Source organism: Pseudomonas sp. GZD-209, assembly GCF_049310485.1.
GTDB lineage: Bacteria > Pseudomonadota > Gammaproteobacteria > Pseudomonadales > Pseudomonadaceae > Aquipseudomonas > Aquipseudomonas sichuanensis.
This window is the reverse complement of sequence record NZ_JBMOWQ010000067.1, coordinates 1-47,800: the sequence shown is the minus strand read 5'-3', so window position 1 is coordinate 47,800 and position 47,800 is coordinate 1. Positions and strand designations below refer to the sequence as shown.

38 protein-coding genes are annotated in these 47,800 nt (G+C 65.2%); 17 read left to right on the top strand and 21 right to left on the bottom strand.

Annotated elements, in window-relative coordinates; translation table 11 throughout:
• Positions 1–590 precede the first annotated feature (590 nt).
• Together rhtA and ACO6VM_RS10240 are read left to right on the top strand one after the other, a co-directional pair.
• Positions 591–1,478 (top strand): threonine/homoserine exporter RhtA, encoded by an 888-nt coding sequence (rhtA, locus tag ACO6VM_RS10245; RefSeq protein ID WP_422403228.1) that lies wholly within the window; start codon positions 591–593, stop codon positions 1,476–1,478.
• Positions 1,479–1,665: 187 nt separating this feature from the next.
• The gene (locus ACO6VM_RS10240; protein WP_110994591.1) at positions 1,666–1,947 is read left to right on the top strand and encodes a hypothetical protein; all 282 of its coding nucleotides are present in this window, start codon (positions 1,666–1,668) and stop codon (positions 1,945–1,947) included.
• Between the two features lie 41 nt (positions 1,948–1,988).
• Here ACO6VM_RS10240 and ACO6VM_RS10235 read toward each other — a convergent pair whose 3' ends face one another.
• Positions 1,989–3,791: an aminopeptidase P family protein gene (locus tag ACO6VM_RS10235; protein ID WP_401056134.1), complete on the bottom strand. Its 1,803-nt coding sequence runs from the start codon at positions 3,789–3,791 to the stop codon at positions 1,989–1,991.
• 195 nt (positions 3,792–3,986) lie between these two features.
• On the opposite strand from ACO6VM_RS10235, the gene ACO6VM_RS10230 reads away from it, so the two are divergent.
• Complete coding sequence (locus ACO6VM_RS10230; RefSeq protein WP_422403227.1) at positions 3,987–5,099, top strand: DUF3182 family protein; 1,113 nt, start codon at positions 3,987–3,989, stop codon at positions 5,097–5,099.
• Complete coding sequence (locus tag ACO6VM_RS10225) at positions 5,083–5,853, top strand: alpha/beta hydrolase family protein (RefSeq protein WP_401056138.1); 771 nt, start codon at positions 5,083–5,085, stop codon at positions 5,851–5,853. Before ACO6VM_RS10230 ends, ACO6VM_RS10225 begins: the two co-directional genes overlap by 17 nt.
• Here ACO6VM_RS10225 and ACO6VM_RS10220 read toward each other — a convergent pair.
• Positions 5,832–6,212, bottom strand: a complete 381-nt coding sequence (locus ACO6VM_RS10220; protein ID WP_401056140.1) for an antibiotic biosynthesis monooxygenase — start codon at positions 6,210–6,212, stop codon at positions 5,832–5,834. The genes ACO6VM_RS10225 and ACO6VM_RS10220 overlap by 22 nt on opposite strands.
• Before the next feature lie 144 nt (positions 6,213–6,356).
• Positions 6,357–7,334 (bottom strand): GlxA family transcriptional regulator, encoded by a 978-nt coding sequence (locus ACO6VM_RS10215; RefSeq protein WP_401056142.1) that lies wholly within the window; start codon positions 7,332–7,334, stop codon positions 6,357–6,359.
• Positions 7,335–7,416: 82 nt separating this feature from the next.
• Between ACO6VM_RS10215 and ACO6VM_RS10210 the strand changes: the two genes are divergently transcribed.
• A complete protein-coding gene (locus ACO6VM_RS10210; protein WP_401056144.1) occupies positions 7,417–7,965 on the top strand; it encodes a cysteine hydrolase family protein in 549 nt (182 codons plus the stop codon).
• 4 nt (positions 7,966–7,969) lie between these two features.
• Here ACO6VM_RS10210 and ACO6VM_RS10205 read toward each other — a convergent pair whose 3' ends face one another.
• Positions 7,970–8,533: a helix-turn-helix domain-containing protein gene (locus ACO6VM_RS10205; protein ID WP_401056146.1), complete on the bottom strand. Its 564-nt coding sequence runs from the start codon at positions 8,531–8,533 to the stop codon at positions 7,970–7,972.
• A gap of 84 nt (positions 8,534–8,617) precedes the next feature.
• On the opposite strand from ACO6VM_RS10205, the gene ACO6VM_RS10200 reads away from it, so the two are divergent.
• The 7 genes from ACO6VM_RS10200 to ACO6VM_RS10170 all read left to right on the top strand — a co-directional run bounded on the left by ACO6VM_RS10200 (position 8,618) and on the right by ACO6VM_RS10170 (position 15,769).
• Positions 8,618–9,562, top strand: coding sequence for a DMT family transporter (locus ACO6VM_RS10200; protein WP_390969794.1), 945 nt, complete (start codon positions 8,618–8,620; stop codon positions 9,560–9,562).
• Between the two features lie 149 nt (positions 9,563–9,711).
• Positions 9,712–12,627, top strand: coding sequence for a monovalent cation/H+ antiporter subunit A (locus ACO6VM_RS10195; protein ID WP_347148502.1), 2,916 nt, complete (start codon positions 9,712–9,714; stop codon positions 12,625–12,627).
• The gene (locus ACO6VM_RS10190; RefSeq protein WP_003250128.1) at positions 12,627–12,971 is read left to right on the top strand and encodes a Na+/H+ antiporter subunit C; all 345 of its coding nucleotides are present in this window, start codon (positions 12,627–12,629) and stop codon (positions 12,969–12,971) included. Before ACO6VM_RS10195 ends, ACO6VM_RS10190 begins: the two co-directional genes overlap by 1 nt.
• Positions 12,968–14,647, top strand: coding sequence for a monovalent cation/H+ antiporter subunit D (locus ACO6VM_RS10185; protein WP_422403226.1), 1,680 nt, complete (start codon positions 12,968–12,970; stop codon positions 14,645–14,647). Before ACO6VM_RS10190 ends, ACO6VM_RS10185 begins: the two co-directional genes overlap by 4 nt.
• On the top strand, positions 14,644–15,132 hold the full coding sequence (locus tag ACO6VM_RS10180; protein WP_422403225.1) for a Na+/H+ antiporter subunit E: 489 nt from the start codon (positions 14,644–14,646) through the stop codon (positions 15,130–15,132). Before ACO6VM_RS10185 ends, ACO6VM_RS10180 begins: the two co-directional genes overlap by 4 nt.
• Positions 15,129–15,407: a K+/H+ antiporter subunit F gene (locus ACO6VM_RS10175; protein WP_401056154.1), complete on the top strand. Its 279-nt coding sequence runs from the start codon at positions 15,129–15,131 to the stop codon at positions 15,405–15,407. The genes ACO6VM_RS10180 and ACO6VM_RS10175 overlap by 4 nt, the downstream gene beginning before the upstream one ends.
• Positions 15,404–15,769 carry a Na+/H+ antiporter subunit G gene (locus ACO6VM_RS10170; protein WP_422403224.1) on the top strand — a complete coding sequence of 122 codons (366 nt, stop codon included), beginning with the start codon at positions 15,404–15,406 and terminating at the stop codon, positions 15,767–15,769. The genes ACO6VM_RS10175 and ACO6VM_RS10170 overlap by 4 nt, the downstream gene beginning before the upstream one ends.
• 13 nt (positions 15,770–15,782) lie before the next feature.
• On the opposite strand, the gene ACO6VM_RS10165 is transcribed toward ACO6VM_RS10170, so the two are convergent.
• Both ACO6VM_RS10165 and ACO6VM_RS10160 read right to left on the bottom strand, forming a co-directional pair.
• Entirely contained in the window at positions 15,783–15,992 is a 210-nt protein-coding gene (locus tag ACO6VM_RS10165) for a hypothetical protein (RefSeq protein WP_401056156.1), read from the bottom strand.
• Positions 15,989–16,459 (bottom strand): hypothetical protein, encoded by a 471-nt coding sequence (locus tag ACO6VM_RS10160; RefSeq protein WP_422403223.1) that lies wholly within the window; start codon positions 16,457–16,459, stop codon positions 15,989–15,991. The genes ACO6VM_RS10165 and ACO6VM_RS10160 overlap by 4 nt, the downstream gene beginning before the upstream one ends.
• Before the next feature lie 314 nt (positions 16,460–16,773).
• Here ACO6VM_RS10160 and ACO6VM_RS10155 point away from each other — a divergent pair, with 314 nt between their 5' ends.
• Complete coding sequence (locus ACO6VM_RS10155; protein ID WP_390969785.1) at positions 16,774–16,971, top strand: hypothetical protein; 198 nt, start codon at positions 16,774–16,776, stop codon at positions 16,969–16,971.
• A 5-nt stretch (positions 16,972–16,976) separates the two neighbouring features.
• Here ACO6VM_RS10155 and ACO6VM_RS10150 read toward each other — a convergent pair whose 3' ends face one another.
• The 3 genes from ACO6VM_RS10150 to ACO6VM_RS10140 all read right to left on the bottom strand — a co-directional run bounded on the left by ACO6VM_RS10150 (position 16,977) and on the right by ACO6VM_RS10140 (position 19,417).
• Entirely contained in the window at positions 16,977–17,171 is a 195-nt protein-coding gene (locus tag ACO6VM_RS10150; RefSeq protein WP_125464827.1) for a hypothetical protein, read from the bottom strand.
• A gap of 115 nt (positions 17,172–17,286) precedes the next feature.
• Positions 17,287–18,510, bottom strand: coding sequence for a methyl-accepting chemotaxis protein (locus ACO6VM_RS10145; protein ID WP_422403229.1), 1,224 nt, complete (start codon positions 18,508–18,510; stop codon positions 17,287–17,289).
• 502 nt (positions 18,511–19,012) lie between these two features.
• Entirely contained in the window at positions 19,013–19,417 is a 405-nt protein-coding gene (locus ACO6VM_RS10140) for a TraR/DksA family transcriptional regulator (protein ID WP_110994572.1), read from the bottom strand.
• A gap of 355 nt (positions 19,418–19,772) precedes the next feature.
• Here ACO6VM_RS10140 and ACO6VM_RS10135 point away from each other — a divergent pair, with 355 nt between their 5' ends.
• Positions 19,773–24,314 (top strand): hypothetical protein, encoded by a 4,542-nt coding sequence (locus ACO6VM_RS10135; protein WP_422403222.1) that lies wholly within the window; start codon positions 19,773–19,775, stop codon positions 24,312–24,314.
• A 36-nt stretch (positions 24,315–24,350) separates the two neighbouring features.
• On the opposite strand, the gene ACO6VM_RS10130 is transcribed toward ACO6VM_RS10135, so the two are convergent.
• The 9 genes from ACO6VM_RS10130 to ACO6VM_RS10090 all read right to left on the bottom strand — a co-directional run bounded on the left by ACO6VM_RS10130 (position 24,351) and on the right by ACO6VM_RS10090 (position 41,421).
• The gene (locus ACO6VM_RS10130; RefSeq protein ID WP_110994569.1) at positions 24,351–25,124 is read right to left on the bottom strand and encodes an enoyl-CoA hydratase; all 774 of its coding nucleotides are present in this window, start codon (positions 25,122–25,124) and stop codon (positions 24,351–24,353) included.
• A gap of 13 nt (positions 25,125–25,137) precedes the next feature.
• Positions 25,138–26,265, bottom strand: a complete 1,128-nt coding sequence (locus ACO6VM_RS10125) for an acyl-CoA dehydrogenase (RefSeq protein ID WP_401056164.1) — start codon at positions 26,263–26,265, stop codon at positions 25,138–25,140.
• 8 nt (positions 26,266–26,273) lie between these two features.
• Complete coding sequence (locus ACO6VM_RS10120) at positions 26,274–27,467, bottom strand: acetyl-CoA C-acyltransferase (RefSeq protein ID WP_401056166.1); 1,194 nt, start codon at positions 27,465–27,467, stop codon at positions 26,274–26,276.
• 12 nt (positions 27,468–27,479) lie between these two features.
• On the bottom strand, positions 27,480–28,247 hold the full coding sequence (locus ACO6VM_RS10115) for an SDR family NAD(P)-dependent oxidoreductase (RefSeq protein ID WP_390969775.1): 768 nt from the start codon (positions 28,245–28,247) through the stop codon (positions 27,480–27,482).
• Positions 28,248–28,259: 12 nt separating this feature from the next.
• Entirely contained in the window at positions 28,260–29,906 is a 1,647-nt protein-coding gene (locus ACO6VM_RS10110) for an AMP-binding protein (protein WP_401056168.1), read from the bottom strand.
• Positions 29,907–30,059: 153 nt separating this feature from the next.
• The gene (locus ACO6VM_RS10105; protein WP_422403221.1) at positions 30,060–34,610 is read right to left on the bottom strand and encodes an NEL-type E3 ubiquitin ligase domain-containing protein; all 4,551 of its coding nucleotides are present in this window, start codon (positions 34,608–34,610) and stop codon (positions 30,060–30,062) included.
• 281 nt (positions 34,611–34,891) lie between these two features.
• A complete protein-coding gene (locus ACO6VM_RS10100; RefSeq protein ID WP_401056172.1) occupies positions 34,892–39,415 on the bottom strand; it encodes an NEL-type E3 ubiquitin ligase domain-containing protein in 4,524 nt (1,507 codons plus the stop codon).
• Positions 39,416–39,505: 90 nt separating this feature from the next.
• A complete protein-coding gene (locus tag ACO6VM_RS10095) occupies positions 39,506–40,516 on the bottom strand; it encodes an AraC family transcriptional regulator (protein ID WP_125464839.1) in 1,011 nt (336 codons plus the stop codon).
• A gap of 41 nt (positions 40,517–40,557) precedes the next feature.
• The gene (locus tag ACO6VM_RS10090) at positions 40,558–41,421 is read right to left on the bottom strand and encodes a LysR substrate-binding domain-containing protein (RefSeq protein WP_401056174.1); all 864 of its coding nucleotides are present in this window, start codon (positions 41,419–41,421) and stop codon (positions 40,558–40,560) included.
• Between the two features lie 114 nt (positions 41,422–41,535).
• On the opposite strand from ACO6VM_RS10090, the gene ACO6VM_RS10085 reads away from it, so the two are divergent.
• Together ACO6VM_RS10085 and phnX are read left to right on the top strand one after the other, a co-directional pair.
• The gene (locus tag ACO6VM_RS10085; RefSeq protein ID WP_422403220.1) at positions 41,536–42,642 is read left to right on the top strand and encodes a 2-aminoethylphosphonate--pyruvate transaminase; all 1,107 of its coding nucleotides are present in this window, start codon (positions 41,536–41,538) and stop codon (positions 42,640–42,642) included.
• A 34-nt stretch (positions 42,643–42,676) separates the two neighbouring features.
• Positions 42,677–43,504: a phosphonoacetaldehyde hydrolase gene (phnX, locus tag ACO6VM_RS10080; RefSeq protein WP_422403219.1), complete on the top strand. Its 828-nt coding sequence runs from the start codon at positions 42,677–42,679 to the stop codon at positions 43,502–43,504.
• 89 nt (positions 43,505–43,593) lie between these two features.
• Here phnX and chrR read toward each other — a convergent pair whose 3' ends face one another.
• Positions 43,594–44,154: a class I chromate reductase ChrR gene (chrR, locus tag ACO6VM_RS10075; RefSeq protein ID WP_110994559.1), complete on the bottom strand. Its 561-nt coding sequence runs from the start codon at positions 44,152–44,154 to the stop codon at positions 43,594–43,596.
• A gap of 157 nt (positions 44,155–44,311) precedes the next feature.
• Here chrR and ACO6VM_RS10070 point away from each other — a divergent pair, with 157 nt between their 5' ends.
• Positions 44,312–44,530, top strand: a complete 219-nt coding sequence (locus ACO6VM_RS10070) for a hypothetical protein (protein WP_110994558.1) — start codon at positions 44,312–44,314, stop codon at positions 44,528–44,530.
• Here ACO6VM_RS10070 and ACO6VM_RS10065 read toward each other — a convergent pair.
• The gene (locus ACO6VM_RS10065; RefSeq protein WP_422403218.1) at positions 44,514–46,763 is read right to left on the bottom strand and encodes an Orn/Lys/Arg decarboxylase N-terminal domain-containing protein; all 2,250 of its coding nucleotides are present in this window, start codon (positions 46,761–46,763) and stop codon (positions 44,514–44,516) included. The genes ACO6VM_RS10070 and ACO6VM_RS10065 overlap by 17 nt on opposite strands.
• A gap of 138 nt (positions 46,764–46,901) precedes the next feature.
• Positions 46,902–47,657: a DNA polymerase III subunit epsilon gene (gene dnaQ, locus ACO6VM_RS10060; RefSeq protein ID WP_401056183.1), complete on the bottom strand. Its 756-nt coding sequence runs from the start codon at positions 47,655–47,657 to the stop codon at positions 46,902–46,904.
• Positions 47,658–47,800 lie beyond the last annotated feature (143 nt).

Sequence of the window (47,800 nt, the reverse complement as noted above, 5' to 3'; positions counted from 1 at the left end):
GCAATCTCAAATGACTATGTGATTTCTCGCATGGCCACTTGTGATGCTGATAATCTTTTTGACTATCAGTCCGTACTCACAAGCACCCACACGAATTGCTTGATTCAATTTGTTAAAGAGCGTTTGGCTAAGAGCTTTTCGTCTCAACCGAGGCGCGCATTCTACGCCTTCCTCATTGGCTGTCAAGCGTTTATTTTGAAGTTCTTTCCGAGAAACTCGTTTAGCTTCAACCGCTTAACTCGCTGCGATCTCTCGTAGCGGGAGGCGAATCATACAGCGTTACAACCTGCTGTCAACCACCTTTTTCACCGCTGCCGATCCTGAGACCGAAACGCTTCCGGAACTTTCGATTCGCTTAACTCGTTGAATTTCAAGGAGTTTTGCGTTCCGTTGTCGCTGGAAGTGGGGCGCATTATAAGGGGATCTGAAACCCCGTCAACCTTTAATTTCAAGAAACTGCAATACAAAGGAAACACCAAAGCCGCAACGCCCGCTGTTCGCACCAGCCATAACCTTCCCTTGCACACCTCACCGCAAATTGCGCACTATATTGCTCAATCCGCCGTGCAACCATGGACCCTCCCCCTATAATGAACACCCCCCAACGCAGCCTGGCCGCCACCCTGTTCCCCATCGGCCTGCTGCTGATCGCCATGGCGTCCATCCAGTCCGGCGCCTCGCTGGCCAAAAGCATGTTCCCTGTCGTAGGCGCACAAGGCACCACCACCCTGCGCCTGATCTTCGCCAGCATCATCATGCTGTTGCTGCTGCGCCCTTGGCGGGCACGGCTGGACGCCAGCACCCTGCGCAGCGTGGTCATCTACGGCATGGCCCTGGGCGGAATGAATTTCCTCTTCTATATGTCGCTGCGCAGCGTGCCCTTGGGGATCGCCGTGGCACTCGAATTCACCGGCCCACTGGCCGTGGCACTATGGGCCTCGCGCCGGGCGCTGGACTTCGTCTGGATCGGCCTGGCGATAGTTGGCCTGCTGCTGCTGATCCCCGTCGGCCAGTCCGGCGCCAGCATCGACCCGTTGGGTGCCGGCTATGCACTGGGGGCAGGCGTATGTTGGGCGCTCTACATTCTATATGGCCAGCGCGCGGGCGCCGAGAACGGCATCCAGACTGCCGCGCTGGGGGTGGTGATCGCCGCGCTGTTCGTCGCCCCCATCGGTATCGTCCATGCCGGCAGTGCATTGCTCACACCAGCATTGCTACCTGTGGCACTGGGCGTCGCGATCCTGTCGACAGCGCTCCCCTATAGCCTGGAGATGGTCGCCCTGACCCGCATGCCCGCACGCACATTCGGCACCCTGATGAGCATTGAACCGGCATTCGGTGCCCTGTCAGGCTTGCTGTTCCTGGGCGAAAAGCTCACCACCTGGCAATGGCTGGCCATCCTCGCCATCATCACCGCATCGGTCGGCGCAACACTGTCGATGAGACGCGAAACAGCGCCCGCCGTGGCAGCCGACTGATTTGAGAAATATTTGCATTTAAAACATGCCTGGCCTTGTACCGCTCCCGCCGGCTGATTAAGCTGTCACAAAATCATAATCAAGACGCTATCTACTTGGCTGCAAAAGGACGCAGGGAAATCTCAGGGAAGACTCGAAGCGCTGACGACGGGCCCAGGCATGTAACCGGGCCCGCATAAGGACAGGAATGAAACGTATTTTTCTCATCCTGGCCATCTTGGCCATTGCTGGATGTGCCGCGACTGCCAAGACAGAGGTGAAGCGGGGGAAGAAGGGCATGCACATCAACTGCTCGGGCCTCTCTTCGTCGTGGGACAAGTGCTACAGCAAAGCCGCAAGCTCCTGTAGCAGCAAAGGCTACAAAGTCATCGCCCGCTCTGGCGACAGCGATGAAGAGCCCGGCGACTATATCTTTGGCATCAACCCCGCCGGCTATACCAGCCGCAGCATGATCGTGATCTGCAAGTAGATATGAAAAGGGCAGCCTCCGGGCTGCCCTTTGCGTTGCTGTCAGATCGGTGCCGTGCGCCGCTCCAGCCACTCCAGCGCATCACCCTGGAGCAGCGGCGATAGCCGTTCCCGCACAGTCTCGTGATAGCGGTCAAGCCAGGCGATATCCTCGCTGCTCAGCCCCTCGCGCAACAGGCAGCGAGTATCGATCGGGCACAAGGTCAAGGTTTCGAACTCGAGGAAATCGCCGAACGCACTGCTGCCAGCCTCGCGATTGACCACCAGGTTCTCGATCCGCACCCCCCACTGCCCCGGTCGATAAGTGCCAGGCTCGATCGAGCTGATCATCCCCGGCTGCATCGCCGTCTGTGGCGTGGCCGCCGCTTGGTAGGCGATCACCTGCGGCCCTTCGTGCACATTCATGAAGTAGCCCACACCATGGCCGGTGCCATGCCCGTAATCGACCTGGTCGGCCCAGATCGGCGCCCGCGCGATGGCGTCGAGCAAAGGCGAAAGAATGCCGCGCGGGAACTTCGCCCGTGACAGCGCGATCATGCCCTTGAGCACCCGCGTGCAATCGGCCTTCTGCTCGTGGTTGGGCTCACCGATGGGCACCATGCGCGTGATGTCGGTGGTGCCACCCAGGTACTGGCCACCGGAATCGATCAACAGCAGGCCATTCCCTTCAACAATCGCATGCGACTGATGAGTGGCATGGTAATGGGGCATTGCCCCATTGGCGTTGTAGGCCGCAATGGTCGAGAAGCTCAAGGATACGAAGCCAGGCCGCCGGGCGCGCGCCTCGCTCAGTTTCTCGTCGATGGTCAGTTCGGTGATCTGCTGCTGCCCCTGATGGGCTTCGAACCAGGCAAAGAACTCGCACAGCGCCGCGCCGTCCTGCTCCATGGCCTTGCGGATGTGAACCAGGTCGCCCTCCCCCTTGCGCGACTTGCTCAAGGTCGTGGGGTTGATGGCTTCAACCAGCCGAACCTCGCTCGCAAGATGGTCCAGCAAGCCACAGGTGACCCGCGCCGGGTCCACCATCAAGCTGCTTTCAGCGGGGATTGCCGCCAGCGCGCTGCGCACCTCGGTGTAATCGCACACTTCGATGTGGTCGGCCTTCAGCACCTGGCTCAGATGGTCATCGACCTTGTCCTTGCCTACGAACAGGTAGGCTTTGTCCTGACCGATCAACGCAAATGAGACAAACACCGGGTTGTAGGAGACATCGCTGCCACGCAGGTTGAACAGCCAGGCAATGTCATCGAGCGTGGCAATAAAATGCCAGTCGGCGCCCTTGTCCTTCAGCGTGCCACGCAACTCGGCAAGCTTTTGCGCACGATTGACCGTGGCGTGCGGCGCCAGGTGCTGATACACCGGATTACCCGGCAAAGGCGGCCGGTCAGTCCAGACCTGCTCAAACAGATCAAGATCGGTACGCAGGCTCACACCGCGGGCCTGCAAGCGCTCGTTCAGTTGACGCGCCGAAGCCAAAGCCATCACCGCGCCGTCCACGGCAACCGTGCCCTGAACATGCTCGCCCAACCACTCAAGCGCCCCCGGCTGCCCGGGCCGCAGCTTCATCAGTTCGATACCGCTACCCGCCAGCTCTTTATCCGCCTGCTCCCAATAACGGCTGTCAGCCCACACCCCGGCGAAGTCCGCCGTCACCACCAGCGTGCCCACCGAACCGTGGAAACCGGACAACCATTGCCGCCCCTGCCAATGGCCCGGCAGGTATTCGGACAAATGCGGGTCGGCGGAAGGTACCAACAGGGCATCGACCCCCTCGCGGGCCATGACCTGACGCACTCGGGCCAGACGCGCCGGTACGGATTCCTGAAGGGGGGACTGACTGTTCATGCGCACTCCTGCGGACACATCTCGACTGATCCAGGCCGTCGATAATGGAACAGGCGGCCACCGCCCGCAATCTTCACGACCGGAACAGGGCCAGGATTGCCCCATGCGCCGTGCAAACCGCCGATCAATCCCGCTGAACTTTGCCCCCCAGATGCCTTCACAGCCCATACATACTTCAGTGCACGCGAGGCCCCCATGCCCTACTCCCGCGAGCCGAAAACCGCTGTCGCACTGCTCGACACCCGCGAGCACACGTCGGACCACGAACACGCCGTCCAACTCAAGCTGGCCGACTGCCTTGCACAGCTAATGAACCTGCCGCGAGCCCAACTCGACCAGCCGCCAACCGCCGATACCCACTACTATTACCTGGCCACCGACACCCTGATCGACCCGGCACGCTACGCACCACTGGGCATCCACAGCGAACGCGACCTGTTCGGCGGTTTGGTCAGCCACCCCTACATGGCCACCAAGGCCATCTCCCATCCCCTGCCCGCCGGGGCAAGCTTCCCGCCGGGCTGGACCAATGCGTTCGCTCAGGATGCCGGCAACGCCCTGCTGCGGGGCTACACAGTCTTCAGCAAGGACGACGCGCGCCGTGCCGCCGCCCTGCTACTTGCCGAAGGCCGAATTCGCATCAAGCCAGTGCTGGCCTGCGCCGGTCGTGGCCAACAGGTCATCAACCGGCTCGAAGCATTGGAAACACTGCTGCAGCCGATGGACGACCAAAAGCTCGCCGTATGGGGCCTGGTGCTGGAAGAAGACCTGAGCGACGTCGAAACCTTCAGCGTCGGCCAGGTTCGTGTCGCTGGGCTCACCCTGAGCTACCACGGCACCCAGCAGCTCACCCACGACCACGCCGGCACCGAGGTGTATGGCGGCTCCGACCTGCACGTGGTGCGCGGCGACTACCAACAACTGCTGCAGTTGCCGCTGGAAGACCATCTGCGGCTGGCCATCAACCAGGCCATGACCTACGAGCAGGCTGCCGAACGCCACTTCCCTGGCTTCATCGCCTCGCGACGCAACTACGACATCGCCCGCGGCAGCGACCCGCACGGCCACCTGCGCAGCGGCGTGCTGGAGCAGTCGTGGCGCCCAGGCGGGGCCAGCAGCGCCGAAATCCTCGCATTGCTGGCCTTTGCCGACGACCCGGCCCTGCAGCAAGTGCGCGCATCAACCCACGAAGTGTTCGGCGAAGCCCTACTTCCGGCCGACGCCACCCTCTTCTATCAGGGGCATGACAGTGAACTGGGACAACTCAGCAAATATGCACGGATCCGCGACCATGACCATCGAAAGTGAAAGCATCGAACTGGCCGTCGAAGGTGAATGCATCGCCGGCACCCTGGTCAGCCCCGGCAGCAAGATGCCGGGCATCCTCTTCGTCCACGGCTGGGGCGGCAGTCAGCAGCGCGACCTGGCGCGGGCCCGACAGATCACCGGGCTGGGTTGCGTGTGCATGACCTTCGACCTGCGCGGCCACGAGAAGACGCAAAGCCAGCGCCTGACCGTCACCCGCGAACAGAACCTCGCCGACCTGCTGGCCGCCTACGACCGCCTCGCCAACCACCCCGCCGTCGACCCCGCGGCCATGGCCGTCATCGGCAGCAGTTATGGCGGTTACCTGGCCACCCTGCTCACCCGCCGCCGCGCGGTTAAATGGTTGGCGCTGAGGGTCCCGGCACTGTACTGGGACGATGAATGGAACAGCCCCAAGCAGGCACTCGACCGTCAACGCCTCAACGCCTATCGCCTGCGCGCCTTGAGCCCGGCCGACAACAGCGCCCTCGCCGCCTGCTCGGAATTCGCCGGCGACGTGCTGCTGGTGGAGTCCGAACAGGACGACTATGTACCGCACAGCACCCTGATGAGCTACCGCTCGGCGTTCGTCAGCGCACACTCGCTGACCCACCGCACCGTCGATGGCGCCGATCACGCGCTATCGAGCGAAGAGAGCCAGAAAGCCTACAGCGCGATGCTGAGCGCCTGGATCAGCGAGATGGTCATCGGCGCACGCCTGGACCGCTACCCACACTACGCGCCCTGGTACGCCTGAGCCTCGCCGACCTGGCAGTGCAGGCCGCCATCCGCGCTCCGCACAAGGCTGCGCAAGGTCTGGTAGGCCGCGAAGTTGACGCCGCGGGCCTGGTGCTGGCGCAACAGCTCGAGGAACGGCTCCTCGACGAAGCAACTGGCGGCCGCCGCCCATGCGTCGCGCGACTGCCATTGCAGGTATTGGAGCACCCGACAGCCGTCATCACTGGCCTGGATGCTGACGCCCTGCAAACCTTCACAGCGCTGCGCCAATTGCTCGCTGCGCACGACCAGGGCCTGGGCCAGCGGCTGCTGATGCCCGGGCGGGACGTCGTACTCGATCATCTGGGTGAACCACAGGGAATGGGCATTGAGCACCATGGACTGTCTCCTTGCTTGGGCCACTAGCAGCCTATTGGCGCGCAGGTTAAAACCTCCAGTTAACTCAAGGTCAAGGACTTTCTCCTTTAAGGCGCCCTCCCCGGAACGGCGTGCCACCGCGCAACCAGCAGGGTCGGCTGATCCTCACTCACTGCCAACCGCAAACCGCCGCCGGTAATCACTGGGGGTCATACCGGTGAGGCGCTGGAACACCTTGCGAAAGGCGCCGGGGTCCTGATAGCCGACGCCCCAGGCGATCTGGTCGACACTGCGCCGGGTGAACTCCAGCAGCCGGCAGGCCCGGCCAACCCGCACTTGCTGGGCATACTCGGTGGGACGCAGGCCGGTGGCGGCACGAAAGCGCCGCAGGAAAGTGCGCGGTTCGAGCCCTGCACAGCGGGCCATGTCGGCCAGGCCGGCGACGCGAGCCTGCTCACCCTGCAACCAATGCTGCACCCGCAGCACCGCCTCGTCGCCATGTTCCAGCCGCGGGGTGAACAGCGCCCCCGGCACAGGCGCCGGTGCCGGCTCCACCGCCAGGTAGCGTGCGGTCTCACGGGCCAGGGTGTGGCCAAGGAAGCGCTCGATCAGGTGCAGCCCCAGGTCGGTCCAGGCCATCAGGCCGGCGGACGTGACGATATCGCCGTCGTCCAGCAGTGGCTGGCTGGTCGCCACGCGCACTTTGGGGAAGCGCTCGCTCAGGGCCTGGGCGTAGTTCCAGTGGGTGCAGGCCGAACGTCCGTCGAGCAGGCCGCTGCCCGCTATCAGGAATACCCCGATGCACACCGAGGCCAGCACAGTCCCTTGGCCATGCAAGTCGCAGAGTGCGGGGCGATGAGCGGCCAGCAGCTCGCCGGAGGGCGTTGCAGCCAGGCTGGGGGGAATCAACATCGCCCGCGGCGCATGCCCGGCCTGCGGCAGGCTGTCGTGAATGACCTGCAGTTGCCCAGCGGCATCGAGCTGCCAGTGGCTGACACGCAGCAGCGGCAACTGGTGCTCACCCAGTTCGGCCGCCACCCGGTTGGCCACCGTGAACAGGTCGGTCAAACCATGCACCGCCGCACTCTGTGCACCCGGGTACAGCAGCACGCCAATTTCCAGGCTGTCAGTTTTTGCCGTCATTGTGTCGCTCGCGCCAATCCTCGATCCGATCGTTCAAGCCTATAACTATCAGCAGTTCATCACTACTGCCGCAGGAGGCACCATGAACAAGCAGGCACTGATCATCATCGACATCCAGAATGACTACTTCCCTGGCGGCAAATGGACCCTCGACGGCGCCGAGGCTGCCGCCGACAACGCCGCCCGGCTGCTCGACGCTGCGCGTAAACGGGGCGACCTGGTGGTCCATGTGCGTCACGAGTTCGAGAGCAGCGACGCCCCCTTCTTCACCCCAGGCTCGGCCGGCGCACGGATTCACCACAAGGTCGAACCTGCCAACAACGAGGCCGTGGTGCTCAAGCACAAGGTCAACAGCTTCCGCGACACCAACCTGAAGGCGCTGCTCGACCAACACGATGTCAAGGCGCTGACCATCGCAGGCAGCATGAGCCACATGTGTGTCGATGCCGCCACCCGGGCGGCCGCAGACTACGGCTATGACGTCACCGTGGCCCATGACGCCTGCGCCACCCTGCCACTGGCCTTCGACGGCAAGCAGGTGCCAGCCGCCGAAGTGCACGCCTCGGCGATGGCCGCACTGGCCTTCGCCTACGCCAAGGTGGTCAGCACCGACGAACTGCTCAAGGGTTGACCGCTCAGATCACCACATTGCGCACGAAGCGCACGGCCATCTGGCCATCATTGCGATAGGCATAGCGGCAATTGCTGGGGAACACATGGAACTGGCCGGTCATCAGGTGGTGCTCGACGCCTTCGATGACCAGCGTCAGTTGCCCTTCGGCGACGTAGATCTGTTCGCTCCAACCCGCCGCGTCGGCCTCGCTGGCGTAGCACTCGCCGGGCGCCAGGGTCCACTCCCACAGCTCTGCCTCGCGCCGGGCCGGGCTGCTACCCAGCAGCACCGCCCGGCTACCGGGGTGTTCACCGGCCCAGGCCAACTCGTCGATGCGGCTCGGGTCGCGTTGGTCGGGCGCCTGGATCAGCGTGCTGAAAGCCACACCCAACGCCTCGGCAATCAGGTCGAGGGTGGTCAGGCTGACATTTTTCTCGCCCGCCTCGATGGCCACCAGCATTCGCCGGCTGACCCCGGAACGCTCGGCCAGGGCCGCCTGGCTGAGGCTGGCGTCGCCACGCAGGCGGCGAACATTCTGGCTGACATGCTGCAACACCGAGGCACGGTGTTCGGTTTCTTTGTGCACTATATTGCTCACTAGCAGGGGTTGCGCAGTATACTGCCCACTTTGCGGCGGATTGTGCGCCGCCCCTGCCGAGCACGCAAGCCCATGAGCCAAGCCACCCACAGCAAGCCCGCCGTCACCTTCCGCCTGAGCAAGGCCGAGCTGGTGCTGGTATTCATCACCATGCTCTGGGGTGGCACCTTCCTGATCGTGCACACGGTCATGAGCGTCAGCGGGCCGATGTTCTTCGTCGGCCTACGCTTCGCCGCCGCCGCGTTGTTCGTCGGCCTGGTGTCGGCGCGTTCGCTGCCCGGGCTGACCTTCACCGAACTCAAGGCCGGCATGCTCATCGGCGTGTCGATCATGCTCGGCTACGGTTTGCAGACCATGGGCCTGCAGACCATCAGCAGCAGCCAGTCGGCGTTCATCACCGCGCTGTACGTGCCCTTCGTGCCACTGCTGCAATGGCTGGTACTGGGGCGCCGCCCTGGGCTGATGCCAAGCCTGGGCATCTGCCTGGCCTTCGCCGGCCTGATGCTGCTGGCCGGCCCCGAAGGCGGCAGCTTGCACTTCAGCGAAGGTGAGCTGGTGACGCTGGTCAGCGCCGTGGCGATTGCCGGCGAGATCATCCTGATCAGCCGTTATGCCGGCAAGGTCGATGTGCGCCGGGTCACCGTGGTGCAACTGGCCACTGCCTCGGCGCTGGCGTTCCTGATGATAGTGCCGACCCAGGAGCCGCTCCCCGACTTCTCCTGGTTGCTGCTGGTCAGCGCCGTAGGCCTGGGTGCCATGAGCGCGGTGATCCAGGTGGCGATGAACTGGGCGCAGCAGTCGGTTTCGCCCACCCGCGCCACCTTGATCTATGCCGGCGAGCCGGTGTGGGCCGGCGTTGTCGGGCGCATTGCCGGCGAGCGCCTGCCGGGGGTAGCCCTGATCGGCGGGCTGCTGATCGTGCTGGCGGTGGTGGTGAGCGAGCTGAAGATCCGTCGCAGCGACGAGGCCGCCGCATTGCAGGACGAAGACGAGCGTCAACGTGAAGCCGGGCTGTGAGGCGGCCAACACCCGCTATGCTTTGTAAAAAACTGTTATAAAAAAACAGCTTGTCACAGCACATTTGTAGGATCCTGCAACCGCTTGCGTGTTGGTGATACACCCCCCGGCACGTATGATCCTTGGCAAACTTCTCAGAACAGAACGCTATGTCATTGATTGTGCTATTGCTTCTGCCCTTCGTCGGCAGTTGCCTGGCGGCTGTCCTGCCGCACAACGCACGCAACGCAGAGTCCATTCTCGCCGGGCTCGTGGCCCTGGTCGGCACCGTCCAGGTGGCGTTGCTGTACCCCCAGATCGCCGACGGCGGCGTCATTCGCGAAGAGCTGTTGTGGCTGCCCAGCCTGGGCATGAACCTGGTGCTGCGCATGGACGGCTTCGCCTGGCTGTTCAGCCTGCTGGTGCTGGGCATCGGCACCCTGGTGTCGCTCTATGCGCGCTACTACATGTCGCCCCAGGACCCGGTGCCGCGCTTCTTCGCCTTCTTCCTGGCGTTCATGGGCGCCATGCTCGGCCTGGTGATTTCCGGCAACCTGATCCAGCTGGTGTTCTTCTGGGAGCTCACCAGCCTGTTCTCCTTCCTGCTGATCGGCTACTGGCACCACCGCGCCGACGCCCGCCGCGGCGCCTACATGGCGTTGATGGTCACCGGCGCCGGCGGCTTGTGCCTGCTGGTCGGGGCCCTGCTGCTCGGCCATGTGGTCGGCAGCTACGACCTGGACAAGGTCCTGGCTGCCGGCGACACCATCCGCCAGCATGCGCTGTACCCGGTGCTGCTGCCCCTGATCCTGATCGGCGCCCTGAGCAAGAGCGCGCAATTCCCCTTCCAGTTCTGGCTGCCCCACGCCATGGCGGCGCCCACCCCGGTCTCGGCTTATCTGCACTCGGCGACCATGGTCAAGGCCGGGGTGTTCCTGCTGGCCCGGCTATGGCCGGTGCTGTCGGGCAGCGAGGAATGGTTCTGGATCGTCGGCGGCGCCGGCGCCGCCACCCTGTTGCTCGGCGCCTTCGCCGCGATGTTCCAGAACGACCTCAAGGGCCTGCTGGCCTACTCGACCATCAGCCACCTGGGCCTGATCACCCTGCTGCTGGGCCTGAACAGCCCGCTGGCCGCCGTGGCCGCGGTGTTCCACATTCTCAACCACGCCACCTTCAAAGCCTCGCTGTTCATGGCCGCCGGGATCATCGACCACGAAAGCGGCACCCGTGACATCCGCCGCTTGAGCGGCCTGTTCCGCCTGGTGCCGTTCACCGCCACCCTGGCCATGGTCGCCAGCGCCTCGATGGCCGGCGTGCCGTTGATGAACGGCTTCCTGTCCAAGGAAATGTTCTTCGCCGAGACCGTGTTCATCAGTTCCACCGCCTGGGTCGAGGCCGCCCTGCCGGTGATCGCCACCCTGGCCGGCACCTTCAGCGTGGCCTATGCGCTGCGCTTCACCGTCGACGTGTTCTTCGGGCCTAAGGCAGAGGACTTGCCGCACACGCCCCACGAGCCACCGCGCTGGATGCGCGCACCGGTCGAGCTGCTGGTGCTCACCTGCCTGGTGGTCGGCATCTTCCCGGCGCAATCGGTCGGCCCGCTGCTGGCCGCCGCCGCCCTGCCCGTGGTCGGCGGCACCCTGCCGGAATACAGCCTGGCCGTCTGGCACGGCTGGAACGCACCGCTGATGATGAGCCTGATCGCCATGTGCGGCGGCATCCTCCTCTACCTGCTGCTGCGCAAGCAGCTGCAACGCGGCCGCTTCGCCAACCCACCGCTGATCGGCCGTTTCAACGGCAAGCGCCTGTTCGAGCAGGGCCTGGTGCACCTGATGTTGCTGGCCCGGCACATCGAACGGTTGCTGACCACCCGCCGCCTGCAGACACAACTGTTCATGCTGGTGCTGGCGGCCTTCATCGCCGGCCTCATGCCCTTGCTGTACAACGGCCTGAGCTGGGGCGACCGGCCGAAAATCCCCGGTTCAGGGGTGTTCGTCGCGCTGTGGCTGATCGCCATCGCCTGCGCCATCGGCGCCGCCTACCAAGCCAAGTACCACCGCCTCGCGGCGCTTATCATGGTCAGCGTCTGCGGCCTGATGACCTGCATCACCTTCGTCTGGTTCTCCGCCCCTGACCTTGCACTCACCCAACTGGCGGTCGAGGTGGTGACCACCGTCCTGCTGCTGCTCGGCCTGCGCTGGCTGCCCCGGCGTATCGAAGGCGTATCGCCACTGCCCGGCAGCCAGGACCGCGCACGCTTGCGCCGCCTGCGCGACCTGGTGCTGGCGGTGCTGGTCGGTGGCGGCATGGCGCTGCTGTCGTACGCCATGCTCACCCGCCCCACGCCCAACGACATCTCCTCGTTCTACCTCAGCCGGGCCCTGCCGCAAGGCGGTGGCACCAATGTGGTCAACGTGATGCTGGTGGACTTCCGCGGCTTCGACACCCTCGGCGAGGTCACCGTGCTGGTGGCCGTGGCGCTCACCGTGTTCGCCCTGCTGCGCCGCTTCCGCCCGCCCAAGGAGAGCATGCAGCTGCCTGCCCAGCAGCGCCAGCTGGCGCCGGACGTGGTCACCGACCTGGTCAACCCGCGCCACGCCACCGACACCGCGCTGGGCTTCATGATGGTGCCGGCCGCCCTGGTGCGCCTGCTGCTGCCGATCGCCCTGCTGGTGTCGATGTACCTGTTCATGCGTGGCCACAACCAGCCGGGTGGCGGTTTCGTCGCCGGCCTGGTCATGTCCGTGGCGTTCATCCTGCAGTACATGGTCGCCGGCACCCAGTGGGTCGAGGCGCAGATGAGCCTGCGTCCGCTGCGCTGGATGGGCACCGGCCTGCTGTGCGCCACCCTCACCGGGGCTGGCGCCATCGGCCTGGGCTACCCGTTCCTGACCACCCACACCGCCCACCTGCACCTGCCGCTGCTGGGTGACGTGCACGTGGCCAGCGCGTTGTTCTTCGACATCGGCGTATTCACCGTGGTGGTCGGCTCGACACTGCTGATCCTCACCGCGCTGGCGCACCAGTCGGTGCGTGCCTATCGCCCGGGCAATCCCGGCAAAACCAGCCAAGCAGGAGCCGCCTGATGGAAGAAGTCATTGCAGTCGCCATCGGCGTGCTGGCCGCCTCGGGGGTGTGGTTGATCCTGCGCCCGCGTACCTACCAGGTGATCATGGGCCTCTGCCTGCTGTCCTACGGGGTCAACCTGTTCATCTTCAGCATGGGCAGCCTGTTCATCGGCAAAGAGCCGATCATCAAGGACGGCGTCACCCAGGACCTGCTGCACTACACCGACCCGCTGCCCCAGGCGCTGGTGCTCACCGCCATCGTCATCAGCTTCGCCATGACCGCACTGTTCCTGGTGGTACTGCTGGCCTCGCGTGGCCTGACCGGCACCGACCATGTGGACGGTCGGGAGCGTGACGAATGAGTGGGATGAGCCAACTGATCATCGCGCCGATCCTGCTGCCGCTGGTGACCGCGGCGCTGATGCTGCTGATCGGCGAGAAACACCGCTGGCTGAAAGCGCGACTGAACCTGCTGTCGACCTTCACTGGCCTTGCCATCGCCGTCAGCCTGCTGATGTGGGTGCGCACCCAGGGCCAGGCCGAGTCCATCGGCGTGTACCTGCCGGGCAACTGGCCAGCGCCGTTCGGCATCGCCCTGGTGGTGGACCACCTGTCGGCGCTGCTGCTGGTATTGACCGGTATCGTCGGCAGCTGCGCGCTGTTGTTCGCCCGGGCCCGCTGGGACAGCGCCGGGGCCAGCTTCCACGCCCTGTTCCAGATCCAGCTGATGGGCCTGTACGGCGCCTTCCTCACCGCCGATCTGTTCAACCTGTTCGTGTTCTTCGAGGTGCTGCTGGCAGCCTCCTACGGCCTGCTGCTGCATGGCTCGGGGCGTGCGCGGGTGCGGGCCGGGCTGCATTACATCGCCATCAACCTGTTCGCCTCGTCGCTGTTCCTGGTCGGCGCCGCCATGCTTTATGGCGTCACCGGCACCCTGAACATGGCCGACCTGGCGCTCAAGGTGCCGCTGGTGCCGGAGGCTGATCGCGGCCTGCTGCATGCGGGCGCTGCCATTCTCGCCATTGCCTTCCTGGCCAAGGCCGGGATCTGGCCGTTGAACTTCTGGCTGGTACCGGCCTACTCCTCGGCCAGCGCCCCCGTGGCGGCGCTGTTCGCGATCATGACCAAGGTCGGGCTGTATGCCGTGCTGCGCCTGTGGAGCCTGCTGTTCTCCGGGCAGGCCGGCGCCTCGGCGAACTTCGGCGGCGAGTGGCTGGTGTATGGCGGCCTGACGACGCTGGCAGTCGCCGCAGCGTCCATCCTTGCCGCCCAGCGCCTGGAGCGGCTGGCGGCGCTGAGCATCCTGGTGTCGGCCGGCACACTGATGGCCGCCATCGGCTTCGGCCAACCGGTACTGACCGGCGCCGCGCTGTTCTACCTGGTCAGCTCCACCCTGGCACTGTGCACGCTGTTCCTGCTGGCCGAACTGGTCGAGCGTTCGCGTTCGGCCAACGAGGCGCCGCTGGACGATGAGGAAGATGCGATGCCATCGCCCCTGGAGTCGCTGCACCCGCCCAAGGGCATCAACCTGGACGACGAGCAGAAGGCGGTGATCGGCCAGATCATCCCCTGGACCATGGCCTTCCTTGGCCTGTGCTTCATCGCCTGCGCCCTGCTGATCATCGGCATGCCGCCACTGTCGGGGTTCATCGGCAAACTCAACCTGATCAGCGCGCTGTTCAACCCGCAAGGGCTGGGAGTCGCACCGGGGCAACCGTTGGGCACCGCAGGCTGGACGCTGGTCACCCTGCTGATTCTGTCCGGCATGGCCTCGCTGATCGCCTTTGGCCGGGTCGGCATCCAGCGTTTCTGGAAGCCCGAGGAGCGCCAGTCACCCTTGCTGCGCCGCTATGAATGCCTGCCCATCGTCATACTGCTGGGCCTGAGCATTTTCCTCAGCCTCAAGGCCGAACCGCTGCTGCGCTACACCCAGGACACCGCAGCCAGCCTGCAGGCACCCGACGCCTACATCCAGGCCGTCATGGCCACCCGGCCAGTGCCTGGCCCGACCACCCTGAATGCGCAGGTGCAGCCATGAACCGCCTGTTCCCCGCGCCGCTGCTGTCGCTTTCGCTGTTCGTCCTGTGGCTGCTGCTGAACCTGTCGATCAGCCCGGGCAACCTGCTGCTGGGCGCCGCGCTGGGCATCCTCGCGCCAATCCTGATGGCGCCCCTGCGCCCGCAGCATGCCCACATCCGCCGGCCGCTGGTGGTCGCCCGGCTGATCGGCCGGGTGGGCATCGATGTGATCGTCTCCAACCTGCAGGTGGCCCGTGGCGTGCTGCGTGCCGGCAGCACCCCGCCACGCTCGGCCTTCGTCCACATCCCGCTGGCGCTGCGCGATGCCCATGGCCTGGCGGCGCTGTCGATGATCACCACGGTGGTGCCGGGCACGGTCTGGTCGGAACTGGCCCTGGACCGCAGCGTGCTGCTGCTGCACGTGTTCGACCTGGACGACGAAGCGGCGTTCATCGAGCACTTCAAGCACACCTACGAACGCCCGCTGATGGAGATTTTCGAATGAGCGGCCTGCTTGCCTACGCCGTCCTCGCCAGCCTGTTCATCTTTGCCTTGGCCATGGGCCTGGCACTGATCCGGCTGTTCCGCGGCCCTTCCGCCCAGGATCGGGTGCTGGCGCTGGACTACCTGTACATCCTGGCCATGCTGATGATGTTGGTGCTGGGCATCCGCTACGCCAGCGACACCTACTTCGAAGGCGCCCTGCTGATCGCCCTGTTCGGTTTCGTCGGCTCGTTCGCCCTGGCCAAATTCCTGCTGCGAGGCGAGGTGATCGAATGAGCGAATCCCTGGTATTGCCGTTCTGGCTGGAGCTGACGGTTTCGGCGCTGCTGCTTGTCGGCAGCCTGTTCGCCCTGATCGGCGCGATCGGCCTGGTGCGGCTGAAAGATTACTTCCAGCGCATGCACCCGCCCGCGCTGGCCTCGACCATCGGTGCCTGGTGCGTGGCACTGGCGTCGATCCTGTACTTCTCGCAGCTCAAGCAAAGCCCGGTGCTGCATGCCTGGCTGATCCCGATCCTGCTGTCGATCACCGTGCCGGTCACCACCCTGCTGCTGGCCCGGGCGGCGCTGTTTCGCAAGCGCACCTCGGGCGAGGATGTTCCGGAAGAGGTCAGCAGCGGGCGCGACCGGGGCAACTGAAAATGTGGCGGGCTCAGCCGCCCGCCAGGCGCTGCAGTTCACGCCGCACCATCGCCGCATAGGGCGGTGGGCTGAGCTGGTAGAGCTCGCTGGCTACCCAGGCCAGCCAGGCGCCCTGCAGCGCTTCACGGCGCGCCAGCAATTGCTCGGCCTGGGCAATGGCCTGGGCCTGGTGACGGCGGTGGAAGTCGGCACGCGAACCCGGCGCCGCCAGCTCACTCATTCGCTGGCCTTGAAGGTGGTCAGCTCGCCCTTGCGCCATTTGGCGACCTTGCCGGTCACTGCCTTGAGCAGCTTGCCCAGGCCTTCCTGTACTTGTTGTTCTGCGGCGAACACCAACATCACACCCTGCCCCTCGCGAAACACGATGCCCTCGCCCTCGGGCACGCGGACAAAGGCATAGTCGCCTTGCCCGTAGACATTCAACTTGATCTCGCGAAAACGCAGTTCCAGCTTTCCGCCTTCACGGCTGGGCAGCACCGCCGCGCGGAAGTGGTCGCCCACTTTCAGCTCCAGGCGCTGTTTGTCGTCGACCACCAAGGCACCCTCGGGGTCAATCTCGGCCATGTACAGGCCTTCAGGGTTTTGCTCGGTAACGTAGATGAACCGCCCGTTGAACAGCTTGACCAGCTGCGCGCGCAAATCGCCCAGGGCAAACAACGCATGGGTATCCAGAGTACTGACTGCCAATGAAGAGCTCCTCACATCAATTACTACAGGCCATCACCCGGCCGCGGTGTCGCGCCAGGTGCCAGCCTTTTCAAGTCAACGTCCACAGGACTTCGCAACCACGCCACCGAACATCCACGCGAGACGGACCGAGCGATAACCAGGAAATACTTCACTCGACTATCGTTCGGGCGCGCGGGGTAAGCTTTGGCGTGATTCCATAAAGGGAACCGTAATGTCCGGCATCAAAACTGCCAGAACAGATGCGACAGCCAGCGACAGGCCCCTCAAAGAAACAGGCCTGGCCTTCGGTCGCGCATTACAGGAGAACGAATATGCCCGAAAACACTGAAATCCGTCGAGAGGCGCAACACATTTCCTTCAAGTTCGCCCCTCCAAACCAAGCGCGCTTCATCGTCGTGCCTGCTGGTGTCGCATTCTTTCATATCACCGAAAGCACCACAGGCAGGGTCAGGGGCTTTCGCCAACGCCACCAGGACGCCTGCGAGCTGGCCCGCCAGCTGGAAGGTTGACGCCCTCAGGCCACCTCGCCCCGCGCCAATTGCGCCAACCAGGCGGCCTGGCACTCCAGCGCTTCGCCACGGCTGGCAAAGGCGGTGCCACGCCGTTCGCCATTGACCAGCACCACCCAGCACGCCCGCTTGCCCAACGCCTGCAAAGAAGCTGGAACACCTGTGCCGATCATCACTGCCACATCGACTTGGCTATTCATCATTCCCTCCGGAATTTAATTAGCAACCTAACGATGTGGCCATGATACGTGCTGCTCGCTTCAGGAAAAAGCCCATCCAGGTAGAGCTGTGTTGCGCCTGAGGCAACAAATCGGCTCAATCAAGCCCGGGTTCGGGGCGGTAGCCCAGGCGCAGGCCACCCCAGTGGCGCCCCTTGACGTAGATCGGCACCGACAGGTCATGCATCAGCTCACCGGTATCGCGGGTGTAGGTCTGCAGCAATACCCGCTGCTGATGGCTGCCGCAGCGGATGCCGGTGCGGTCGTCGAAGGTACGCTTGCTGCGGTTATGCGCCGTATCCTGTACCGGGTCGCCGGTCAGTGGCCGATTGAAGGCGTTGTTGTGGGTCGGCACATAGCCCTGCTGGGTACAGGCTATGGCATAGACCAACCCCTCATGCTGCAGCAGCGGCTCCTGGATCTGCGGCAACACCGTGTCGGTGTAGTGGTCGAAACGCGTGGTGAAACGTGGCGGCTGCATGCCGGCAATCGGCCGGTACTGGCGGTCGAACAAATCTTCCAGCGCCACCCGCCCCTGCTCGATATCGGCCTCGAAACGTTCGGCAATATGCCGTGCCCCACCTTGCGCCAACTCGAACACCCGTTGGTGATAGGCGTCCAGCCCGACCTCGGCCAGGCGCTCGCTGAGGTGCTCGACCTGCCCTTCCATCTGCACCGCGGCCTGGGCCAGGCGCCGTGTTTGCTGGTCGCTCACCGCCAGGTCGCTGCGCACCTGCGCCACCGCCTGGAACAGGGTGTCAAGCTGGGTACGATTGGTCTGGGTGCCAGCAGCAATTGCGCCGACCTGCCCTTCAACGCTGGCGGCCAGGCAGGCGATCTGCGCCAGTTGCCCACCGGTCTGCTCCACCTGCGACACGCCACTGCCCAGGTCATCGGCCAACGCGCGGATCTGCGTGACCACCTGGGCGGTGCGTTCCTGGATATCGGCCACCATCTGCCCCACTTCCTGGGTGGCGGTGGCGGTACGCCCGGCCAGGCCGCGCACTTCATCGGCGACCACGGCGAAACCGCGACCGTGCTCACCCGCCCGCGCCGCCTCGATGGCGGCGTTGAGCGCCAACAGGTTGGTCTGGCTGGCGATGGCCTGAATCACCAGGGTCACCCGGGCAATGTCCTCGCTGCGCAGGTGCAGCGCCTCGATCAGCTCACGGCTGGCGGTGGCGCGCTGGCTAAGGTCGTGCATGCACTGGATCGACTCGGCCAACACCGCACTGCCGGCGACACTGCTGCCATGGGCCGAGCGTGCGGCCTCCAGGGCCTGATGGCTGAGCTGGGCACTGGCCTGTTCAGTGGCGATCATGATCTCGGCGCTGCCAACGATCTCCTCGGCGGCGCCCAGCTGCGACTGCACCCGCGCAGCCAGCTGCTGCACCGAGTAAGCCACCGCCGCCGCTGACAGCGCATTGTGGCTGGTGCCCCGGGCCAGTTGCGCAATCAGGTCATTGTCCTGCGCAGCAGCCTCCACCGGCGTCGTTACCGGTGCGCGGCGCAGATGAGGTAGCCACAGCACCAGCAGGGCCGACGGCAGGGCCAGGTACAGCGCCAGCCCGGCGTAAGCCTGGGCCGTCAGCAACGCGCACAGCACGCCGCCCTGTAGCAAGGCGATGGCAACAGCCAGCCGAGTTCCTTCTCGCATCATCTTCGTGGTCCGTCCGCGTGTCGTTATTGTGACGCCATTAAACGCCACCATAACGCCACTATCCATAGTCCCTTGGATGTATGACGATCACGCTTGATGCAAGGCAAGAAAACACAAAGGCCCCAGGGATCGCTCCATGGGGCCTTGCGCAGTGCGCCGAGTGTCAGATCTGCCGCTGGTGGCGATCGAGCTGCTCGTGACGCTCCTGGGCTTCGATGCAGTACTTGGTGGTCGGGCTGATCAGCAGGCGCTTGAGGCCGATTGGCTCGCCGCTGTCGTCGCACCAGCCGAAGCTGTCGTCACCGATACGGTCCAGGGCCATCTCCAGCTGCGGCAGCAGGCGCTGATCGCGGTCGATGGCGTTGACCAGCCAAGTGCGCTCTTCCTCGACCGAGGCCACGTCAGCCGGATCCGACGGGGTATCCAGGCCTTCGATGGCAGTGCGGTTGAGTTCGATGCGCTCATGCGTCTCGACTTTCATCGCTTGCAGCAGCTTGGTAAAGAACACCAGTTGGTCGGCATTCATGTAGTCATCGGCCGACATGGCCAGCAACTGTTCCTTGGTCATCGATTTCTCTATGAAAAAATGTGCATTTGGGCGATTCGAGTGCCGCCGATGATGGTTCATCGGCAGCGGAATTCTTCAAGCGCCAACCGGCACTCTTTTACAGGGGGCGGAAGTCTAAGGTGCCAAGCGGCAAGGGGCAACAGAAATGACGGCAGATTTGACCGAAATACCGAGGAATCCGCCCATTGGTGCCGCTTTAGCCCTCACCGGCGCGCCTGCCAAGCGCCAGTGGGCAATATGCCGCAACACATCTCCCCACGGCCAGGCCCTGCTGCAGGCGCAGGTGGCAGTTAGCTAACGCCGACGATTGCCCGCAGTCCCGTTTGATGACGCCTTTCATCAACGGAGCCTGACCATGGACCTGCATCAACGCCTCATCGCCCTCAGTAAGCTGGACTGCGCGGTCGCCCGGCGCTTCCAGGATCGTCCCGTGCTGAGCGAGGTGGCGGCCCGACTGCTGGCCGAGCAGTGGCGACAACGCCGCCTTGGCGACACGCACGACCCGCTGAGCCTCTACCTGATCAGCCGCCCTCCACGGGGTGCCCGCGCCTGGATACGCCCACTCTCGACACTGTTGATCGAGCGTTTCTGTCGCCGCGCCACCCTCAACCTCACCGAGGGCGAGGACTTCATCAGCACACACGCCGAAAACAACCCGGACTGGGCCGTGGCGATCGACCTGCACGCGGTCGAGTTGCTGATCAACGACTGCGGGCAGTTCATGCTCGATCGTTATCGGGAAGAATTGCTGGCTTACTGGAGCCGATTCGACATCACCGGCCAGACCCCTTGGCAGTGGTACACCGAACATCTTCGCCAACAGTTCATCAACGCACTGGACACCGGCAAACGAGACAGTCGCCTGCAACCACAGGTGATCGACCTCGCCAACCGCCTGCTGGTAACGCCCGAAACGGCAGCTAAAAACACCGCTTCGCCCTCGGTCAGCCAGCTGTCCAGCGACCTGTCCGCCAGCGGCAAGATCGACCGCGACCTGGGCAGCGCCTTGCTGATAGAGCACACCAGCGATACCGCAGGCACGCCGGCCACGCTGCTGTTCACCCTGGTCGGCAAGCTGCTGGTCTTTCCATCCCGTCAGGTAATGGTCGATGTCCTCGGGCGCCTGTGGCCGGCCACGCCCATCCCGGCCCCCCATGTCCTGCACATCCTGCCGCTGCCCGAGGAGCCATTCGCGGCACAGGCCCTGGGCGTGCTGCGCCAGCAACTCGACGTGGTGCGCACCATCGCGGGCAACTATCACGCCCAAGGCCTGGCGCTGGCCCTGGGCCGGGACCTGGACCGTCTGACCTCGATGGTGGAACTGTGCAACCGCACCGAGCGCACGCAGCGCCAGCGCCTGAGCGAACAACTTCCCGACTGGCTGCGTAACGCGCCCTACACCGCCCAGGCGCTCTATGCCCGCAGGCTGGTGGACGTTGCACAGAGCTACGAAGATGCCGATGGCCAGTTCTGGCTCGATGGCATCCTCAGCGCAGAGGCGTTCGCCAATCAGCGACTTCGTGCCCGGCTGGCCGTCGACCATCCTGGCGCAACCCTGGCGCCGGAAGATGTGCTGGTGCTGAATCACCAGGTCACCACTTCCAGCGCCGCCGTCGGCGACACGGCGTTCACCAGTGGCGAGATCCACACCGTCACATTCAGCCTCGCCGAGCTGGCCATCGGCAACCTCGTACTGCTCAAGCCCGGCAAGGTGGCGCTGGCCTCGTCCACTGGCCAGCCGCTGCCCGCATGGTTGAACGAAGGCTATGTGAAGACCCTGGTCAGCGAGCTGGACATCGCCTCCTCCTACCCACGCCTGCTACGCACCAAACTGCTCGATGACACAGAACAGAGGCACGCACGCGAACGGCTGCTTGACGCCCAACTGCGCAGCCAGCTACCCGCGCTGGCCATGGAGCTGCACCTGCGCGGCGAGGGCATCAGCGAAGCCAGCGCGCTGCGCATCGCGCAGATTTTCACCCGTACCCCTGACGATCGGACGCACTGGGTGATGCGTCCGTTGGGGCTGCTCAAGCGAGCGGATGCCGAACCCGATCACCCGCTCAACACCTGGCTGATCGAAGCGGCCAGCCCCACAAGTGGCGCCTGCCTGCTGTATCGCCCGCAGCACGAGCAGCCCTTGCTGGAGTACGACGACCGCCTGGCCCTGCTGGTCGCCATCGGCACACCCGGCGCGCTGCAGGACGATCTGCTGCAGCGCCTGCCTGCGCCGGACCGCAAGGTCTACGCCCACGGCGGATTCCAGGAACCCCATCTGTTCTACCCGCTGGACGACAGCTTCGCCGTCCCCTTCGGCACACCCGCCCCGGTGACGCTCAGCACCGAGCCCGCTGTCGACGACATCGGCAAGGCCATCTACCAGGCCAGCATCGAGGAAACCATCCAGCACTTCCAGGCACACGCCGTGACCACCCACGAAGCCACCTGGAGAAGCCGGATAACCTTCGGCTGGTTGCTGTTCAACAGCGTGCTGCCGTTCGCCGGACGCCTGGCTGGCAGGCTTGCCTGGCTGGCCCAGATGGAGACCGCCCTGGCTCAGGTCGTCGACACCGACGACAGCCTCTCGCCGGCCGAGCACCGCATCGCCTGGGTCAACCTGTTGCTCAACCTTGCCCTGTTGCTGCTGTCGGGTTCGCCGGCACAGCTGCAACTGGAGGAAGGCGCAGAGGACCACCTTGCGCCCCCAACGTTGCCCTCCCCCCAGGCCCCTGCCCTCGCGCAGGTAGAAACCACGGCCCCTGACAGCGTGCTCGACTTCAGTTGGGCGCAGCCGGCCGGCAAGCTCAGCCAGGCGCAACGTCAGGCACTCCATGCCCTGTCTTCCCGAACGCTGCCGCAAAGCCTTGGCGAGCCTGTTCCCCACGGCGCCTTGGCCGGGCTGCACCTGCTTGACGACCACCTCTACGTATTGCTCGACGGCAAGGCCTATCGCGTTCTGCTGGACGAACACGCCGGCCAGCCCAGGATCGTCGGCGATTCGCCGGAGCAACTCGCCGGCCCCTGGCTGCGACGTGACGAAGCCGGCCGCTGGGGCATCGACCTGCGCCTGCGGCTGCTGGGCGGCATGCCCACGACCTCGCGCATTGCCCGGCTGCGCGAGGCGAACAGACAGGCATTGGTCGAACTCGACCGCACCCTTGCGCAAGATGTCGAGCAAGGGCTGGAACAGTTGCGGCGCATGCGCATCGACGCGTCGAGCTTCGCAGACGACATGCCCGAGCCCGACCTGCGCAAGCACCTGCACACCTGCCAGGCCGCCTCGCTGCACTGGAAAGCCCATCTGGAACGCCTCAACCAGCGCAACACGCTGGAGGTACGCGACGGTTTCAAGGTGCAGCGTGCCAACGCACTCACCCAGCGCGCCTTCAGCGAACAGATGATCAACGCCACACTGCATCAGTTGTATGCGCCCAAGTACGCGCAGCTCATGCGCTTCATCAGTCAAAACGAAACCCGCATAAGCCCTGCGGACCTGGTCATCTACAGCCGACGCTTGGCCGAAATTTCGCCCCTGCTCGACGAGCTGGTGAGCAACGCCGATGCGATGCACGACATTCATGCCCAGTTGAAGAAACTGACCAACCGTGGCCAGGACCACATCCAGGCAATGTTCGACAGCCTCGAGCCCGGATGGCCCAGCGCCGAGAGCCCGATCACCTGCCGCTACATGCGCCTGGGAAACCACTTCAGCCGGCTGTTCGCCTTCCACCCGCTCAAATCCAGCGAGCCCAGGAACGGCGGTTTCTGGCTCAAGCTGGCCCACGACAACATCGGCCTGGTCATTGCCCAGCGGCGCCAACTGGCGGCGCTGGCCAAACCGAGCGACGAACTGGCCACACGCCTGTTAAAAAGCGCCAATGAGTGGCTTGCCCAGGCAGACCGGCAACTGGGCAACTTCAAGACACTGTCGACGGACACAGCGTCGAGGGCCTTGCTGGCCCCTATCGAACAGGACCTGGCGTACCTCCAGGCGACGGTCAGCAGCGAACTGGCCGAGTACCCGAACTACCCACCCACCACGACACTCTCGCGCTTGCGCGAGCAGACACCCGGGCTGATCGAGACCGAGGAACACGGGGTGCTGCTGGGCGTACCGCGGGCGGGCGATGAGGCGACCGTCGACATCGAGGCGCCGGGGCCGGAGGGCCGCACACGCACCTACCGGCAGGACCACGGCGATTGGGTCGAAGTCCTGCCAGCCCCCGTTGCACGAGCGAAAGCCAACGACAGCCTGAAGCGCCTGCTCAAGGGCAGCCAGGCACTCATGGACAACGCCCGGGCAACCCTCCATCGCCTGCAGGGCAGCCCCAGCGAGCGCTACCTGCCCGTGGAGATCCAAGACGAACTCATGCTGCACGGGCAACGGTTGACGGAGCGTGCCGACGCCATCGAACGAAGGCTGACTGCCGACAACGCCAGTGACGAGGCCAGCGGCGGCCAGGATGCAGCGCGGGTCGGCAAAGCGCTGAGTGACCTGGCCATGCTCCTGGAGAGCCAGGCCAAGGCCTTGCGCATCCAGGCTGCGCTAAGCCAGAAGCCGCGCATGGGTGAACTGCAGTACCTCATCGACAATCATGAAGTGACCGTGCATGCCCTGGGGGCTCGCGCGCGGCTGGCGAAGGTCAAGGGGCGGCCCGCCGACTACCTGGACGAATACGTCATTCGCCACCAGGGCCGCGACCTGTGGTACGCACACTTCCACTACCCCGCGCAGGAAACCGCCAAACCCCAGTTCCTCGCCGGCCACCTGAAAACAGCCGACCAACGCCATCTCAGGGGCCAGACGGTCATGGACGTCGCCACGGGTCGGCCGATCGAGGTCTACCGTTCGCCCATCACCCTGGCCGCGGCGACCCGATTCTTCTTCAGCCTCTGATGCGACGGGCGCCGGCAGCGGCGCCCGTTCCCCTCCTCAGCGATCCTTGAACTGCGCCTCGCGCTTGGCGATGAACGCCGCCATGCCTTCCTTCTGGTCCTCGGTGGCGAACGCCGCATGGAACACCCGGCGCTCGAAACGCACGCCCTCGCTCAGGGTCACTTCGAAGGCGCGGTTGACGCTCTCCTTGACCATCATGCTCACCGGGATCGACTTGCTGGCAATGGTCGCGGCCACCTTCAGCGCCTCCTCCAGCAACTCGGCCTGCGGCACGATGCGCGCCACAAGGCCAGCCCGTTCGGCTTCCTCGGCCCCCATCAGGCGGCCGGTCAGGCACAGTTCCATGGCCTTGGCCTTGCCCACCGCGCGGGTCAGGCGCTGGGTGCCGCCCATGCCCGGCAGCACGCCGAGGTTGACTTCCGGCTGACCGAACTTGGCGTTGTCGGCGGCCAGGATGAAATCGCACATCATCGCCAGCTCGCAGCCACCGCCCAGGGCGAAGCCGGACACCGCGGCGATGATTGGCTTGCGCCGGTTGGCGACGCGGTCGGCGTCGCTGAACAGGTCTTCGACGTAGATCTGCGGGTACTTCAGGTCGGCCATTTCCTTGATGTCGGCGCCGGCGGCGAAGGCCTTGGCGGAGCCGGTGAGCACCACGCAGCCGATGTTCGGGTCACGCTCGAGCTGGTCCAGGGCCTGGTTGATCTCGCCGACGATCTGCGCGTTCAGGGCGTTGAGCGCCTGCGGACGGTTGAGGGTGATCAGGCCGACCTTGCCGTGGATGTCCAACAGGATGGTTTCGAATGCCATGCAGACTGCTCCTTCAAAGATTGCGCGCAATGACCATGCGCTGAATGTCGCTGGTGCCTTCGTAGATCTGGCAAACCCGCACATCGCGGTAGATGCGCTCCAGCGGGAAGTCGCTCAGATAGCCATAACCACCGAGCGTCTGCAAGGCATCCGAACAGACCTTTTCGGCCATTTCCGAGGCGAAAAGCTTGGCCATCGAAGCTTCCACCAGCGCCGGGCGCCCAGCATCGCGCAAGGCCGCGGCATGCAGCACCATCTGCCGGGCCACGGCGATCTTGGTGGCCATGTCGGCCAGGCGGAAGGCCACGGCCTGGTGCTCGATCAGCGCCTTACCGAAGCTCTGGCGTTCGTTGGCGTAGTCGCGGGCCACCTCGAAGGCGGCGCGGGCCATGCCCACCGCCTGCGAGGCGATGCCGATGCGCCCGCCTTCGAGGTTGGCCAGGGCGATCTTGTAGCCCTGCCCTTCTTCGCCCAGGCGGTTGGCCACCGGCACCCGCACATTGTCGAAGACGATCTGGCAGGTATCGGAGGCGTGCTGGCCGAGTTTGTCCTCGACCCTCGCCACCTGGTAGCCGGGGGCGTCGGTGGGCACGATGAAGGCGCTGATGCCACGCTTGCCGGCATCAGGGTCGGTGACGGCGAAGACGATCACCACCCCGGCGTTCTGCCCGGAGGTGATGAACTGCTTGCTGCCGTTGAGCACGTAGTGGTCACCGTCCAGGCGCGCGCGGGCCTTCAGGCTGCTGGCGTCGGAGCCGGCCTGGGGTTCGGTCAGGGCAAACGCGCCCAGCATCGCACCCGTGGCCAGCGGCGTGAGGAACTGCTGCTTTTGCGCCTCGTTGCCGAACTTGAGGATCGGCACGCAACCCACCGAGTTGTGCACGCTCATGATGGTCGAGCAGGCACCATCACCCGCAGCGATTTCTTCCAGGGCCATGGCGTAGGCCACATAGCCCGTGTCGCTGCCACCGTACTGCTCCGGCACCAGCATGCCGAACAGGCCAAGTTCGGCCATTTCCTCGATGGCCTCCTTGGGGAAGCGGTGCTCTTTGTCCCATTGCTCGGCGAACGGCTTCAACCGCTCCTGGGCGAAAGCCCGCACGGCGTCGGCGATCTGTTGTTGCTCGTCAGTTACCAACATGGTTCACCTCAGTACAGGCATTCGACGGCCATGGCCGTGGCCTCGCCACCGCCGATGCAGATGGCCGCCACGCCACGGCGCAGGTTGTTCTGGCGCAACGCCGACAGCAGGGTCACCAGGATGCGTGCGCCCGAGGCGCCGATCGGGTGGCCCAGGGCACAGGCGCCGCCATGGATGTTGACCTTGTCGTGGGGCAGGTCGAGGTGCTTCATGGCCGCCAGGGTGACCACGGCGAAGGCCTCGTTGATCTCGAACAGGTCGACCTCTGCCAGGTTCCAGCCGGTGCGTTTCATCAGCTTGTCGATGGCGCCGATGGGGGCGGTGGGGAACAACGCCGGGGTGTCGGCGAAAGCCGCGTGACCGTGGATCACCGCCAGCGGCTTGAGGCCGCGTTTCTCGGCCTCTGAGCGACGCATCAGCACCAGTGCCGCGGCGCCGTCGGAGATCGAGCTTGAGTTGGCCGCGGTCACGGTGCCGCCTTCGCGGAAAGCCGGCTTGAGCTGCGGGATCTTGTCCAGGCGCGCTTTCGGCGGCTGTTCGTCATCCTTGATCACGCGTTTTTCCCTGCCCTCGGTGACTTCCACCGCAACGATCTCGGCAGCGAAGCGGCCGTTCTTGATGGCGTCCTGGGCCCGGGTCAGCGAGGTGATGGCGAAGTTGTCCTGTGCCTCACGGCTGAATGCGCCGTTCTGCGCGCAGTCCTCGGCGAAGGTGCCCATCAGCCGGCCCTTGTCGTAGGCGTCTTCCAGGCCGTCCATGAACATGTGGTCGATGATCTTGCCGTGGCCCATGCGGTAGCCGCCACGGGCCTTGTCCAGCAGGTAGGGCGCATTGGTCATGCTCTCCATGCCACCGGCGACGATCACCTCGGCGCTGCCGGCCAGCAGTTGGTCATGGGCCAGGATCGCCGCCTGCATGCCCGAACCGCACATCTTGTTCAGGGTGGTGCAGGTGGTGTGCTTGTCCAGGCCGGCGCCCAGCGCGGCTTGGCGTGCCGGAGCCTGGCCCTGCCCGGCCGGCAGCACGCAGCCGAACAACACTTCCTGGACACTGGCGGCATCGATGCCGGCGCGCTCCACGGCGGCGCGGATCGCCGCGCTGCCCAGTTGCGGCGCGGTCAGGCTCTTGAGGTCGCCCTGCAGGCCGCCCATGGGCGTGCGCACGGCGCTGACGATAACGATCGGGTCATTGGCGAGGGTCATGTTCATTGCTCCTTATTTGGCAGCCATGCGCAGCGCGCCGTCGAGGCGGATCACCTCGCCGTTGAGCATGCTGTTCTCGATGATGTGGCGGGCGAGCGCGGCGTATTCCTGCGGGCGGCCCAGGCGCGGCGGGAATGGCACCCCGGCAGCCAGGGACGCGCGCACTTCCTCGGTCATGCCGGCCATCATCGGGGTTTCGAAGATGCCCGGGGCGATGGTCATCACGCGGATACCGAAGCGCGCCAGTTCACGGGCAGCCGGCAGGGTCAGGCTGGCGATCGCGCCTTTGGACGCGGCATAGGCGGCCTGGCCGATCTGGCCATCGTAGGCGGCAATGGAGGCGGTGTTGATGATCACCCCACGCTCACCGCCTTCGTCGGCCTGGCCCTCGGCCATGGCCGCGGCAACCAGGCGCAGCAGGTTGAAGCTGCCGATCAGGTTGACGTTGATGACCTTGGCGAAGCTGCCCAGGGCGTGCGGGCCGTTCTTGCCCAGCACTTTCTCGGCACCGACGATGCCCGCGCAGTTGACCAGCCCGTGCAGGCTGCCGAAGGCGCTGACGGCGGCATCGACCGCTGCCTTGGCGGCCTGCTCGTCGCTGATGTCGGCCACCGCGAAGCGGGCGTTGTCACCCAATTCACGGGCCTTGGCCTCGACGGCGGCGGCGTTCAGGTCGACCAGCATGACCTTGGCGCCAGCCTCGATGAGCATGTGCGCGGTGGCGGCGCCCAGGCCCGAGGCCGCGCCGCTGACGATGAAGTGCTTGTTCTGGATATGCATGTCGGGTTTCCTTCAGGCGCCCGCAGCGATCGGCTGCGCAGCTTGTTGTTTGGCGATTTCCTGGTTGCGCAGGATGAAGCGTTGCAGCTTGCCGCTCGGGGTCTTGGGCAGCTCGCCGACGAATTCGATTTCACGCGGGTAGGCGTGGGCGTACAGGCGCTGGCGCACGTGCTGGCGCAGGGTTTCCTCAAGCTCGGGGCTGCCCGCGTAACCCTTGGCCAGCACCACGAACGCCTTGATCAGCTCGGTGCGCTCCGGGTCGGGCTTGCCGATCACCGCTGCCTCGATCACCGCCGGGTGTTCGATCAGCGCGCTCTCCACGTCGAACGGGCCAACCCGATAGCCGGAGGTGGTGATCACATCGTCGCTACGGCCGACGAAACTGATGCTGCCGTCCTGGTTGAGCTCGACGGTGTCACCGGACAGGTAGTACTTGCCGACGAAAGCCTTGGTCGGCAAGCCGTGATAGCCGGCGAACCAGCACAGCGGCGACTGCTCGCGATCCACCGCAAGAATGCCCGGCTGGCCGGCGGGCAGCTCAAGGCCCTGCTCGTCCACCACCACGATGCGGTGGCCGGGGATGGCGAAACCGGCCGAGCCCAGGTGCACCGGATGCTCCAGCGCGTGGTGGTTGCACAGCACCATGCCCAGTTCGGTCTGGCCGTAGTGATCGTGAATGGTCACCCCCAGCTCGTCGGCGAACCAGCGGATCACCTCGGGGTTGAGCGGCTCGCCCGCGCTGCTGACCACCCGCAGGCGGCCCTTGACCGGTGCCGAGAACTGCTCCCCGGCGGCGATCAGCAGGCGGTAGGCGGTGGGTGAACCGGCCAGGTTGGTGATGCCCAGCTTGTCGATGATCCGCGCACAGCTGTCGACACTGAACGGGCCGTCGTAGAAGGTGGTGGCGTGCCCCAGGGACAACGGGCCGGTGACGGCGTAGTAGAGACCGTAGGCCCAGCCCGGATCGGCCAGGTTCCAGAAGCGGTCGTCCGGCCGCAGGTCGATGGCCTCGCGCATGTAGCCCTGGAAGGCGACGATGGCGCGCAGCGGTACTTCCAGCGGCTTGGCCGGGCCGGTGGTGCCGGAGGTGAACATCAGCAGGAAGGCATCGTCACCGGTACGCATCACGGGCTCGCAGTGACTGTCCGCCGCGTCGAGGGCCTGGTGAAAGTCCAGCTCGCCAGCGCGCGCACCGACCGTGATGAGTACCGGGCAGTCGGCGACGTCATCGAGCTTGGCGCGGTTGTTGCGGTCAGTGACCACCAGCCGGGCTTGGGATTGTTCGAGGCGATGCTCGATGGCCTTGGGGCCGAAGGCGGTGAACAGCGGCTGATAGACCGCGCCCACTCGCCAGGTGGCGAGGATGGTCACCAGCAGTTCAGGCGTGCGCGGCATGAGCCCGGCCACCCGATCACCCGCGCCGACACCTTGGGCCTTGAGCACATTGGCCAAGCGTGCCGCCATACCCTGCAACTGCTCGAATGTGTAGCGGCCGCTGTTGCCGTCACGATCCTCCCAGATCAGGGCGGCTCGGTCGCCACCGACATGCCGGTCGCAGCACTCGACGCAGGCATTCAGAGCGTCAAGGGTGCCGTGCAAGGCCGCTTGCACGGCCTGGGCATGATCGAATGAACGGGCGGCCTCGGCGTAATCGCGCATCGTCGGACTCCTGGATTGTTATTGTTGGAGTGCTTCATCGGTCCGACGATGTTCGCGCCGCTGTCAGTCGGCAGCAATGGCCAAAGGCGTCAATCTGGATGACCGGTTTGGCCGCTGCGCAAGGCTGACGAGCCAGGGGCGAGCAAACCGTCATCAGCGCTCGCCGGGCGCCTCCCTGGCCAAGGCCTCCCGGGTCAAGCGCAGGTACCAGGCCTGCTCGGCCTCCAGCAGCGTCTGACGCAGCGTGCCAGCCTGCGCAAGGTATTCACCCTCATTGATTTCACCCGCTATCCGCCGCTCATCCAGCCGCTCCAGGTCAGCGAAGAACGGTTCCTGGGCCTCATCCAGGCTGGCCGCATGCTGCTGTTTCAGGTACGCCTGCCAGAAATCGCGCTGGCTGATGAAGCGTGCCAGTCCTTCACCATCCGCCTCGGCGGCACGTACGCTGCGCTCGGCATCCGCGAGTTGCTCGTCGTTGACGTGAGCCATGGCCCTGAACTGCATGGTCCTGGGTTGGCGCGGCAATGACAGGCGCTCGGCAAGACCGACCCGGTAGGCCAGGTCCACTTCGACCTCATCGACGCTTTCATCCGGGTACTGCCTGCGCAAGGCACGCTCCACCCGTGGCAGGTCGGCACGGGCATAAGCCTGGACCTGTTCCAGGCGGAACAGCCGCCGCGCCATCTCCAGGCGCCTGCCCTCAGCCTGCCCGGCGTCTGCGTGACGCACCATCTGCGCCACCTGGACACGCACCTCCAGCGCGCTGAAGCAGCCGATCACACTGTCCACGCAGGTACGTCCCGAACCCGCCCAGTTGAACAGCTCCTCGCGCAGCGTGCTCTGCTGCGACGCGGCCTCGATCATGTCCCACAAGCGGTTGCCAAGGTCTTCGCGGGCTTCACGATAGTCACTGGTGCCGGTGAGTTCGGCGAACAACTGGAACAGCGCCTCACTCTCGGGCTCGGCGGCCAGCAGGTCCCATTGCTGCTGGCGCCGCTCACGCAGCACTTCATCCTCACTCTCCACCCAGATCTGCCGGGCCTGCTCCACGGTGACCTCCTGCGTGCCGCCAGCGGCACCCTCGATGACCGGCTCGAGCACGGCGCTGGCTGGCTGCATCAGCCGAGCATGGGCGCTGGCGGGCAAGGGGTTGCCGGCCAGCAGCAAGGCCCGCCGGAAGCTATACGGTGTCTGGAAAACGATCGGTTGCAGCGTGGCGATCTGGTTGTCACGCAGATCCGCCAGTTCGAGGTAGCCGGACCACAGCAAGCCCGCAGGCATACGCTGCAGCCGACAGTTTCGCGCATGCAACTCTCGCAGGCGGCGCAGCTCGTCCAGCGGCAGGTCGACAGGCCCCAGCGGATTGTCGCTGACATCCAGCAGCCGCAACTGCCCAAGGGTCTGGATCACAGCCAAAGACGGCTCGTCCAGACGAATACGGTTGTTGTTCAGCCGAAGCTCATGCAGGCGGGTCATCGAACCCAGCCCGTTTGGCAACTGGGTCAGGCGGTTGTTGCTCAGGTTGCACCAGCGAGTATTGGGAAAGCATTGCAAGAAGCGTGTCGGCAGTGACTGAAGCTCCAGCTGGACAAGCACCAGTTCGGTAACCTGGAGGAAGCTCACGCCCGCAGGTATCTCGGGCAAGCCATGGGCGGGCACCCCGACCAGGCTCAGGCGCATGCCGAAACCGGTGCCCTGGCTGTCGACCAGCCGCTCTGCGCGCAACTGCCACGCACGGCTGATGTCCTGGGCGACGCGCTGGCGCGCCGCTCGATGTTCGGCCTGTTCGCTGATCCACGCCTGCAGGCTCTCATGCAGATCGCGGTACTGCTGCTCATGGCGCAGCAGACGGCTGAACGCCTGCGTATGCGATTGCCGGTAGTCCGCCATCCAGGCTTCCAGTTCGGCCTCTTCGATGCCAGGGTACAGCGCGCGCACCCGTGCGCGGAATGTGCTTTGCATCGCCTGCGTGGGGTTGCCACGCCCATTGAGCGGATAACCCACGCGCCCATCCGGCATGCGTCTGCCAGGGTTGAACCAGGGTCGGGCGGGTAAAATGCCAACGGATACCGCAACGTCTCGACGCGAGGACGGCAACGACTGCTGCAGCATCTGGCGCACCTTGGCCGGGGCGTCATCCCCGGTCCAGCCCAGGCGTTGCCGATCGCTCGGCGCCAGCATGGCCAGCAGCACCTGCTCCCAGCCCCTGGGCTCGTCTACCTCGACTTGCGAGGCGCGGCCGTCGTTGTACAACCGGTAGCGCCCCTCATTGCGCACCAGGGTGGTCAACAGCCCTGGCTGCCCTTCAGGGAAGATGAGCCCCAGGCGGCGCCCGCTGTCGCTGCCCTGGCGTATTTCCAGATTGATGCCTTGCGGCCATGCAGCCTGGCGCGAAAGCAGCGAAAGCGCCAGGGCGCAGGTTTCGTCGCAGTGGCTGTCTTGCAGGTAGAACCCTTCCAGCGCGCGGGTCAGCCGCGCTTCGCGCAGCAGTTCACGGGCCTTTTCCGCCAGTGCCAGCGGCACTCGCCGCGCCTCGGTCATGCGCTGGCGCTGAGCCGTCGTGGCTTCGCCGAGCACGGCGGCGGCATAGGCGTCGGGCAAACCTGGAAAGTCACGCTGGATCAGGCCCAGCAACGCGTCTGGGGGGACGTAGCGGACCGCGAAATGCTCGAGCAGCCTGCCACGCAAGGCTCGGGCGTGCAGCAGTATCGCCTCACGCTGCTCGACCTCCGGCAGCCCCGCGATCTCGGGCTGGTGCAAGCACCACGCGAAGTACTCGCGGGATCGGGACGGCACCTCGCCCCTGCCCAGCGCCGTGAAAAAGGCTTCGATGGCGTCACTCACCTCGAACCGTTCAAGGGTGTCGCGCAAGGTGACGGGCAACGGGCGGTTTTCCACCAGCAATCCACGCAGACCGTCTTCGTCGATACCGGCGACTTTGAGGATCTGCGCCACCCGCGCTGGCGAACGGGCCTGCGCCGCTGGCCACAGCACCCCCAGCATGCGCCCGCTGCCGCTCCACGCCTGAGGCTCAGCATGAGCAAGACGCCAGGCACGTTCGCCGTTGCTGACCAGCTCGGGCCCATAGGCGGCGGCATTGCCGGGGTGACGCAGGGACCAGTTGGCACCGGGGCGGGCCTGGTGAACCTCATAGTAGCCATCCGCATCTCGCCACCAATGGCGTTGCCCATCGCCGTAAAGGCCACGCTCGGTGAGTCTGGCGCTGCCTGGCAGGCTCGCAGTGCGGTAGGGCTGCAGATCGCCCGACCACAACCGTTCCTTGCCCGGCATGACCGTGACCGGCTTCAGGCCGTCGACGAAGGCGCTGCCGACGAAGCGTCGCGCCGCCACCGCGCCGCCGACCATCAGGGTGTTGCCGGCGACTGTCTGCGCCACGTTCAGCAGGTGCTCCAGGGCTTCGTGGTCACGCCCCCTGTGCCAGTCGGCAAATCCCTCATATACCTCCGCCAGGGTTTCCTGAAGCATCTTCGCCAGTAGCAGTTCACCCACCCCCGGCACGAAGAATGCTGCCAGGTTGAGCAGCGTCAGGCCCACCTCTTGCAGTTGTTCACGCCGCCGCCTGGACGCTGCGGCATCGACCTGTCGCGTGGGCACCACCAACAGGCACGCATCCTCCAGGATGCGCTCGACCTTTCGCGTGGCCAGGGCAGCAAAAGCGTCGAATCGGCTCACCTTGCCCTGGGGTTGCATGTCAGGGGTTCTGTCCCGCACCCGGGTTCGTAGCGTCGCGATGAACGCCGCCCGCTTGCCGATCGCCACACGTAGCGCCAGGTACCCCTGGAATGCCGGCTGCTTCGCCAGGCTGCCCAAGCCGGTATTCATGTGCGCCCAGGAGTCGTAGCGTTTCAACACAGCCTGCGGGGCGCCAGGCAGATAGCACACCACCCCCTTGATAACAGTGCCCGCCAGATCATCGCTGAGGACGAACAGCAACGCCCCATCGATCGGGCAACCCAGCAGGTCCAGCGCCTGCACGCTGATGAACGCGCTGTCCGGATGGGTGATCAATTGCCCGTCACTGGCCTTGAGCAACAGGCTCAATACGTCTTCGTCTATTTGCTGCTTCATCGCTGCAATCTGAGCTGCAACACCCAGACCCAGACGCCCGTCGTCGGCCATCTGTTGCCGTAAATCGGCATCGAGCCTGGCTTGCAGATGCTCCTGGTAGCGCTTACCGACGTCCAGCGAACGACACTGCTCCACCAGTTTGTCCAGCGCCACCGTCAACGGCAGGTCCGGGCCCTCCCCCTGCAGCGCGGCACCTTGGGCAAACCCGGTGCCTGGGAAAAACGACTGGCCTTGCTCGAAGTTCTGCAGCAATCGCTGCAGCGCCGGCTCTCGCAGCGTGACCCGGGTTATCGTGCCGCCTGGCCTGGAAAGCTCGGGGAGGAACGGCGAAGTGTCACGCTTGAACCCCTGGAAAACCTCCTCCCAACGCAGGATCTCCAACGACTGCGTGATACCCAGCCCGCGCGACAGCATGTGCTCGAACAGTGGCCGGGCGAAATCGTTCGGCGACTCGATCTGGCGCCAGGCCTCGGCAAGCCGATCCTGGGTCGTTCGGTGTGCCAGGAAGCGCGTCCGCAGGGCTTGCAGCTGATCGACACTGGCGGATCTGAGCCATGCAGGCAGTTGCTGTGCAATGAACGCGTCTGTAGCGGAAGGTGGGGGCGTGCCGGACATGGTTGTCGCTTCCTGAGGGATGGAAGCGACAACCCTGCCCGCTTTACGTGCGGCGGATCAGCGGGAAACACGCCCGTTCGGGCGTTGCACGCTAGGTCTTGTACGAAACGTATGGTTATCCATCGTTATGGGAGCTGCGGTGCGCCGATGCGACTTGTCCCGCGATCTGCCGCAACGCGGCAGCAAAGCCCGAATTCACGGCGTATTTGATATCGGGCACAGAAGCGCTTCGCACTCCATCGCGGGGCAAGCCCGCTCCCACAAAACTTTTCGTATAGAGCCTAGGTGAGCGAGCCATCGGCCTCACGCTCGAGTGCCTCCTCGGTCAGCCGCAGCGCCAAGGTCTGTTCTGCCGAAGCACGCCCACTGACCAGCGCATCCCAGCGTTCACGGTATGCCTGGCTGTCCAAGGCCGAAGCTTCATCATCCAGCGCGCTTCCATACCGCGAGAACGTCTCTGCCACTGCCGAAAAAGCAGCGCCATGGCGCTTTTCCAGGTAGGTGCGCCAGAAATCCCGCCCACTGATGCTTTGCGCCAGCGCCGGGGACGCCTCTGCCGCCCTCACTTCTGCCAACGCCTCGGCCTTTTGCGTCGCATCGATATGCGAAAGGCTCTCGAAGCGCAAGTTGCGCGGCTGGTTCGGCAAGTTCAACTCGCTGGCCAGCGAGGTGCGATAGCCGAGGATCACCTGCAGTGCATCGACGCCTGCCGATTGCGGATCTTCAGCGCGTAGCGCCGCTTCCTGCTGACGAACGTCCTCGGCGGCGATTTCGTCCAGCTTGTCCAATCGGAACAATTGCCTCGCCAACAACAGCAGCCCGTCACCACCTTCGCCCAGAGCACCAAGGACGTTGGCCTTGTACACCAGTTCGTGGATCATCAAGCGGCTGAAGCGCTCCACATGGCTGTCATGACAGCCGCGCACCTCATCGGCGTGCAAGAAGATCTCCTCACGCAGTTGCGCATCCTCATCCATGCTCTCAAGCAACGGCCAGAGTTGCTCGGACATGTAGCCCGGCGCTCGCACGAAATCCGGGGTCGACGTCAGGTTGCGCAGCAACTCGAACAGGCCAGCGCTGCCGGGCAGTGCTTCCAGCCGTGTCCACAACTGCATGCGGGCCTGGTCCTCGCGCGTGTCCTTGTCCAGCGCCAGCCAGCGCCGCATGATCACCCCCGGCTCGGGGGCCTTGTCTTCATCCTCTTCCAGCTCCAGCAGATGCGCGTGCTGCGTATCGATCCGGTACAGACGCTCCATCGCTTGGTGGTCCAGCGGATTGCCTACAAGGTTCAGGCGCCGCCGGAACGACCATGGCTGGACAGCCAGTGCGTCCGACACACTGCTGATGCGGTTGTTGCTCAGGTCAGCTATGCGCAGGAGCGCGCAGTGCTCGATACCGTCAGGCACTTCGCGCAACCCGCACCCTCTGGCGCGAAGCGTCGTCAACTCAGGCAGACGGTCGAAACGCAACGGCAACCGGCGAATCGGGTTGAGGCTCAGATCCAGGACCTGCAAGTTGCCCAGACCGGCCAGCACCTGCTGGTCACTGTCGCTCATGCGCACCTGGTTCGACAGCAGCAGCAGGCTGCGCAGGCCAGTGAGCCGGGCAAGCGAAGGCGGTATTGCGCTGATCCGATTGCTGTTGAGGTTCAGCACACTCAGGGAGTCGAAGACATGCAGGAAGTTGCCACTCACCGCCGTCAGCCCCATGCGCACCATCGTCAGCTCGGTGACGTGGCTCAAATCGATATCCGCCGGCAACTCCGGCAGACTGCCGATACGCCAGCCGCTGATGTCCAGACGCATGCCGTCGGCCCGCCTTTGCGCGCCACGCGCAACCTCCCCCTCGAAACGCCAGATGGCGCGCAAGCGGTTGGCGAACTGCACACGCACCCGACGAACCTGCAGTTCCGTATTGGCGTGGGTCCAGCGCCGCAGTACTTCGTCAAGGTCGGCGTAATTGCGCTCCTGCCGGGCGATCGCTTCGAAGGGCAGCTCATAGTCACGCTGCAAACCCTGAACATAGCCTTCCACTTCACCGGCATCGAAACTGGGGTACAGCATCCGTACTCGCTGTCGCAACCGCTCGGTGGACGGACGTGAGGAGCGCCCCCCGAGTTCATAACCGACACGCCCATCGGCCAGGCGCCGGCCCGGGTTGAACCACGGCGTGGACACGCGCCAGCCCAGTCGCGCCAGCACACTGCTGCGTGTCGCCGGCAACTGCTCGATCAGCGCATTGCGCAACTGCTCGGCAAGGTCGCTGTCGTCGAACTTCAGGGCCCTGCGGTCCGATTCTTTGAGCAAGGCCGCAAGTGCCTCGAACAGGCCGCCGGGCTCCGCCACATCCTCCTCCCGCGGGCGGCCTGCACCATCGTAGAGCCAGAAGCGCCCGTTGCGGGTGAACAGCACGATGCGCCCGGCACTCGGCCCTTGCGGATCGAGAATCGCCAGCGTGGCGCCGTTCTCGGAACCTTCATGCAGCTCCAGGTTGAGGCGTTTGGGCCAGCCGGGCAGGCGCCCGAGCAATGCGATGACCAGTTCGGCCGTCTCGCTGGAGCAAGCGCTGCGCAGGTACAGGCCCTCCACGGCACGGTTGGCGCGCGACAGCTCGAGCAAGGCCCGGGCCCGCTTGCCCAACGCGAAGGGCAGGCGCGCTTCGGCCAGTGCCTGCTCCTCCACCTCAGGATCGACGTCACGTGCGACCTCCTCGACATACGCACGGGGCAACCCGGGGAAATCGCGCCGCACAAGGGCCGCCAAGCCCTGCGGCGGCGCAGCCTGGGTGGACAGATGCTCAAGCAGTGCGCCCTGCAACTCGGCCTGCCGTCCGGCAAGCTCCTCGGCAATGGCGGCATCGTCCAGGCCTTGCATGTCGTCACGGCTCCTGCACCACGCCAATACCTGGTCATCCTCAAGGCTCGAATCAGGCAGGCGCAGGGCAACGAAGAGTTTCGTCAGCCTGGCGTCGGCCTCGAAACGCCGAAGGGTGTCACGCAGGTTGACCGGGGTGGGACGGTTTTCCACCCACAACCCCCGCAGCTCATCCTTGTCCATGCCCGCCGTCCTCAGGATGCGCTCGGCCTGCACGGCATCGAACGGAGGTTCATGGGGCCAGAGCCGGTTGAGCATGTCGGTGCTGTCATCCCACTCCAGCGGTCGTTCCTGGCGCAAGCGCCATCCCCGCTCGCCGTTGTGTTCCAGCGGCGGCTCGTAGGCATCCTCTGCATCGGGATGGCGCAAGCGCCAGGCCTGGCCCGGCGCAGGCTGATGCACTTGGTAGTAGCGAGTACCGATGCGCAGCCAGCGCTTCTGCGCGTGCGCGTACAGACCATCCTGCCCAAGCGTCGCCGGGCCCGGGTCCGACTCGTAGACACTCAAGTCGTCGCTCCACAAGCGTTCGCCGCCCCCCGAGAGCGGTACCGGTTCCAGGGCGTCGACAAACGCGCTGCCCTGGAAACTGCGCGCCACCGCGCTGGCGCCGGCCACCGTCGCCCCGGTGACGAACACGGTTTGCGCCACATGCAGCAAGTGCTCCCTGGCCTCATGCTGATGGCCTTCGGACCAGTCCTCGATACCGGTATAAACTTCGCCGAGCAGGTCGGCGACCAGCTTGCCGAACAGCACCAGGCCGACAACCGGCACCGCCAGGCCGACCAGGCCGAGTGCCGCCCAACCGACTGACTTCCAACGTTCCAGGCGTTGCTCGGCGGCCTTGTGGTCGACTGCCTCGTTCGATACCAGCAGTACCCGCGCATCCGTCTCGAAACGCTCGACCTGGGACTGCGCCAGCGCCGCGAAGATATCGCCAACCGCCACCGCCCCTTGCACCTCGAGATCAGGCACATCGTCCTTCAGGCGCGTGGTGAGGGTAGTGACGAATTCCGCGCGTTGGTCGAGGCCGACCAGCGGGTAGAACTGCTGGCGCACATCGGCCCGACTCAGCTCAGTGGCCAGGAATGCTTGCAGCTGCAACTGCGAATCGAACCGTCGCAGGGGGCGTTGCCGGTCAGTGGGCAGGTACAAGAGCACGCCACTGTCCTCTCCCTTGTCGTTGCGCAGCTGGATCTTCAGGCCGTTGGCGATCTTGCAGCCGAGCAACTGCAACTCACCGGCGTAGGCAACCAGCGGTGCCGAGGACGCGTGCGGCGCCGAGGACAGCAGGCGGCCCAAGGCAGCATGCTCCTCGGCACTGATCCAGCCCTGCATGAGCCCCAGCTCGCAACTCAGGGCGAAGCCCGTGCGGTGGTGCGCCGCAAGCAACGCGCGAGCCTTGCTGGTAAAGGCTTGCTGCAACAACTCTTGGTAGCGTTTGCCCACCTCGAGTGCCCTGACCCGCGTGACCAGCGTGTCCAGGTCCTCGAACAGCAGCGTTTCACTTGCACTGGCGGTCAGCCCGCTCCCCTCGTAGAACGAAGCATTGGCGGCGAACCCCTGCATCAGCCGCAGCAATGCCGGATAGCGCAAGTAGTGGATCTCGTCCTCAGGCAGACGGCCACCCAAGGGCACTCGAAACCGGCGCCTGACCTCCAGCCAGTCGAGCTTGGCGAGCGCCGGGCCAGCGGGCAGCAGTTTGCCGATCAAAGGTTCGAATGCCTGCTCGGCGAAGCGTTGCGGCGACATCAGCGACCGCTCGAGTGCCGCCAGTGCCTTGCCGCTGTCGGCGTGCGCCTTGAAGCGTGAGGACAGCGTGCGGACCTGCTCGGCCGATCCTGTACGCAGCCAGGCCGGCAACTTCGCGGCGATGAAGCCATCGGTCAACTGTTCGGGAGTCAGGGGAGTGGTGGTTGGAGTTGTAACTGCCATGGGTTGGACGACCTGCATGATTAAGGGACGTCCACCCTCTACAGCCTCAGCGTTCGATCACAGCGGGAAACGCCGTCACCTGTTCGAACGCTACCCCTGCATGACCAGTTGCCGGTAGTGCCCTGGATTGCAGCCGAACCACTTGCGAAACGCCTTGTAGAACGAGCTGCTGTCGGCAAAGCCCAGGCGTTCGGCGATATCCCCCATGGCGGGCTCGACCTCGCCCAGCCAGGTCACGGCCAATTCACGGCGCACGCTGTCCTTCAGGCCTTGGTAACTTTGCCCTTCGTCCGCCAGGCGACGTCTGAAGGTCGACGGCGACAGGCACAAGCGCCGGGCCAGGCTTTCGGCATCGGGCCATTGTGCGGGCGCCAGTTGCAGCAAGTCGTGGCGAATGCGCCGGGCCAGGCTGGCCGGGTCGCGGTACTTGACCAGGATGTTGCCCGGCGCCTCGGCGAGGAAACGCTGCAGCTCCTCAGGCGTGCGCTTGAGCGGCAGATCGAGGCAGTCGGCGGCGATGATCATGCGCGTGCGCGGGCGCTCGAACTGCAGGTTTTCGGAGAACATCACCCGGTAATCGTCACAGAACGGCGGCTCGGCGCAGCGCAGATCGATGGCCAGGATCGGGATGCGCCGGCCCGCCAGCCAGCAGGCGACGCCGTGCACGATCATCCAGAAGGTGAAATAGGTGAAGGCCCGGCGCGGTTCATCGCGTGGTTCGTTGATGACGATCTCGGCCAGGCTTTGCTGACGCACCAGGCCCGGCTGCAGGTCTTCGAGCATCAGCCCGAGGAAGTCCAGGGCAGTGCGCAGGCCGTCGGCCAGGGTCGGTTGCATCATCGCCGCGCGGCACAGGAACGCCAGGCTGCCGCTGCGCAAGCCGCGCGGGTCCATGGCGAAGAACTCGTCGTTGCAGCGCCGCGCCAGCAGACGCCAGAGCCGGGCATAAGCGTCGGCGCTCACCCGTGCCTGGGGCAGGTCGAGGTGCTGCGCGTCGATCCCGGCGCCGGCCAGCAACGCCGCGTCCGGCTCACCCGCCGGACAGCTCTGCAACAGCGCTTCGCGCACCAGTTGCATGGAGATGGTGTCTTTCTCGCTCATCGACGATCCATTGTGCTCTGTGGCCGCCATCTTAAGGCCTGTCAGACGCTTGCAGCCAGACCAAGGAACGCCTGGATCAGGCGCAGTTCGCGGCGTCGCTCCAGGCAGCCGATCATGTGTTGGTTGACCAGCCCCGCGCCGCTCAAGGGGCGCGCCACCACCCGTGGGTCATGGGCGACCTCGGTGGACGACACCACGCCGATGCCAAGCTCGGCCGCCACTGCCTCGGTGACCGCCTCACGGCTGTCCAGCTCCAGCAGCACCCGTGGCTGCACGCGGCCCTCGGCACAGGCCTTGTCGAAGGTGCGCCGGGTGGTTGAGCTTGGCTCGCGCAATACCATGATCTGCTTGTCCAGCTCGGACAGCGGCAGGTCGCCGTCAGCCTTGGCCCAGGCATGCCCTGCCGGCAACAGCGCGCACAGGCGCGACTCGCACAGACCCTGCAGGTGCAGGCCCTTGCGCGGTTCGATCTCGGTCAGCACCGCGACATCGGCATGTTCGGACAGCAAGGCGGCCAGGGTCTCCTGGGCATTGCCCAGGCGCAGGTTGACGGTAATGCCGGGGTAGCGCTCGCGCAGCAGCGCCAGCATCGGCATCACCCGGTGCGGCCCGTCGGCGGCCACCTCCAGGCGCCCGGTCAGCAATTGGCGGTTTGCCTCGAGCATCGCCTGGGCTTCCTCGGCAAGGCCGAACATCGCCCGGGTGATGGCCGCTAGCCGAGTGCCCTCCTCGGTCAGTTCGACCCGCCGCGCGGTGCGCCGCAGCAAGGTGATCTGGTAGTGCTCCTCCAGCGCCTTGACGTGCCCGGTGACCGCCGGCTGGCTGATGAACAGGCGCTCGGCGGCGCGGGTAAAGCTGCCCTCACGGGCCACGGCATCGAAGGCGCGGAGCTGGAACAGGTTCATATCTATCGGCCTGACTTATGGCTGGCATAACGACAAACAATTTGAATGATGGACCGGCGAATTGCAACCTAGCCCCCATAAGTTTCCAGCCCACCGCATGTGAGGAACCACGGAATGAGCAACGCCCCGATCCTGCTGACCCCCGGCCCCCTGACCACCTCGATCCGCACCCGCCAAGCCATGCTGGTGGACTGGGGCTCCTGGGACCGCGACTTCAACCAGCTGACCGCCAGCGTGTGCGAGCAGCTGCTGGCGATCATCGACGGTGCCGCCAGCCACCACTGCGTGCCTCTGCAAGGCAGCGGCACCTTCGCCGTGGAAGCGGCCATCGGCACCCTGGTACCGCGTGACGGCAAGGTGCTGGTGCTGATCAACGGCGCTTATGGCCAGCGCCTGGCGAAGATCTGCAAGGTACTGGGCCGCCAGTACAGCACCTTCGAAACCGCCGAGGACCAGCCGACCACCGCCGCAGACGTCGACCGTCTGCTGGCCGCCGACCCAAGCGTTAGCCATGTGGCCCTGATCCACTGCGAGACCAGCACCGGCATCCTCAACCCGCTGGCCGAGATCGCCCAGGTGATCAAGCGCCACGGCAAACGCCTGATCATCGACGCCATGAGCTCGTTCGGCGCTCTGCCCATCGACGCCCGCGAAATCCCCTTCGAGGCGCTGATCGCAGCGTCTGGCAAATGCCTTGAGGGCGTACCGGGGATGGGCTTCGTGTTCGCCGAGAAAACCGCCCTGGCCGCCGCCGAAGGCAATGCCCACTCGCTGGCCATGGACTTGCACGACCAACACGCCTACATGGCCAAGACCGGCCAATGGCGCTTCACCCCGCCGACCCACGTGGTCGCCGCGCTGCACGAAGCACTGCAGCAGTACGCCGAGGAAGGCGGCCTGCCGGCACGGCACCAGCGCTATGCCGACAACTGCAAGACCCTGCTCGACGGCATGGCGAAGATCGGCCTGCAGAGCTTCCTTCCCGCCGAGATCCAGGCGCCGATCATCGTCACTTTCCACGCCCCCACTGATGCCCGCTACCAGTTCAAGGACTTCTACGAGCGGGTCAAGGCCAAGGGTTTCATCCTCTATCCGGGCAAGCTGACCCAGGTCGAAACCTTCCGCGTCGGCTGCATCGGCGTGGTCGGCCCGGACGGCATGCAGGCCGCCGTCAACGCCGTGGCCGAGGTGCTGCGGGAAATGGAAGTACTGGACATCTGACCCTCTGCCTACCCAACTTCAGGAAACCGCGCACATGAACTACAGCAACCCTACCCAGCTGCAAGCCGCCATCCTCGACTGGGCCGGCACCGTGGTCGACTTCGGCTCCTTCGCCCCCACCCAGATCTTCGTCGAGGCCTTCGCCGAGTTCGACGTGCAAGTGTCCATCGAAGAGGCTCGCGGCCCGATGGGCATGGGCAAGTGGGACCATATCCGTACCCTGTGCGACGTGCCGGAAATCGCCGAGCGCTACCGCAAGGTGTTTGGTCGCACGCCCACAGACGATGACGTCACCGCCATCTATGAACGCTTCATGCCCCTGCAGATCGAGAAGATCGCCGTGCATTCGGCGCTGATCCCCGGTGCGCTGGACACCTTGACCGGCCTGCGCAAAGACGGGCTGAAGATCGGTTCGTGCTCGGGCTACCCGAAGGTGGTGATGGACAAGGTGGTCGAGCTGGCCGCGCAGAACGGCTATGTCGCCGACCATGTGGTGGCCACCGACGAAACCCCGAACGGCCGCCCATGGCCGGCCCAGGCCCTGGCCAACGTGATTGCCTTGGGCATCGACGATGTGGCGGCGTGCGTGAAGGTGGACGACACCGTGCCGGGCATCCTCGAAGGCCGCCGCGCCGGGATGTGGACCGTGGCGCTGGTGTGCTCCGGCAACGCCCTGGGCTTGACCTGGGAAGGCTACCAGGCGCTGAGCGCGGATAAGCTGGAGAGCGAGCGCAAGCGGATTCACCAGCTGTTCGCCAGCTCGCGCCCGCACTACCTGATCGACACCATCAATGAGTTGCCAGAGGTGATTGCCGATATCAACCGGCGGCTGGCCAAGGGCGAGATGCCGCAAAGCGCTTGATGGCAGGTTTCATCGCGGGGCCAAGCCACTCCCACACGTTGCCAGTGCACGCTGGCGTGGGGGCTGGCTGCCCCGCGATGCTTTTCGGCTCAAACCGCCCTGTTCAACTTCACCCACGAGGCGAACTTATCGATGAAGCCCTGCAGGAACGGCCGGGTCTTGTCGCTCAATTTACCGCTGTCCTCGAACAGCGTCGCCGCCCCGCCGAGGTAAGCCTCGGGCATCTGCATGCAGGGCATGTCGAGAAACACCAGCGACTGGCGCACAGCGTGGTTGGCACCAAAACCACCGATGGCCCCTGGCGACACGCTGACCACCGCCGCCGGCTTGCCGCTCCAGGCGCTCTGCCCATAGGGCCGCGAACCCACGTCAATGGCGTTCTTCAAGCCTCCGGGCACGGAACGGTTGTACTCGGGGGTAACGAACAGCACCGCGTCGCTGCGCCGGATCTCGTCACGAAAACGCTTCCACGCCTCAGGCGGCGCCTCGGCCTCGACATCCTCGTTGTACAACGGCAAATCGCCGATCTCGACGATCCTCAGGGCAAGGCTGGACGGCGCCAGCTCAGACAGCGCGCGGGCGACCTTGCGGTTGTAGGAGTCCTTGCGCAAGCTGCCGACAACGACCGCTACCGAATAGACCTGGCTCATGGCGTTTGCATCCTCTGCGTGGGAAATGGGACGTACTAGTTATAGATGACCGTTCCTCGGCCCCTGGATTTTTTTCCGCCCGGGCAAAAACTCCCAGGCGTTTCGCTGGTCTATGGCTGCAGACATTTCCCCAACGTTTCAGAGGGTTTCACCCAAAATGGCAGCAGTAATGGTCGGCCAGTTCCACGCCCGCGACGCCGAAGGCCGTATCTATCCCGTGCACGAGTTCCAGGAGTCGACGCTCCAGGCCGACGGCAGCACCCTCGGTGCACCGATCACCACTTACCGCCTGGCCATTGGCGACCGGGTCAACTACCTGGGCGAGGACCGTTTCGAGCTGGCCCAGACCGGCGTCGAGATCATTCGCATTCCTTGATGCAGTCGACCGTGTACGCGCCGTGCTCGTGCTGCAGGCCATGCACATCGGCGACGAAGCCCGGGAAGCCCTGGTCGAAGGCCCGGGCGAACGCCAGGTAATCGATGATCGAGCGGGTCGCCTCGGTGAACCGCTCGCCCGGCATGATCAACGGGATACCCGGCGGATACGGCACCAGCATCACCGCCGCAACCCGCCCCTGCAGTTGTTCGATCGGCACCGCCTCTACCTCTTCCTTCACCATCCGGTCATAGGCCTGGGCCGGGCTCATGGCCACCTCCGGCAGTTTGGTGAACAGCCGCTTCAGCTGCTTGGCGGTGGCATTGGCGCGGTAGCAGTCGTGCAACTGCTGGCACAACTCACGCAGGCCCAGCCCCTGGTAGCGCGCAGGCTGTTCGCCAACCACACTGGGCAGGCATTGCAGCAACGGCGTATTGCCATCGTAATGGCGCTTGAACTCCAGCAGCTCGGTAAGCAGGGTGCTCCACTTGCCCTTGGTGATCCCCATCGAGAACAGCACCAGGAAGCTGTACAACCCGGTCTTCTCCACCACCAGCCCGCGCTCCCAGAGAAACTTGCTGACCACTGCCGCCGGTATGCCATGCTCAGCCAGCACACCACCGGCGTTGAGCCCGGGCATGACCAGGGTGACCTTGAGCGGGTCGAGCAGCACGTAGTCGTCCGCCACCTCGCCAAAGCCATGCCACTCGGCCCCCGGCTGCAACAGCCAGTCCGCGGCCGCCAGGCGCTGGGTGCCCTCGGTCGCCGGAGGCTGCCAGATGCCGAACCACCAGTCGTCGGCGGCGATGTGCTCGCGCAGGTTGGCCAGGGCCCGGCGAAAGCTCAGCGCCTCGTCGAACATCTCCTGCAGCAGCGAACGCCCGGCCGGGCCTTCCATCATCGCCGAGGCCACGTCCAGCGAGGCCAGGATGCTGTACTGCGGTGAGGTGGAGATATGCATCATGAACGCTTCATTGAAACGGTCGCGGTCAAGCGCACGGGTGGCGCCATCCTGCACATGGATCATCGACGCCTGGCTGAAGGCAGCCAGCAGCTTGTGGGTGGAATGGGTGCTGAACAGCAGCGGGCCATCGTCGGCCTTGGGCGTGCCCATGGCATAGCGGCCGGTGAAGAAATCGTGGAAGGCGGCGTAGGCGAACCAGGCCTCGTCGAAATGCAGCACCTCGACACTGGCGCCAAGGGCCTGCTTGATCAAGCCCGCGTGGTAGCACAGCCCGTCGTAGGTAGAGTTGGTCACCACCGCCAGCCTGATCTTCGCGGCCCGGCCCTGGGCCAGCGGATGGGCCTGGATCTTCGCCTGGATCGATTCGGCGCTGAACTCGCTGAGCGGGATCGGCCCGATGATGCCCTGTTCGTTGCGCTCCGGGCACAGGTAGATGGGGATGGCGCCGGTCATGATGATCGCGTGCACCACCGACTTGTGGCAGTTGCGGTCCACCAGCACCAGGTCATCGCGCCCAACCATGGCGTGCCAGACGATCTTGTTGGCGGTGGAGGTGCCGTTGATCACGAAAAAAGTGTGGTCGGCGCCAAAATTGCGCGCCGCGCGGGCCTCGGCTTCGGCCAGGGGGCCGGTGTGGTCGAGCAGCGAGCCAAGTTCGGGCACCGAGACCGACAGGTCCGAACGCAGGGTGTTCTCGCCGAAGAACTGGTGGAATGCCTGCCCCACCGGGCTCTTGCGGTACGCCACGCCACCGCCGTGGCCCGGTGTATGCCAGGAATAGTTCGATTGCGCGGTGTGCTGCACCAGTGCCTTGAAGAACGGCGGCAGCAGGCCATCGAGGTAGTTGTGCGCAGCCCGGGCCACCTGGCGAGCGAGAAAGGGCACGGTGTCTTCGAACAGGTAGAGGATGCCGCGCAGCTGGTTGAGCTCGCTCATGGCCTCGGCGGGGGCGTTTTCCAGGGTGACCTGCTCGCCCAGGGCGAAGATCGGCAGGTGCGGCGCACGCAGGCGCGCCAGGCGGATCAGCTCGGCCATGTGTTGCAGCAGGTGGTTGTTGTCACCGGCCCCTTCGGCGCCGATCAACATGCAGGCCAGCCCGTGGTGGGTGGCGGCGACCAGACGCGCCTCGGTGTAGTCGGCGGCGGCGAGGATGCTGAAACCGTCCTGGGCCAGCTCGGCGGCGATGCCGCGCACCCGCTCGCCGGCAACGCTGTCAGCCTTGATCGCCCGGTGGACGATGAGGATGGGGAACTTGAGGTCCTTGTACATCAGGCGGCTACCCTCTCGGGACGGTTTCCCTCAGGGTAGTCGAGCCTGGTGTTGCCGATGCGGACGCTATCGCGGGGTGATCTACCAAGGCTCAGTGTTCAATCCGTGGGAGCGGGCTTGCCCCGCGATGTTTTTGACTCAGCCTGCCGCCGGCTCGGTCAACGCCTGCCACATGGCCGGCCCACCGGCCGACTTGGCGACCGCCGCCAGGCGCTCGGCATGGGCTTGCAGCTCTTCCTCGCTGGCCATGATCACTCGCCCTGGCGCACGGCCGGCGATACGGCGAATCTCGCTGCCGGTACTGCCTTGGCCGTCTTCATCGCCCGCAGCATCACCGGCCAGCGACAGGCTGGTCTGCCCACCGGTCATCGCCAGATAGACGTCAGCCAGCAGTTCCGAGTCGAGCAATGCGCCGTGCAGATCACGGCCGGAGTTGTCGATGCCGTAGCGTTTGCACAGGGCATCGAGGCTGTTGCGCTGCCCCGGGTGGCGCGAGCGCGCCATCATCAGGGTGTCGAGAATCGGGCAGTGCTGCGAGATATCGGCGCGGTCGTGCTGGCCCAGCAGGGCGAATTCGTTGTTGATGAAGCCAACGTCGAACGCCGCGTTGTGGATGACCAGGGTGGAGCCCTGGATGAATTCGAAGAACTCCTCGGCCACATCGGCGAAACGCGGCTTGCCGACCAGGAAGGCATCGGTGATGCCGTGGACGTTGATGGCGCCCTCATCACTCTCGCGGTCGGGTTGCAGGTAGACGTGGAAGTGCCGCCCGGTCAGGCGTCGGCCCACAACCTCGACACAACCGATCTCGATGATGCGGTGGCCGTCGGCCACTGGCATACCCGTGGTTTCGGTGTCGAGGATGATGAACCGTTTGTCTTGCTGCTGCTCCACGCGGGGACTCCAACATGCGGTGCTTGAATTCAGGGCGCGAGTATACCGGACTCGGGGCCGCTTTGCGGCCCTTCGCGGCTAAAGCCGCTCCCACAGTGGACCGCATAGAACCTGTGGGAGCGGCTTTAGCCGCGAAGGGCTGC

Excerpts from the sequence above, each read along its gene's own strand:
- rhtA (WP_422403228.1), top strand. The coding sequence starts at position 591 with ATGAACACCCCCCAACGCAGCCTGGCCGCCACCCTGTTCCCCATCGGC.
- ACO6VM_RS10240 (WP_110994591.1), top strand. The coding sequence starts at position 1,666 with ATGAAACGTATTTTTCTCATCCTGGCCATCTTGGCCATTGCTGGATGT.
- ACO6VM_RS10235 (WP_401056134.1), bottom strand. The coding sequence starts at position 3,791 with ATGAACAGTCAGTCCCCCCTTCAGGAATCCGTACCGGCGCGTCTGGCC.
- ACO6VM_RS10230 (WP_422403227.1), top strand. The coding sequence starts at position 3,987 with ATGCCCTACTCCCGCGAGCCGAAAACCGCTGTCGCACTGCTCGACACC.
- ACO6VM_RS10225 (WP_401056138.1), top strand. The coding sequence starts at position 5,083 with ATGACCATCGAAAGTGAAAGCATCGAACTGGCCGTCGAAGGTGAATGC.
- ACO6VM_RS10220 (WP_401056140.1), bottom strand. The coding sequence starts at position 6,212 with ATGGTGCTCAATGCCCATTCCCTGTGGTTCACCCAGATGATCGAGTAC.
- ACO6VM_RS10215 (WP_401056142.1), bottom strand. The coding sequence starts at position 7,334 with ATGACGGCAAAAACTGACAGCCTGGAAATTGGCGTGCTGCTGTACCCG.
- ACO6VM_RS10210 (WP_401056144.1), top strand. The coding sequence starts at position 7,417 with ATGAACAAGCAGGCACTGATCATCATCGACATCCAGAATGACTACTTC.
- ACO6VM_RS10200 (WP_390969794.1), top strand. The coding sequence starts at position 8,618 with ATGAGCCAAGCCACCCACAGCAAGCCCGCCGTCACCTTCCGCCTGAGC.
- ACO6VM_RS10195 (WP_347148502.1), top strand. The coding sequence starts at position 9,712 with ATGTCATTGATTGTGCTATTGCTTCTGCCCTTCGTCGGCAGTTGCCTG.
- ACO6VM_RS10190 (WP_003250128.1), top strand. The coding sequence starts at position 12,627 with ATGGAAGAAGTCATTGCAGTCGCCATCGGCGTGCTGGCCGCCTCGGGG.
- ACO6VM_RS10185 (WP_422403226.1), top strand. The coding sequence starts at position 12,968 with ATGAGTGGGATGAGCCAACTGATCATCGCGCCGATCCTGCTGCCGCTG.
- ACO6VM_RS10180 (WP_422403225.1), top strand. The coding sequence starts at position 14,644 with ATGAACCGCCTGTTCCCCGCGCCGCTGCTGTCGCTTTCGCTGTTCGTC.
- ACO6VM_RS10175 (WP_401056154.1), top strand. The coding sequence starts at position 15,129 with ATGAGCGGCCTGCTTGCCTACGCCGTCCTCGCCAGCCTGTTCATCTTT.
- ACO6VM_RS10170 (WP_422403224.1), top strand. The coding sequence starts at position 15,404 with ATGAGCGAATCCCTGGTATTGCCGTTCTGGCTGGAGCTGACGGTTTCG.
- ACO6VM_RS10165 (WP_401056156.1), bottom strand. The coding sequence starts at position 15,992 with ATGAGTGAGCTGGCGGCGCCGGGTTCGCGTGCCGACTTCCACCGCCGT.
- ACO6VM_RS10155 (WP_390969785.1), top strand. The coding sequence starts at position 16,774 with ATGCCCGAAAACACTGAAATCCGTCGAGAGGCGCAACACATTTCCTTC.
- ACO6VM_RS10150 (WP_125464827.1), bottom strand. The coding sequence starts at position 17,171 with ATGAATAGCCAAGTCGATGTGGCAGTGATGATCGGCACAGGTGTTCCA.
- ACO6VM_RS10145 (WP_422403229.1), bottom strand. The coding sequence starts at position 18,510 with ATGATCGCCACTGAACAGGCCAGTGCCCAGCTCAGCCATCAGGCCCTG.
- ACO6VM_RS10140 (WP_110994572.1), bottom strand. The coding sequence starts at position 19,417 with ATGACCAAGGAACAGTTGCTGGCCATGTCGGCCGATGACTACATGAAT.
- ACO6VM_RS10135 (WP_422403222.1), top strand. The coding sequence starts at position 19,773 with ATGGACCTGCATCAACGCCTCATCGCCCTCAGTAAGCTGGACTGCGCG.
- ACO6VM_RS10130 (WP_110994569.1), bottom strand. The coding sequence starts at position 25,124 with ATGGCATTCGAAACCATCCTGTTGGACATCCACGGCAAGGTCGGCCTG.
- ACO6VM_RS10125 (WP_401056164.1), bottom strand. The coding sequence starts at position 26,265 with ATGTTGGTAACTGACGAGCAACAACAGATCGCCGACGCCGTGCGGGCT.
- ACO6VM_RS10120 (WP_401056166.1), bottom strand. The coding sequence starts at position 27,467 with ATGACCCTCGCCAATGACCCGATCGTTATCGTCAGCGCCGTGCGCACG.
- ACO6VM_RS10115 (WP_390969775.1), bottom strand. The coding sequence starts at position 28,247 with ATGCATATCCAGAACAAGCACTTCATCGTCAGCGGCGCGGCCTCGGGC.
- ACO6VM_RS10110 (WP_401056168.1), bottom strand. The coding sequence starts at position 29,906 with ATGCGCGATTACGCCGAGGCCGCCCGTTCATTCGATCATGCCCAGGCC.
- ACO6VM_RS10105 (WP_422403221.1), bottom strand. The coding sequence starts at position 34,610 with ATGTCCGGCACGCCCCCACCTTCCGCTACAGACGCGTTCATTGCACAG.
- ACO6VM_RS10100 (WP_401056172.1), bottom strand. The coding sequence starts at position 39,415 with ATGGCAGTTACAACTCCAACCACCACTCCCCTGACTCCCGAACAGTTG.
- ACO6VM_RS10095 (WP_125464839.1), bottom strand. The coding sequence starts at position 40,516 with ATGAGCGAGAAAGACACCATCTCCATGCAACTGGTGCGCGAAGCGCTG.
- ACO6VM_RS10090 (WP_401056174.1), bottom strand. The coding sequence starts at position 41,421 with ATGAACCTGTTCCAGCTCCGCGCCTTCGATGCCGTGGCCCGTGAGGGC.
- ACO6VM_RS10085 (WP_422403220.1), top strand. The coding sequence starts at position 41,536 with ATGAGCAACGCCCCGATCCTGCTGACCCCCGGCCCCCTGACCACCTCG.
- phnX (WP_422403219.1), top strand. The coding sequence starts at position 42,677 with ATGAACTACAGCAACCCTACCCAGCTGCAAGCCGCCATCCTCGACTGG.
- chrR (WP_110994559.1), bottom strand. The coding sequence starts at position 44,154 with ATGAGCCAGGTCTATTCGGTAGCGGTCGTTGTCGGCAGCTTGCGCAAG.
- ACO6VM_RS10070 (WP_110994558.1), top strand. The coding sequence starts at position 44,312 with ATGGCAGCAGTAATGGTCGGCCAGTTCCACGCCCGCGACGCCGAAGGC.
- ACO6VM_RS10065 (WP_422403218.1), bottom strand. The coding sequence starts at position 46,763 with ATGTACAAGGACCTCAAGTTCCCCATCCTCATCGTCCACCGGGCGATC.